Below are 53439 nucleotides of genomic sequence, written 5' to 3'. Positions count from 1 at the left end.
ACTCCCCGGCGACGACCTGCCCCCATGGCTCGAACCACCACAAGCAGCACAACCCGGACCCCATCCACCACCTCGCCCAGACCCAGCCTTCGACATCCCGCCCTTCTGACCCATGGCAGGCCGTTCCAGGGCCGCGCGGGCGTGCTGCCCGCGCGTCACGTCACCGTCCGCTGCGCTCGGCACGCCCGGCTGCCTGCTCACCGCCCCGATATGTACGACGAGTTCGGCACGCCCGGCAGATCAGCGACCCACGCACGCCGATCAACGCAGAGGCGACGTCGCACTCCCGGCGCCTGAATGAGTGAACAGGCCCTGACCGACGCAACGCCCAGGCCGTCGCCCCGCTTGGCCGGGCGGGCGCCGCCGCCAAACGCGCCACGCCGGCGGTACGCCGGCTCCACACCGATGCCACGTCCGCGCCGCGCTGAGCACAGGCCGCCCGGGGCCGCTGCGCTCAAGCCGGCATGCCGGCCGCTGGTGCCGCCCCTGGGGCTCAGGCGCTGGTGACCGCGCACTGACCACGGTCGGCCCTGGTGGGCCCGGCCGCGCTGGGACGCACATCGAAGTCGAAGATCACCGTGGGGATGTACAGCGAGCAGCAGGCGTTGGGGATGTCTACGATCCCGCTGATCCTGCCCTCGATGGGCACCGAGCCCAGCAGCAGATAGGCCTGTTCGCCCGTGTAGCCCCACTTCTTCAGGTATTCGATGGCGTTGAGGCAGGCCCTGCGGTACGCCAGCGTCGCGTCGAGGTAGTGGTTGGTGCCGCTGTCGTGGTCGACCGAGATGCCGATGAACGACAGGAACTCCGAATAGCGCGGCTCGACGTTGCCGGGCAGGAAGACGGGATTGGTCGTCACCCCGTACTTCTCCATGCCGCCCGGGATGAGATCGACGTGGAAGTCGATGAACCCGCCCATCTCGATCGCGCCACAGAAGGTGATCTCGCCGTCGGCCTGGCTGAAATGGAGATCGCCCACCGACAGCTTGGCGCCTTCGACGAAGACCGGGCAGTAGACGCGGGAGCCCCGGCTGAAGTTCTTGATGTCCTGGTTGCCGCCGTTCTCGCGGGGCGGCACCGTACGGGCTCCTTCTGCGGCGATCCGGGCGGCCACCTCGCCGCGCGCGGTGCCGGTGACGGCGCCCCGCGGCTCGGGTGGCAGTGCCAGCGCCGGCACACGGACGGGATTGGTGTCGATCAGCGCCTGTTCCCGCCGGTTCCATGTCGCGAGGAGATCGAGGGACGGCGCGGTGCCGAACAACCCGGGGTGGCTGATGCCGGTGAACCGCACGCCGGGCAGGTGCCGGGAGACCGCCTGCTGGCCGTGGAAGTCCCAGATCGCCTTGTAGGCGCCGGGGAAGTGGTCGGTGAGGAAGCCGCCGCCGTTGACCTTGGCGAATATCCCGGTGTAGCCCCAGCCCTGCCCGGCGACGTCACCGGACTGCTGAGGGATGGGACCGAGGTCGAGGACGTCGACCACCAGGAGGTCGCCGGGCCGCGCGCCCTCGATGGCGATCGGCCCGCTGAGCATGTGCGGGAGGGACAGGTCGATGTCGCGCACGTCGTTGGCCGAGTCGTTGTTGCCGATCTGGGCGTCGGTCCAGTCCCGGCACTCGACCCGGAACTCCGCGCCGGGCCGCACGGTCACGACGGCAGGGATGTCCGGATGCCACCGGTTGTGGCCGGGCACCTCCTGGTCCCGCATGGACCGCGTCTGGTCCACGTGGAAGACGACCTCGGGCATGGCGACCTCCTCACTGAACTCCGGTCAGCCGGCCCTTCGAACCACCTCGGGTTCGTGACGGCTACGTTCCTCCCGCGCGAAGGCCCCGGCGAGCGCGGGACTCAGCCGGGCCAGGTGCGGCGGGGTGAAGACGCGGCGGCCGGGCTTCCCGCATTGCGGGCAGTCCCGGTACGGCGACGCGGTCCCCATAGGCAGGACCACGTCGAACGGCCCGCACGCCGAGCACTGGAACTCATAGGTGGCCATGTCACCCCCGACACCCGCCGAATCGGACATGTCACCACGGTACGCCGAGCCGTTCGACCGCCTCGACGACCACCCGGGCGCCGTCCTCCCGCCCGACACGCTCGGCCAGATCGGCCGCCCTGCGCCGATGAGACGGGTCGGCGACGGCGGCGGAAAGGGCGGCGGCCAGTCGCGGGGCCGACAGCCGCCGGATCGGGATCGCCCCGGGGCCCACGCCCAGCGCGGCCAGCCGGCCGGCCCACAGGCGCTGGTCACCCATGACGGGCAGGCCCACGGCGGGCACGCCGGCGCGAATCCCGGCCGCCGTGGTCCCGCTGCCGGCGTGGTGGGCGACCGCGGCCATGCGGGGGAAGAGCCACTCGTGCGGCACGTCCCCCACACCGAGCACGTCGTCGTCCTCCACCGCCAAGCCGGCCGCGCCGGTCTGGAGCACGCCGCGCAGCCGGGCCTGGCGGAGCGCGGCCAGCACGATCTCGGTGTGCCGCCCGAGATCGCCGGAGCCCATGCTGCCGAACCCGACGTACACCGGGGGCGGCCCCGACTCCAGGAAGTCGAGCAGCTTCGTTGGAGGACGCCAGCCGGGTGCGCGCTCCGGCCACCAGTACCCGGCCACCTCCAGCCCCTCCCTCCAGTCCGCCGGGCGAGGCAGCACGGCGGCGCTGTGGCCGTGGTAGACCGGCCATCGCGTCTGCTCCCTTCGCCGGTAGACCGCGTTGGAGGTCACCGGGGGAAGCCCCAGCCTGGCCCGCAGGTGCTTGGCCGAGCCGGCGTGAGCGGGCGACGGCGCGGCGAAGAGCATCCGGGCGGCGGCGCGGTTGCCACGCCGGCCGAGCGAGCGGGAGAACGCCCCCGTGACCGGCGGGAAGTCGCCGGTCGGCTCGATGGGTTGCAGATGGACCCCCATGCTCGGGATCTCCATGGCTTCGGCCACGTGATATCCGGCGGAGGCGGCCGCCCCCAGCAGCAGCACGTCGGTGCCCTTCTCGGCTGCCGCGAGGATGCCGTCGGCCGTGAGCCTGCCGTACTCGGCGAACATTCGGGCCTTCGCCGCCGGAGACATCCTGGCTCCGCCGGCGGACACCGGCAGGAGCGGCAAGGGATCTCCGGCGACGGGGCGGAACTCCAGCCCGCAGGCGGTGACCAGATCGCTGTAGGGGGTATGCGCGGCGATCGCCACCTCGTGGCCCGCGTCGCGCAGGCGGACGCCGAGGCCGGTGTAGGGTGCGACGTCGCCGCGGGTGCCGATTCCGATGATCAGCACGCGCATGTGGAACGGCCTTCAGACATGGTTCGTCCTCTCGAGGGCGAATTACAATGCATTCGCATTGTAAAACGGCCGCCATCGGGATTCAATACGACCGCATTGGAAAGACCGGAGATGCCGAAGATCGTCGATCACGAGGCGCGGCGCAGGCACATCGCCGAGGCGCTGCTGCGCATCATCTCCAGGGACGGGCTCGACGCGGTGAGCCTCCGCGAGGTCGCGGCCGAGGCCGAGGTGTCGATGGGCATGGTCCAGCACTATTTCTCCACCAAGGACGAGATGCTCATGTTCGCCCTCGCCCACCTGAACGCCAGGATCGGCGAGCGGGTGGCCCGGGCGGCGGCAGCCGGATCGCCACGGGCGCTCGTACGGGCCGGGCTGCTGGAGCTGCTCCCCCTCGACGAGGAACGGGCCTTCGAAGCCCGCATCGGCCTGGCCTACCTGGCCCGCTCGGTCGTCGCCGAGGATCTCGCGGCGCTCCTGCGTGCGGCTCTGCCGTACGTCGTCGGCTTCTACGCGGAGCAGATCCGTACGGCGCAGGCGCTCGGCCAGGTGTACGCCGGGCTGGACGCCGGCAAGGAGGCGACCATCCTGTTCACTATGGCCCAGGGCATGGTGAACCCGGCGCTGATCGGCCATCTCACTCCAGAGCAGGTGGAGGCGGCGGTCGACTACCAGCTCGACCGGCTCTTCCCCAGCAGGTAGTCGCGCTCGGCGGCGTTGCCGGCGCGGGCGGCCGCCGCGTCGTACGCCTCGGCCGCCTCCGCGTGCCTGCCCAGCCGCCGGAGCAGGTCGGCCCGGATGGCGTGGAAAAGGTGATAGCCGCCGAGGTCGAGCCCGTCGACGAGATGCAGCGCGGCGCCGGGCCCGTGGACCTCGGCCACCGCGACGGCGCGGTTGAGCGCCACGACGGGGGTCGGCGTCAGCGCCAGCAGGTGGTCGTAGAGCTGGAGGATCTGCCCCCAGTCGGTGTCCTGCGCGGTGGGCGCGTCGCTGTGCACGGCGTTGATCGCCGCCTGAACCTGGTACGGCCCGGGCATGCCCCGCCGGAGGCAGCGGCGGACGATCACCTGGCCTTCCGCGACGAGGTCGCGGTCCCACCGATCCCGGTCCTGACGGGCCAGCGGCACGAGCGCGCCGTCGTCGCCGACCCGGGCGGCCCGGCGCGACTCGACCAGCAGCATCAGCGCCAGCAGGCCCATGACCTCGGGCTCGTCGGGCATCAGCTCGGCCAGCAGCCGGCCGAGCCGTACGGCCTCGGCACAGAGATCGTCGCGGACCAGGCGCTCCCCCGAACTGGCCGCGTACCCCTCGTTGAAGACGAGATAGACGACGGCGAGCACGGCCTGCAGCCGCTCGGGCAGGTCGGCGTCGCGGGGCACCCGGTAGGGGATGCGCGCGTCCCGGATCTTGGCCTTGGCCCGGACCAGGCGCTGGGCCATGGTCGGTTCCGGCACCAGGAACGCGCGGGCGATCTCCGCCGTGGTCAGCCCGCCGAGCAGCCGCAGCGTCAGGGCGACCTGCGCGGCCGGGGCGAGCGCGGGATGGCAGCAGGTGAAGATCAGGCGTAGCCGGTCGTCGTGCACGGGCCCCTCCTCGGCCGGTTCCGCACGCGCGTGCAACAGGGCCGCCTGGGCGTGCCGGTCCGCACGGGCAGCTTCCCTGCGGAGCCGGTCGATCGCCCGGTTGCGGGCCGTGGTGATGATCCACCCCGCCGGGCTGGGCGGCGGCCCGTTGACCGGCCACCGCTGCACGGCCGTGGCGAACGCGTCCTGCACGGCCTCCTCCGCGACGTCGACGTCGCCGAAGACGCGGGTCAGGACGGCCACGGCACGGCCGTGCTCCCGTCGGAACACGTGCTCGACCTCCGAGGCGGGCACGGGCGGCATGGACGAGGTCAGCTCCCGGCCTCGCCCTGGATCGGCCTGACCTCGATCGGCAGGGTGGTCGCCTCGGCCATCCTGCGTCCCCATTCGAGGGCGCCGTCGAGGTCGGGCGCCCGGACGATCGTGAAACCGCCGATGTGCTCCTTGCCCTCGGCGTACGGCCCGTCGGTCATGAGCAGGTCACCGTCCTTCACACGCACGACGGTGGCCGCGTGAGCGGGGTGGAGCCCGACGCTGAAGACCCACGCGCCGGCGGCCTCCATCTCCTGTCGCAAGACGGCGAGGTCCCGCATGATCGGTTCGAGGATCTCCGGCCCCGGCGGTTCCCCGTCGGGCTGGTAGACGCTGAGCATGTACTGCGTCATCTGGCGCTCCTTGTCGGCTTCACTGTGTCACGTACGGCATGTCATGTACGGCCGGCCTCGCGCCGCCCGCTCGCCCCCTATACGAACGGCTCTCCGCGATATCGACACCACTGGTAGCTTCCGGGGTGCTGATGCGGCAGATCCACTCGATCGTCGACGACTTCCGTGAGGAGATCACCCGCCGCCCGCCCAGGGCGTTCCCGCACTGATCTTCGCAATTTGTCGGGACCGTCTGGCACCTTCTCCACATGATCTTCTTCGTCTATCGCACGCATTACGAAGGACCGCTGAGCAAGAGGGTCCGTGAGCTTCCCGACGCCACCGTGCTGGACTGGTTCCGCCGGGGCTGGGCCGCCGTGGTGACCGACCAGGCCCAGGAAGTCGACGCCTGGCTCACGGCCGAGCTCGGTGACGATGTGTACGGCCTGCACACGATCTTCGATCGGGCGCGTGAGCACGGGCTGGCCGCGCCGCAGTCCTGGCAGGAGCTGCGCGATCTCCTCGAAGAACACCTCTACTACGAGGGTGAACTGCGCGTCGACGCGCACAGCGTGCGTGTGCTCACCGACGACGACGAGGTCATGCTGCCGTATTTCTTCTTCGACTCCACCCTCGCCGACCAGGCGTCATATTTGTTGCACGACGACTGGCCGCTCCCCTTCGACGCCGTGGAGGTCTCCGCCGAGGACGGCCCGGGCATGGTGCATGTCGTCCTGCTGACGCACTACGACGGCGACAGTGTCTGCTGGCAGCCGCCATTCGCCTTCCCGGGCGTACGTCTGCCGGACCTGGCGGCGCACCTTCGCACCACGACGGACGACCTGAAGCGATGGCCGGGCGAGCTGCTGGTGCTCCGGGCTCTCGTCGCTCCTGGGGAGGAGCACCTCGGTGCCGCGCTCGAACGCTGCAACCGCTGGCCCTCCTACGAGGAGGGCGCCGACGAGTTGTACGGCACGCATGAGGAGGCGCATCGTTTCGCCATGGGCCGCCTGGCGGACGCCGGCGCGTTGCTCGGCCGGGACGTGCGCCGGACGCTGGTGCGCTGCGACGAGCATCTGGCGCAGATGGCGATCCACATGAGCGACTTCTTCGGCTACCAGCAGTGGTTCGTCTTCGACGACGCGTGGACGGCCCGGCACGAGGACCTCGCCCGTTCGCTGCTCCGCTACGGCACGGAATGGGACCCTTTCGACTAGACCGGCTACATCGGCCCGGCTTCACGGCCCCGGGTGAACCCCTTACGCAGGCCGTAGGCGGCGGCTCCGACCGCGATGACCGCCGCGCCGGCGAGCACCGACGTGGGGGGCAGGGCGAAGGCCAGGCCCAGGCACCCGACCAGCCCGACCACGGGCACGATCCTGGGCGGGCGCCCCTCGTCGGGCCTGAGGGTCCACGCGGAGGTGTTGGCGACGGCGTAGTAGACGAGCACGCCGAAGGAAGAGAAGCCGATCGCCCCGCGCACGTCGGCCGTGGCGGCGAGCACGGCCACCACCAGGCCGACCGCGACCTCCGCCCGGTGCGGTACGGCGAAGCGGGGGTGCACGGCCGATAGCGCGTGCGGGAGATGGCGGTCGCGGGCCATCGCCAGCGTGGTGCGCGAGACGCCGAGGATGAGAGCCAGCAGAGAGCCGAGCGCCGCGATCGCCGCGCCGGCACGCACGACCGGGGCGAGTTCCGGCAGGCCTGCCGTACGCACCGCGTCGGCCAGCGGCGCGGCCGAGCCGGCGAGCAGGCCGGGGCCGAGCACGGCCAGGACGGCCACGGCGACTGCCGCGTACACGACCAGGGTGATGCCGAGGGCCAGGGGGATCGCCCGGGGGATGACGCGCTGCGGGTCGCGCACCTCCTCGCCTAGTGTGGCGATGCGGGCATATCCGGCGAAGGCGAAGAACAGCAGCCCGGCGGCCTGCAGGGTGCCCCCGAAGGTGGCGTCGGAGCCGACGTCCAGCCGGGCCGCGTCGGCGGAGCCGCCGGTCAGGCAGGCGGTGACCACCGCCGCGAGCACCACGAGGACGACGATGACGATCGCACGGGTCAGCCAGGCCGACTTCTGCACCCCGGCGTAGTTCACCGCCGTCAGCAGGACCACCGCCGCGACGGCAACCGCGTGCGCCTGGCCGGGCCAGACATAGGAGCCGACGGTCAGGGCCATCGCCGCGCAGGAGGCGGTCTTGCCGACCACGAAACTCCACCCGGCCAGGTAACCCCAGAAGTCCCCCAGCCGCTCACGCCCGTAGACGTAGGTGCCGCCCGACTGGGGGTAGCGGGCGGCCAGCCGGGCCGACGCGGTCGCGTTGCAGTACGCCACCACCGCGGCCACGGCCAGGCCGGGCAGCAGCCCGGAGCCGGCCGCCGTGGCCGCCGGGGCGAGCGCGGAGAAGACGCCCGCGCCGATCATCGCGCCCAGTCCGATCACGACGGCGTCGGACACGCCGAGGCGGCGTTCCAATCGCCCTGATCCGGCGGCGGCCGCCGATGTGCTCATCCACTCGTCCCTTGCGTGGTTCGTGAAGGTCGCCGCGTACAGCTTGCCCGACCGGTTTCCGCGCGCCTCAGGGTGGTGCCGGTTCCCCACCGATCCTCACATCCGAATCAACCGGAATGTGGTGATGCAGCTAACACAATTTCCCGAAATATCTGGTCACGCCCCACCTGTTGCTCATTACGTCAAGGAAGTGGGGAGATCTTCCCCGGTTCTGACCGGCCGGCGCCGAAGCCGGCCGTAGCTGTCGACCGAAGGGAGCGTCACCGTGAGCACGACCGCCGAGCGGAGCCGCGTGACCCGGATGCGGGCGGATGCGTCACGCAACAGGGAGCGCATCGTGGCCGCCGCGCGTGAGGCGTTCGTGGAGCACGGACCCGAGGTGACCTTCGACGAGATCGCGCGCAGGGCCGGGGTCGGCAACGCCACCGTATACCGGCACTTCGCGGATCGCACCGAGTTGATCCGCCAGGTGACCCTGGAGGTCATGAACAGGGTCGTGGCGCTGGCCGAATCCGTGCTGGACGATTCGCCGGACGCGTTCGAGGCGCTGCGGCGCTTCGTGCACGGGGCGGCGCACGAGCACATCGGAGCCCTGTGCTCCACCCTGGACGAGGGGTGCAGGCCACTCGCCGTCGAGCTTTCCGACCAGCGGATCAGGGTCGAAAGAGCTCTGGAGCGCATCATGGACCAGGGACGGGCGTCAGGGCTGCTGCGCCCGGATGTGGTTCCCGGCGACATCCTCATCGCGCTCCCCCAGCTCACCCGGCCGTTGCCCGGCACGGCGTGCCTGGGTCTGGAAAGGTTCTTCGACCGCCATCTCCAGCTGTTCCTCGACGGACTGCGTGCCCCCGCTCGCTCCGCTCTCCCGGGAGCAGGCGCCACGTTCGCCGACCTCCGACCAAATCCGCAGGGCACGACCATGTAGAAATTCCGGCCGCCCGCGCTCACCGCGCGGGCAGCCCGACAGCTCTCTTTCACCTGCAGTTTTTTTCTCCACACCGATAGTGAGTCGATTCATGCCTGAAACGGCCCCGGGCCGGCACGTCCAGCAGGAGGTCCAGCCGGACCCCCGCCGCTGGAGAGCCCTGTTTTTCATCGCCCTCGCTCAGCTGATGGTCGTGCTCGACGCGACCATCGTGAACATCGCCTTGCCTTCCGCCCAGACCGACCTCCACATCTCCGACGCCAACCGCCAGTGGGTCATCACCGCCTACGCCCTGGCCTTCGGCGGCCTTCTCCTGTTCGGCGGCCGCATCGCCGACCTGTGGGGCCGTAAGCGGGCGTTCACCATCGGCCTCATCGGGTTCGCCGCCGCCTCCGCCATCGGCGGGGCGGCCGTCAACGAGACGATGCTGCTCGGCGCCCGCGCCCTGCAGGGAGCGTTCGGCGCCCTGCTGGCGCCCGCCGCGCTCTCGCTGCTCACGGTGACCTTCACCGAGGCCAGGGAGCGCGCCAAGGCCTTCGGCATCTACGGCGCGATCGCCGGTGGCGGCAGCGCCGTCGGCCTGATCCTCGGCGGTTTCCTCACCCAGGTCCTCGACTGGCGCTGGACGTTCTTCGTCAACATCCCCTTCGCGGCGATCGCCGTGGCGGGAGCCGTCTTCGTCATCCGCGAGCCCGCCGGGGCCCGCAACGGCAGCGGCCTGGACATCCCGGGCGTCGTCCTGGCCACCCTCGGACTGGTGTCGCTCGTCTACGGCTTCACCCGCGCCGAGTCCGACGGCTGGACCGCGGGCGCCACCATCGGCCTGTTCGCCGCGGCCGTGGTGCTGCTCGTCGCGTTCATCCTGGTCGAGAGCAAGGTCCGCAGCCCGCTGCTGCCGTTGCGCGTGGTCACCGACCGCAACCGCGGCGGCGTCTACGCATCGCTGGGCCTGGCCATCATCGCCATGTTCGGCCTGTTCCTCTTTCTCACCTACTACCTGCAGGTCGTCAGGGGCTACACGCCGCTGCAGTCGGGCTTCGCCTTCCTGCCGATGGTCGTCGGCATGATCATCGGCTCGACGCAGATCGGCGCGCGTCTCATGACGCGTGTGGCGCCCCGCGTGCTGATGACGCCGGGCTTCGTGGTCGCCGCGGCCGGCATGCTGCTCCTCACCCAACTGAAGGTCGACAGCTCCTACGCCGGCCTGGTTCTGCCCGCCGAGATCCTGCTCGGCCTCGGCATGGGCACCGCGTTCATGCCGGCGATGAGCCTGGCGACCTTCGGCGTGGAGCCGCGCGACGCCGGTGTCGCCTCCGCGATGGTCAACACCTCGCAGCAGGTCGGCGGCGCCATCGGCACCGCCCTCCTCAACACGATCGCCGCCAGCGCCGCCACGGCCTGGCAGAAGGCGCACCTGGCCGAGGCCGCCACCCTCGGCAAGGCGGGCTTCGTCAACCAGGTGGCCGTGCACGGTTACGCCACGGCGATCTGGTGGGCGGTCGGCATCCTCGTGGTGTCCGCGTTGATCGCGGGTGTCCTCGTCAACGCACGCGCTCAGGGGGGTCGCGTGGTCTCCACTTCCGGCGACGGGGAGGACTCCCCCGCGGTCCCGGTGATGGCGCACTGACGGCGCCGATCCGCTGACTGTTTACGGCGCGACTTGGGGGGCCCGGCTTCTGCCGGGCCCCCTTTGACGTGGCCGTCTGCGCCGTCCACCTGCCCGCGCCACGCGACGGGGGCGGCGAAGCCTCCAGCGGCCCGCCCTGGGGCCATACTGGGGGTTCTGACATCGTCTAAGCTCACGGCGATGACTGGCCAAGATCAGGGCGACGGTGCCGGGGTGCACCCGCCCTTGGGGGACGAGGTGGACGTGGTCACGGAAGACACGCAGCAGAACGATGAAAAGCACGCACGCAAGAAGGGCTCCTTCTTGCGGGAGTTCGTGGTCCTCGTCGTCATCGCCCTCGGCCTAGCCTTGCTGATCAAGTCTTTCGTCGTCCAGGCCTTCTACATCCCGTCGGAGTCGATGGAGAACACCCTCCTCGTCAACGACCGGGTCCTGGTGAACAAGCTCGTCTACCACACACGCGACATCGAGCGCGGCGACATCGTCGTGTTCTCCGGCGTGGACTCCTGGGACCCGGAGGTTCCGTACGAGGAGCCCTCCAACCCGATCGCCAAGGCCTTCCACTGGGTCGGCACGGTGTTCGGCCTGGTGCCCGGTGAGAAGGACTACATCAAGCGCGTCATCGGCGTGCCGGGCGACACGGTCAAGTGCTGCGACGCCAAGGGCCGGGTGAGCGTCAACGGCGTGCCGCTCGACGAGCCCTACCTCTATCCGGGCGACGTGCCGTCCGCCCAGCAGTTCGAGGTGACCGTGCCGAACGACCGGCTCTGGGTCATGGGCGACCACCGTTCGCTGTCCTGGGACTCGCGCCTCCACACGGGCGACCCGGGCGGCGGCACGATCCCGATGGACAAGGTCGTCGGGCGCGCCTTCGTCATCATCTGGCCGTTCGACCGCGCCAAGATCCTCCCGATCCCCGACACCTTCGCCCAGCCGGCGCTGCAGGCCGCGGTGGCGGGCGCCCCGATGGCGGCGGGCGTCGTCGGCGCCGTCCCCGTGATGGTGTGGCGGCGCCGCCGTGCGGCCCGGCGGGACCGGGCGCGCACGAGCGGCTGAGCGGAACGGCCCTCAGCCGAGGGCGACCTCGACCGTCAGGTCGTGATCGCCCTCGGCAAGCGTGAACTCGGCGATGTTGCCGGCGGCGCGCAGGTCGTCCAAGGCCGAGCGGACCAGGCCGACGCCCCGCCCTGCCACGGTCACCCCGGCAACCTCCGCGCGCATCGAGACCTTCGCCTCCGACTTGGCCTTGCGGACCCGCCCGAGCACCTCGGCCGCCGCCGCGAGGACGGCCGGGTCGCCGGCCACGCCGTCCACCGTGCCGTCCGCCGTGCCGTCCGCCGTGGCCGGCCACGGCGCGAGATGCACCGAGCCCTCACGCCACCACGACCACACCTCTTCGGTGACGAACGGCATGAACGGCGCGAACAGCCGCAGCAGCACGTCGAGCGCCTGCCGCAGGGCGGCGTGCGCCGACTCGGCGGCGGCGTCCGACCCGTACGCCCGGGCCTTGACGAGTTCGAGGTAGTCGTCGCAGAACGTCCAGAAGAACCGTTCGGTCACCTCGACCGCCCGGGTGTGGTCGTAGGCCTCGAACGCCTGCGTCGCCTCGCGGATCACCCCGGCCAGGGCCGCCAGCATGGCCAGGTCGACCGGCTCGGTGACCTGCCCGCCGTCGCCGCCCAGCCCGAGCACGAACCGCGACGCGTTCAGGATCTTGATCGCCAGGCGACGGCCGATCTTGAGCTGGCCGGCGTCGAACGCGGTGTCCACGCCGTAACGGCCGCTCGCCGCCCAGTAGCGCACCGCGTCGGAGCCGTGCTGCTCCAGCAGGTCGATCGGGGTGACCACGTTGCCCTTGGACTTGGACATCTTCTTGCGGTCGGGGTCGAGGATCCACCCGGAGATCGCGACGTCCTTCCACGGCACGGCGCCGAACTCCAGATCCGATCTGACCACCGTCGCGAAGAGCCAGGTGCGGATGATCTCGTGTGACTGGGGGCGCAGGTCGGCGGGGAAGACCCGCCGGAACAGGTCGTCGTCGGTCTCCCAGCGGCCCGCGATCTGCGGGGTCAGCGACGAGGTCGCCCACGTGTCCATCACGTCGGGGTCGGCCATGAACCCGCCCGGCACGCCGCGCTGGTCCTCGGTGTAGCCGGGCGGCACGTCCGAGCTGGGATCCACGGGCAGCGCGTCCTCCGGCGGCAGCAGCGGCTCGCCGTACATCGGCTGCCCGAGCGCGTCCAGCCGGTACCACACGGGGAACGGCACGCCGAAGAACCGCTGCCGGGAGATCAGCCAGTCGCCCGTGAGTCCCTCGACCCAGTTCTCGTAGCGCACCCGCATGTGGTGGGGGTGCCACGACAGCTCGCGCCCGCGCTCCAGCATGCGGCGCCTGACCTCGGCGTCACGGCCGCCGTTGCGGATGTACCACTGCCGGGTGGTCACGATCTCCAGGGGTTTGTCGCCCCGCTCGTAGAACTTGACCGGCCGCACGACCGGGCGGGGGTCACCGTCCAGATCGCCCGACTCGCGCAGCATCTCGACGATCCGCTCGCGCGCGCTGTGCACGGTCTTTCCGGCCAGTTCCTTGTACGGCTCGGCCGCCACGCCCTCCGGCGGCTCGGGGAGCAGCCGCCCGTCCCAGCCGATGACCGGGCGGGTCGGCAGTTGCAGCTCCCTCCACCAGGTCACGTCGGTGACGTCGCCGAACGTGCAGATCATCGCGATGCCGGAGCCCTTCTCCCGCTCGGCCAGGTGATGGGCGAGGACGGGAACCTCCACGCCGAACACCGGAGTCCGCACGGTCGTGCCGACCAGCGACCGGTACCGCTCGTCGTCGGGGTGGGCGACCAGCGCCACGCACGCCGGAATCAGCTCGGGCCTGGTGGTCTCGATCCAGACTGGCCCGCCGTCCCCGTGGAAGGAGATCCGGTGGAAGGCCCCCGGCCATTCCCGGTCTTCCAGCTCGGCCTGGGCGACGGCCGTACGGTAGGTGACGTCCCACAACGTGGGGGCCTCGGACAGATAGGCCTCGCCGCGGGCGAGGTTGCGCAGGAAAGCGCGCTGAGAGACGGCCTGCGCACGGTCGCTGATCGTCGTGTAGAGCAGCGACCAGTCCGCGGACAGCCCCACCCGGCGCCAGACGTCCTCGAAGGCCTGCTCGTCGACGGCGGTGAGCTTGTGGCACAGCTCCACGAAGTTACGCCGCGAGATCGACACCTCGCGCTTGCCGGGCTTGTCCGGCGGCACGAAATCGGGGTCGTACGGCAGGGACGGATCGCAGCGCACGCCGTAGACGTTCTGTACGCGCCGCTCGGTGGGCAGGCCGTTGTCGTCCCAGCCGATCGGGTAGAAGACCGACTTGCCGTTCATCCGCTGGTAGCGGGCCATGACGTCGGTGTGCGTGTAGGAGAACACGTGCCCGACGTGCAGCGAGCCGGAGACTGTGGGGGGCGGGGTGTCGATGGAGTAGATCCGCTCGCGCGTCTTCGTCCGGTCGAATCGATAGGTTCCCTGAGCCTCCCAGCGGGCTACCCATACCGCCTCCAGGCCGTCGAGAGAGGGTTTCTCGGGCATGGCGGCTGGGCGCTTCAACTGTTCGGTCATGCGTAAAACGATAGAGCCTCTCCGCTGCGCGGACGGGCCGGCGGACGGCAGCGGTGCTTTTCCCGCAATCAGCGTCTCTTCCGGGGCGAAGTGGCGACAATGGCGCGGTACATCCCCCAAATCGAAGGGCCGGGCTCATGGCGGAAGAGTTGCTCGTCGAGGTCCCCGAAGAGCTCGCGCCGTATCTCGAGGGCGAAGGCGTCGAGGAGGTCGAGGATCTCAGGGACACCGGCCCGGCCGGGGTGGCGGGCGTGGTCGTCGACGGAATCAACCTCGGCGCCTCCATCGTGACGTTCGTGATGATCAGAAGCTCGGTCACCCGGTTCGTCGGGCGACTGGCCGACGCCGTGTCCCGGCGCGCGAAGGCCGAGGGCACGGCGGTGAAGGTCGACGTGGTGGTGCGCCGGGGTGAGGCGGAGACCAGGCTGCGTCTGGAGTTCGAGCGGGAGGGCGGACCGCAGCCCGATCTCGGCGCCATCGAGGCGGCGATCTCGGCCGCCTTCGACACCGAGGACTTCGACACCGAGGACAGGTAGCCGTGTTCGGCGGGACCAGGCGCGCGGCCAAGCAGGTGGCCAGGCTGGCCACGCTGTACGGCCAGGCCGTCAGAAGCAGCGACATGACCCTGTTCGAGCACGTTCGCGACGAGAGCTTCGAACTGACCGAGCGGCTGTTTCAGACCGTGGCCGCGGGGGGCGATCCCCGGCCGCTCATCGACGTGGCCCGGTTGTCGATCGCCTGCGAGCTCGGGGCGAACGACTGGCGCAGGACCGCCATCGTGGGATTCGGACTGGGCGCCGGGGTGGGCGCGCTGGCGATCCGGGAGGCCGGGCCCGAGGTCGACGACCGGCTGATTCCGCCCGGGGTGCTCTACCGGATGGCTGACGTGGTGGCCTATTCGGCCCACCGGGCGGGCTGGGCCCAGATGGGGGTGATGATGATCGAGACGATCACCTCCTGCCGCGTCGGCGACCAGATGCTGGAGCGCGCGGTGGAGCGGCTCGCGGCGACCGCGGACGGCCAGGCGGCCCTCCGCGACGCCCTCGCGGCCCAGCGCCATCTCATCGAGGAGGTACGCGGCGAGCCCCTTCCGGCCCCCGAGTCGGCGACCGTGCCCGACGGCACCCTTGCGGCCAGGGTCACCTCGATGCTCGCCGACGACCTCCGGAAGATCAGGTCGGCGGCGGCCTCCGGCGGCAGCTATCACCTGGAGCATCCCGGGACATACGCATTCCAGGCCGCGGCCGTCTCCGGACGCACGCTGCTCTACGTGATCGCCGGTCCCAGGGCGGGGGCCGTCATCAAGGTCGGCACCCGCCTCGACGGATCCGCGGAGAGCCTGGAACTGCCCGGGCTCGGGTTCGAGGAGGTGGAGAAGGCCCTCGACGGCATCCGTACGGCGCCGCGCGGCAGGACGTCACGCGCCGCCCGGCTGCACGAGGTGCTCACGCGGGTCGGCGCGGCCGTGTGGGGCCCGGTGCTGGAGCGCTGGCCGGAGCTGGCGGCCGAGCCGGTCGCGGTGGTGCCGGTCGGTGAGACCGCGCTGCTCCCGCTGTTCACCGCGATCACGTCGGAAACGCCGGTGTGCGCGACGATCGACCTGACCGTCGTCCCGTCGGCGCGCGGGCTGCTGCTGGCGAGCAGCATCCCCGCCGGTCAGGCGGCCGGGCAAGCCGAGGCGCTGGTCGCCGGTGACCCCTCCATGGCCGGGCCCCACCGCCCGCTCACGCAAGTGCATCACGAGGTCGCGGAGGTCGCCGACGTGTACCGCGTGCCGCCCGTCGTGCTCGGCGAGGACGGCGCTCCCCCGTTCCCCGAGCTGCTGGACCGGTTGTTGTCGGCCGGCACCCTTCACCTGGCCTGCCACGGCGTGATCGACCACTCCAGGCCGCTCGCGTCCACGCTCGTGCTCGGGCCGGGCCTGTCGCTGCGCGACGTCTGGACCAGGCGTTTCGCCTCGGCCCCGCTGGCTGTGTTGTCGGCGTGCGACGTCGGCGGGATCGGCGACCGGCACCCCGGCGAGCAGCTCGGGTTCCCGGCGGTGCTGCTCGCCTCGGGTGCGCGGTCGGTGATCGGCGCCCTGTGGCCCGTGCCGGACAGCCCTGACCTGGTGCGCCTCATGCGCGGCCTGCACGAGCGGATCACCGGGCGGCTCGCTGGGCGTCTCGGAGGCGAGCCGTCCAACGTCGCCCTCGGCCGGGAGATCGGCGCGCTCCACCGTGACGGCGTCTCCCCGTCCGTGTGGGGTCCCTTCTCGCACATGGGGGCCGCCTGAGCGGCTAGGGCAGGGTGACGAACTTGCCGAGGAACTCGCGGGCCGAGGCCGTGTCCAGCCGGTAGTCGAAGTTGGTCGACTTGCAGGCGTCGTCGTCGCCGCTGATCGTGGTGGCCACCAGCAGGTGCGAATCGGTGCCGCCCAGGAAGTTGGGGCCGCCCGAGTCGCCGAAGCAGGTGCTGCCGTCGGCCTTGGCGGTGTCCAGCGACAGGTCCAGCCAGTAGCGGCTGAGCTTGTTGAAGGAGATCGACGTGACGTGGCGCGTGTCGTCGTAGATGAACGTCGGCTTGCCGTGCCGGTGCAGCTTCGGGTTGAGCGAGCCGTACCCGACGGGGGTGAACCGGCCGGCCTCCAGGCCGCCGTTGACCTTCATCTGGTCGAGAAGGCCCTCGGTGGGCAGCTTCGCGGGGACGATTCCCTGGATGGGCTTGTCGAAGACGACGACGGCCATGTCGTGCAGGTCTTCCTTGGTCTTGAACCGGGGGTCCGGCACGTAGCGCCCGGTGTAGACCGCATCCCCCGACTTGTAGTGGGCGGAGAAGGTGATCCGGGCGGTCGTCTGCCGCTTGCTCCCACAGTGGGCGGCGGTGAGGAAGACGGTCGGCGAGATGAGGGTGCCGGTGCATTCGGCCCAGGTGCCGTCGTCGTGCACCTCGGACGCGAGAAGGGCGCCCACCTCAGGGTGGCCGGCGCCGTCCACGGACCCATTGGTGATCGCCCATGCGGGCGTGGTCAGGCCGGCGACCACCGCTGCGATAATCATGACAAAGGGGACAAAACGCATTCAGAGACTGTAACCGCCCATGGGCATATCCTGACATAGGTGGAAAGAAAGATCTACGCCCCAGCTGTCAGGTTTCGCGGACATCAAAAGGCCCCGTGCCGTCGGCACGGGGCCCCTCGTTTCCCGCCGTCACCGAGAAGGGGGGTGCGCGGGCCGGTTCTCAGTGCATTCGCTCGTGATGCCTGCCGTGGCGGTGGTGACGCCCCTCGTGGTGGAACCGGTGGTGACGCCGCTCGTGGTGGAACCGGTGGTGCCTCTCGTGCCGGTGGTGCCTCTCCCGGTGGTGCCTGCGGTGCCTGTCGTCAGGACCGGGGGGGCTGGTGGCGACGCGGGCGTTGCTCTCGCCCTGCGGTGCGCTGACGACCGTCTTGGTGAGGGGCTGGTTGGACGACGCCTGCGCCACCTGAGCGGACCCGAGCGTCAGGGCTGCCAGGAGCGCCGCGCCGAGCGACAGTGAAAGGCGCTTGCCATGCATAGGCATCTCCTCTCCGATTCGCATTCGCTCGCGGCGAATTGCGATTAATCCATCGTCAGCACCTGCCTCCAGCGCCGTCCAGACGAATTGACCCACACTGGGGGCTTGCCACCGGATTCCGCTCCAGTACGTGAGGAGATGCTTCCCGCGCGGCCGGCCGGAGAGGGCGGTCGATTGCCGTCGCAATGCCGATCGCATAGATCGGCCGGCCGGCGCACGCCGGGAGGGCGGGCCGTACCCCCGCGGTCTTTTTACGCGGCGCTGCTGATAGATGACCTCTGCGGGGAAACGCCTACGCAGAGGGAGAAGACATGACGACCGAATCCGGGCAGGTCTCGTGGTCGGGCCGGTATTTCGAGGACTTCACGGTCGGCGACGTCTACAGGCATCCGCTGGGGCGCACGGTGACCGCCACCGACAACGTCTGGTTGACCCTGCTGACCCAGAACACGATGCCGGTCCACTTCGACGCGCACTACGCCGAGCAGACCGAGTTCGGGCGGCGACTGGTCGACTCGACCTTCACGCTGGCGCTGGTCACCGGGCAGAGCGTGACCGACGTGTCCCAGCACGTGATGGCCAACCTCGGGTGGGACAGGGTCCGGCTGCCGCATCCGGTGTTCGAGGGCGACACGATCTATTCGCAGTCGGAGGTCCTGTCGGCCCGGGAGTCGCGGTCGCGGCCGAACGTGGGCATCGTCACCGTGCGAACCGCCGGTTTCAACCAGCGGGGCGAGATCGTCATCGTCTTCGAGCGGACCATGATGATCTATCGCCGGGGCCATGGGCCTGACGTGACGGCCGTCCAGCCGGTCTGGGACGAGCGCTCCCTGCGCGCGGTGGACGGGACATGAACGAACCCGGCGACGTGCTCGACCACATCCCGCCCGGGGCGGACGTGATCGTCCCGGTATGCCTCGGCGAGCCCGTCGCCCTGCTGGACGCCCTCGAGGCGAACGCCGACCGCCTCGACGGCGTCCGCATCCACCGGATGGACCCCTACAAGGAGCGCGCCTACATCCGAGGCGAGTTCGGCGACCGCCTGCGCCACGTCGACTACTTCCTCGGGCCCGGCTCGCGCCAGGCCTACTGGGACGGCCAGGTCGAACTGGTCCCCGCGCACTTCAGCGAGGCCGCCGCGCTCATGCGGAGCTCCACGAAATGCACCATCGCGCTCGCCATGGTCAGCCCGCCCGACCGGCACGGCTATGTCAGCCTGGGGACCAGCGCCGACTACACGGCCTCGTTCATCGGCAGGATCCCGTTCTTCGTCGAGGTCAACCCGCACATGCCGTACACCTTCGGGGAGAATCAGATCCACCTCGGTCAGGTCGCCGGGTGGTGCCGGTCGGAGGTGCCGCTGCCGGAGATCGTCCGCGCCGCACCCGACGAGCGCGACATGGCGATCGCCCGGCACATCGCGGACCGGATCCCCGACGGCGCCTGCCTGCAGGTCGGCGTGGGCCGCATCCCCAACGCGCTGCTGCCCGCACTGTCCGGCCACCGCGACCTGGGCGTGCACACCGAGGCCCTGTCCGACGGAATCGCGGACCTGGCGGAAAAGGGCGTCGTCACGGGGGTTCACAAGCGCACCCGGCGCAACAAGCACGTCGCCACGATCTGCGTCGGCACCCGCAGGCTGCTCGACTGGCTCGACCACAACGTCTCGGTCGAGATGATCCCGGCTGAATGGGTGAACGACCCGCGGGTCATCGCGAACGAGCCGAACTTCGTGTCCATCAACGCCACCAGCGAGGTCGACCTGATGGGCCAGGCGGCCAGCGAGACCATCGCCGGCCGCTACTGGTCGGGCTCCGGCGGCCAGACCGACTTCGCCCGCGGCGTGCAGTACTCCGCGGGCGGGCAGGGCTTCCTCGTGCTGCACTCGACGACCCGTTCGGGTGTGGGGCGTATCAACGTCCGGCTCACCCCGGGCAGCGTGGTCACCACGCTCAAGAACACGGTCGACAACATCGTCACCGAATACGGCGTGGCCGAGATGCGCGGCAGGAGCCTGTCCCGGCGAGCCGAGGCGCTCATCGCGATCGCCCACCCCCGCCACCGCGACCGCCTCCGCCACGACGCCAGGAAGGCCGGCCTGTTGCACTGAGCTACCGAGTTGACCGAGCTCAGTAAGGGCCTCCAGCCGGCCATCAAGCCGTGAGCCGAGCAGCACATCGAGCAGGTCCGCGACGCGCGCGCGGCCTGCGACGCCCGGGCGAACTCCTAGATTTGCCGCGTTGTGGGGCACAGGCTAAGTTCTCCGGCGGTCAACTAAACAGTCATCCCCCGGTCGGTGCGGAGGTTGTCGGTGCCCGAATCGGCGTCGAGCAGGCGGGATCGTCAGGAACGGTTCTCCGAGCAGCTACGCAAGCTCCGCGCCGAGGCGGGCAACCCGTCGTTCCGGGTGATGGCCGCCAGGTCGCGGGTCGTCAGCCATGCGACGCTGCACGAGGCGGCCAAGGGCACCCGCTTTCCGAGCTGGCCGACGACGGAGGCCTTCGTCGAGGCCTGCGGAGGCGACGTCGCCGAGTGGCGCAAGCGGTGGAGCGAGGCGTTCGGCGACCCGGAGACCCCGACGCCACCGCCCGCCACCTCCGAGGCGCCCGAAACAGCCGCGCAGCCGGACGCCGAGGGAGCCGTCATGCCGGCCGTCCCGGTCCCGGTCTCCGTGCCCGCCGTGATCCTCGTGCCCGCGCCCGCCCAGGGGAGGGCGCGGCGGACCGGCCGCGGCGTGGTCTTCGTCGCCGCGGCGCTCGGCGCGTTGCTGGCGGCGGCCGTGGTGTTCGCGTACGTCAATCTGCCGCACGGCGCGAAGCCGGTGCCGTCCCGGGAGGCTCAAGGCGAGCCGGCCCTCCAGCTCCCCGACATGACGCCGACCGAGCCGCGGTTCCCGGGGGACCAGAGCGTGTTCGTGGCCGACGTCACCATCCCCGACGGCACGGTCGTGAAGCCGGGAGAACGCTTCACGAAGACGTGGGAGATCGCGAACGTGGGCACCGTCGCGTGGCGAGACCGGTTCCTCGAGCGGGCGCCGCTGCCCGCCGACAACGGGACGTGCTCCACACCGGGCAAGGTGCGCATCCCCGACACCGCACCAGGAGCGCACGTGCGCATCAGCGTGCCCGTCATGGCGCCGGGCTCCCCCGGATCCTGCTGGGTCGGCTGGAAGATGGTCGACGGCGCGGGAGTGCCGTACCTCCCCGGCTCACGCCCCATCTACTTCGTCGTCAACGTGGCCGGCTGACGCTGTAAGAGCGTGTCAGAACCTGTCAGACGCCCTACCTGACAACGAAGATCGCCGCCCATGATGCTCCTTGCCGGCTCGTCCCATGCCGGTTCAGGGTCACCACAGAGAGGCGGGCAGTCGTGAATTCGGGGGCGTTTCACGAGTCCCATCCGTCCTGATCCGCACACGGGTCGGCAAGCGGCACACAAGGCGCCGGCGACGCATGCCCGGAAGCACCGCGGGGCGTCTCCCCCCGTCCGGCGCCACCCTCCTGAAAGGACTCTCGTGAAGTCTGGACCATCAAGGCTGCGCAAAATCTGCGCGCCTCTGGTCGGGGCCGCGGCGCTGTTCATCGCGCTGTTCGCCGCGCCCGGCACGGCGGAGGCGGCGGTCGGCCCGCACTCCTACACGGTCACCGCGACCCTGGACGGGCGCACGGCCAAGGACCTGAACAACCACGCCTACCCGAACAAGTACCCGTCGGGCAGCACGATCACGGTCATCTGCCAGGACAGCGGGCCCGACGCGTACGGCAGCACCGTCTGGGACCGCACGTCCGACAACCTGTGGGTCACCGACTACTACGTGAAGACCGGGCACTCGGGCTTCACCGACGAGGTGCCCCGCTGCGTCAACGGCAGCGCGCCGGGCAGCGGCACCGGCCGGCCGTACACCGTCTCGGCGACCCTCGACGGGCGCACCGAGCGTGACGTGAACAACCACGCGTACGTCGACAAGTACCCGAGCGGCAGCGTCGTCTGGATCCTCTGCCAGACGACCGGTCCCGACGCGTACGGCAGCAACCTGTGGGACCTCACCGACGACAACCTGTGGGTCCCCGACTTCTACGTCAAGACCGGCTACAGCGGCCCGACCCCGCAGCTTCCGCGCTGCAGCGGCGACGAGGTCGACCCGCCCGCGACCGGCCCGCACTCGTTCCCGGTGACGGCCACCCTCGACGGCCGCAGCGTCAAGGACGTCAACAACCACGCTTCCGTGGACCGGTACTTCGAGGGCCAGTACGTCGAGATCAGCTGCCAGGACAGCGGCCCCGCCGCCTACGGCAGCACGATCTGGGACCTCACCGCCGACGGCTGGTGGCTCCCCGACTTCTACGTCAAGACCGGCTACAGCGGCTTCTCCCCCGCCCTGCCCCGCTGCACCTCCGGCGGCGGCTCCACCGGCGGTCACTCGTACGTCGTGACGGCCACCCTCGACGGCCGTACGGCCAAGAGCCTCAGCAACCACGCGTACCCCGACAAATACCCGTCGGGCAGCACGGTGACCATCACCTGCCAGGCGTACGGCGAGTTCACCTACGGCGGCTCGGCCATCTGGGACAAGACCACCGACGGTCTCTGGGTCGTCGACTACTACGTCAAGACGGGCACGAGCGGGTTCGTCTCCGGCCTGCCGAAGTGCGACAACACGCCTCCGCCCTCCGGCGGCGACCCCTCCGGCTGGGACCCCGGTTCGCCGGCTCCGCCGTCGTCCACGCACCAGGAGAAGGTCAACGCGGCGATCGCGGCCGCCCGCGCCGAGATCACCAACCACCCGCTGTACGCGTGGGGCGGCGGTCACGGCGCCCACCCCGGGCCGACCCGCGGCTACTGCGACGGGATCAACGGCTACGACGAGACGGGTGCGTGCGCCGCGGACAAGCGCATCGGCTTCGACTGCTCGGGTCTCATGCGCTGGGCCTTCTACCAGGCCACCGGCGTCGACATCGGCAACGTGTCCACGTACAACATGTACGACCACCGGCCGTCCATCTTCGCCTACACCATTCACCGAGTCTCCGACCTGCAGCCGGGCGACCTGATCCTCAGCCGTCCCGACTCGAGCGGCCGCCCCGCGCACACGGTGATCGTCTCGAAGGTCAGCGGCTCCACGATCACGATCATCGAGGCTCCGCGGACCATCATCCCTCTGCGGGAAACGACGTTCCCGACCGACACCTTCATGGTCGCCTACCGCCTCGCGTAAGCAGCACCACTGACGGGCCCTCGCGTCTTCCCCGGCGCGAGGGCCTTCGTCAGGTTCCGCGGCGAGGGATAAGTGTCCTAATGCGGCCAAAGGTGGCCAAGCCGCGTGCGCGCGCTGTCACCATGTGTGAATGAGCGGCTGGCCCTGGCGCAGACGTGTCGCCGTCCCGATCGCCGGAGTCGCGATCCTGGTCGTCATCAGCTACGCCCTGGCCGAGCTGTCGGACTCCGACAAGGCGGCCAACTGGGCTCAGCTCGCCAGCCTCGCCCTCGGCGTCTTCACCCTCATCCCCACCCTGATCACCGCGTGGCGGCAGCAGCAGCCGAGCCGTACGAGCTCACCCGAGCAGGTCGACCGGGCCGAGCACACTCTGCGGGCCCTGGTCCGCGCCCAGTGGCGCGAGGAAATCCTCATCCGTGAGCTCGACGGTCCGTCTCCCCTGCCCGTCCGCTGGAAGGTCTCCGGCCTCGACGTGATGGACCAGGACGATCGGGTCGACCGTCCGCGGCTGCTGCGCACGCTGTTCGGGTTGGGCCGTGTGCGGTTCGACGGTCGCACCGACCGCATGCCCGAGCTGGCCGGCCGTTTCCGCAAGCTCGTACGGCGGCGCCTGGTGATCCTGGGCGAGCCCGGCATGGGCAAGACGACGCTGGCCGTGCTCCTGCTCCGCGAACTGCTGGAGGATCCCCGGCCCGGCGACCCGGTGCCGGTGTTGTTGTCGATGTCGGGCTGGGACCCCGAGGCAGAGCCCGTGCACCGGTGGCTGGGCAGGCGGCTGCACGAGAACTATCCCGCGTTACGGGCCGGCGAGTTCGGGCCGGACGGCGCGCGGGGTCTTGTCACGCACCGGCGCATCCTCCCCGTGCTCGACGGCCTGGACGAGCTGCCCGGCCCGGTGCGGCCCCGCGTCATCACCGCGCTGAACGCGGCGGCCGGCATCGACTCTGTGATCCTCACCTGCCGCACCCTGGAATACCAGGCCGCCGTCCACCAGGGCGGGGACGTGCTCTCCGGCGGCGCGGTCATCGAACCCCGGCCGGTCAAGGGCTCCGACGCCGTCGCCTACATCCGCGCGCGCCTCGCGCCCCGCCAGGCGCCCGCCTGGGCCGGGCTGCTCGCCGCCATCAAGGACGACCCCCGCGGTCCGGTCGCCGAGGCGCTGACCACGCCGCTGACCCTGTGGCTGCTGGGCAAGGTCTACATCGAGACCCACGCCGACCCCTCCGAGCTGTGCGACGCCGTACGCTTCCCGACCGCCGAGGCCGTCACCGAGCACCTGCTGGACAACCTCGTGCAGGCCGCGTTCGCCGCCGCGCCGCCCGAGAACGACCCCGGAGACCCGCACGACCACGACCATCCGTTCCGGCCGCGCCGCGTGTGGAAACCGGACGAGGCCAGGCGGTGGCTGGCATTCCTCGCCCACCACATGTCGGAGGACGGGAGCAGGGACTTCCGGTGGTGGCACCTGCACCGTGCGGTGTCGCGGCCCTGGAGCGCCCTGGTCGGCGGAGTGACCGTCGGCCTCACCGTGGGCCTGACCGTGGGCCTGACCAGCGACGTCATCGTGGCCTTCAGGAGCCCTCACGAGGGCAGCCTGTGGGAGGCGCTGCTGTTCGGCCTCGCCGGCGGGCCTGTCGGCGGCCTGGTGGGCGGGCTCACCGGCGGGTTCATCGTGGAGCGGGTCAAAGGCGCCGCCCTGGAACCCGCCTACGCCAACCTGCGGCTGCGCGGCCAGGTCGGCAGCCTCGCCGGGCGTCTCGTGCTCGGGCTGCTCATCGTGCTCCCCGTCGGCATGGCCGCCGCGTTCGCCCTCTGGAGCGTCGCCGGCATCAGCTCGCAGGCCGGAGACTTCGTCCTGTACGGCCTGCTGGTCGGCGCCGTCGGCGGTCTCACCCTCGGGCTGAACCGGTGGGTGACCACCCCGCTGACCACCGACCGGCCACAGGCCCCGCTCATCACCCTCCAGCGCGACCTGCAACTCGTGTACGGACGGTCCCTCGCCTTCGGGGTGGCCCTGGGCCTGGCGTTCGGCATCGCGGGCACGCTCGTGGCCGGGTTCTCCGGGCTGCTGCGCGGCGTCGCCGCAGGTGTCGCATTCGGGATCGCGGGCGGGGTCGTCTTCACGCTGACCTTCGGGTTCACCGGGGCCAGCTCGATCTATTTCGTCGCCGTGACGGCGCTGCAGCTGCGGCGCCGTGTCCCGCGGCGGCTGATGAGCTTCCTCGAAGACGCCCACCGTGTGGGCCTGCTCCGGCAGGCGGGCCCGGTCTACCAGTTCCGCCACGCCAGGCTTCAGGACCGTCTCGCCCAGCTCTACCGCGGCTGATTCCGCCGCACGAGCTCCGTGCCCAGCCGGTGAAGCTCGGCGCGCACGCTCTCCGGCCCCACGACCTCGACGAGCGCGCCCCAGCCGGCGAGGTGCTGGGCGATCATCAGTGCCGTCGGCGCGGTCACCCGTACGCGGACGCGCCCGTCGTCTGCGGCTCCGTCGACGACACAGTGGCGCCCGAGCCGGTCACGCAGGACGGGCAGGAACCTCGCCTCGATCAGCACCGTGGCCGACAGACCGGAGCGGCGCCGTTCGACCTCGTCGACGACCCGCTCCCACTCCTGCGCCAGGTCGAAGCCCGCCGGCCGCTCGGCGTCGAGGTCGGTCACGACCGCGTCTGTGATGCGATCGACGCGGAACGTGCGCCGTCCGTCTTCCGTGTCGGCCAGGAGATACCAGACGGCGTCCTTGTCGACCAGCCCCAGCGGGTCGACGAGCCGTTCCCGGTTCTTGTAGAGGAACCGGACCTTCCTTCGCCGCACGACGGCGGTCTGCACCGTCTCGACCAGCTCCGGCCTGCTTTGCGCATGCTCGCCCCATCGGGCGTGGTCGATCACGACCGCCTCGGCCGCGGCTTCCGCGTCGGCGCGGAACGTGCCGGGCAGGGCGCGCACGAGCTTGCGCAGCGCCGACCTGACCTCCGGGGCGGCCGACGCCGCCGGGCCCGCCAGCAGGAACAACGCCTGCGCCTCGGGGGCGGTGAGCCCGGTCAGGTCGGTTCTGGCCCCGCCGAGGAGCGACCAGCCGCCGCCACGCCCCGGTTGCGGGTAGACGGGCACGCCTGCCGCCGACAGCGCTTCGAGGTCGCGGCGGGCTGTGGCGACCGACACCTCCAGCTCGCGGGCCAGTTCGGCGGCGGTCACCTGCCCCCTCGCCTGCATGAGCAGCAGGGTGGCCACAAGACGGTCGGCGCGCATGAATCCAACCTGCCAAACAAAGTGCTCAATGGGTGAGCACTTTGACGCGGAGGATGGAATCCGTCCACCTCGATTTGCAGGAAGGCCCCATCGATGTTGCGTGGATTGACCACCGTGAACTACTTCGCCGACGACATGGCGGCGGCCACCGAGTGGTACGCCGAGCTCCTCGGCGTCGCGCCCTACTTCCAGCGGCCGGAGTCGGGGCCGCCGGCGTACGTCGAGTTCCGCATCGGCGACTACCAGCACGAACTCGGCCTGATCGACCGCCGCTTCGCACCCCCCGGTACGGCAGCCGCCGCCGGGCCGATCCTCTACTGGCACGTCGACGACGTGCAGGGGGCGTTCCAGAGGCTGCTGGCCATGGGGGCCGAGGAGCACGAGCCGGTCGCCGTACGCGGAGAGGGTTTCGTCACGGCCTCCGTCGTCGACCCGTTCGGCAACGTCCTCGGCGTCATGTACAACGCGCACTACCTGGAGACGCTGACCGCTCACCAGCCGTCGGCACCCACCCAGGCGGGGTCGTAGAGCCCCTCAGCTCAGGTGGCCGGCTCGGGGGCGTGGTCGGCCGATCGGGGGCCGGTGGGCCGGCCGTACCGCTCGTTGAGCATCTCCATCGCGGCCCCCGCGGCGATGACGTCGGTGCCGAGCCTGGACGTGGTGACCTCGGCGGCCAGCCAATCGGCGCGGGGCACCTCGGTGCGGACGGCCGTCCGTATCACGTCGAGGTAGGTGGCGGCGTGCGGAAGCAGGTCGGCGCCGGCCAGCACGACATGATCGAGGTCGAGGGACTGCAGGAGATTGACCACGCCGACGGCGAGCACGCGGGCGGCGGTCTCGACCTCGCCGCGGGCGAGCGCCTGGTCGTGCAGGATCTCCAGGCAGCCGCGCCTGCCGCACACGCAACTCGGGCCGTCGATCTGCAGCACCATGTGGCCGAACTCGCCGGCGTTCGTGTGCGCGCCCCGGTATGCGCTGCCGCCCAGCCACAGGCCCGCCCCGATGCCGGACTCGACCATGATCAGTGCCGCGTCGTGAAACTCCTTGCCCCCGAGCCAGGCCTCCCCGGCGACTCCCGCCGCGACGTCCTTGTCGAGCATGACCGGCAGGCCGAGGCGTTCGGCGGCCATCTCGCGCAGCGGCACGTCGTGCCAGTGCCGCAGCCGGTGCGCGTCGCGGACGACGCCCTGCGCGTGGTCGAGCGGCCCGACCATGCCGATCCCGACGCCGACGAGCCGCCCGGACCTGCACTCCCCCGCCAGGGCGTCGACCCCCGCCGCGACCTCGTCGAGCAGGTGCTGCGGGGTGAAGTCCAGGGGCAGCGGCCTGAGGATCGTGTGGAGCACCTGCCCGGCCAGGTCGCTCAGCACCATCCGGAGCGTACGGCGGGCCACGTGGGCGCCGATCGCGTAGCGGCTGTCCGGGACCAGCCGGTAGACGCTGGTCGGTTTGCCGACGCCCTGCCGCCGTACGCCGTCCGGCTCGACCAGGCCCGCGGTGACGAGCCGGGCGATCACTTTGGAGACCGCCTGCGGTGTGAGGCCCGTCTCGGAGGCGATCGTCGCGCGGTCGAACACCCCGATGCGGCGGGCGATCGCGACCACGGACGCGTCGTTGTAGTCGCGCAGATAGTCCAGGTCGGCCGGTTTGTCCACCCCGCCACCTTATTACGCAACAGCGTTGCTATACGCTGAACTGCAGCTGTTCCCGAGCGCCGAAGCCCATCCCCTGCATGCGGATCCCGCGCTCATTCGATCACGAAGGTTTTTCATGAGCCCCCTCACTCCGGCACAACGCCGGTCTGCGCTCCTTGCCCTTGCCCTCGGGGGCTTCGCCATCGGCCTGACGGAGTTCGTCGCGATGGGGTTGCTGCCGGACATCGCCCGCAGCCTGCTCCCGGAGATGTACACGCAGTCCACGTCGCAGGCGGTAGCCCACGCCGGCTGGATGATCAGCGTCTACGCCCTCGGCGTCGTCGTCGGCGCGCCGATCCTCGCCGCGCTGACCGCCCGTGTCCCGCGCAAGACGATGCTCCTCGGCCTTCTGGCGATCTTCATCGTCGGCACGCTGGCCTCGGCTCTCGCGCCGACGTTCGGTCTCGTGCTGGTCGCCCGGTTCGTCGCCGCCCTGCCGCACGGCGCGTATTTCGGCGCGGCAGGCCTCATCGCCGCATCGATCATGGGACCGGGCAGCCACGGCAAGGGTTTCGCCGTCGCCCTCGGCGGGCTCACCGTGGCCAACGTCGTCGGCGTGCCCGCGATCACCCGGCTCGGCCAGGACGCCGGGTGGCGGGTGGCCTACCTCGCCATCGCCGCGGTGTTCGTCGTGACCCTGCTGGCCGTGCTCGCGACCGTGCCGGCCGTCGCCGCCCATCCGAACGGATCGGCCCGCAGCGAGTTGCGCGCCTTCCGCGCGCCGCAGGTCTGGCTGGTCGCGGCCACGGCCTCGCTCGGCTTCGGCGGTTTCTTCGCGATCGACAGCTACATCGCCCCGGTCACCACCCACGTCGCCGGGCTCTCCGCCTCGACGGTGCCGTGGGTGCTCGTCGCCGTCGGCCTCGGCATGACGATCGGGAACGCCGCCGGAGGCTGGGCCTCCGACCGCAACCTGCGCCTCGCCATCATGATCGGGTTTCCGGCGTTCATCGCCTCAATGGCGATCTTCGCGCTGGTCTCCCGCTGGCACGCCGGCCTGTTCGCCGGGGCCTTCCTCGTGGGGGTGGCCGGCCTGTTCCTCGGCCCGGCCATGCAGTCGCGCCTGATCTCGGTGGCGCCCGGCGCGCAGATGATGGGCGCGGCCGTCAACCAGTCCGCCATGAACATCGCCAACAGCCTGGGCGCCCTCCTCGGCGGCATCGTGATCGCGCGCGGGTTCGGCTACGTCGCGCCCAGCTGGGTCGGGGTGGGCCTAGGCCTGATCGGGTTCGCGCTTGCGAGCGTCAGCTTCGCCCTGGAGGCCTCCCGCAGGCGGGCGGCGGAAGCCGTACCGGAGCCGGCGGGAGCCCGCTGAGCGGCGGCCGACCCGGCTGACACCCGAGGTACGGATAATCTGGAATTTCAGGATTTCCGACACCGGAATTCAGGCGATGTGGGGGCTGCTGAAAGAGCGGGCCCGGCCTGACCGGGTGCGGTCGAATCGGTACGCGCCCTGGTTCGCGGTCGGCTCGGTGTGCATCGGCGCGTTCATGGGACAACTGGACGCGAGCATCGTCACGCTGATCTTCCCCTCGCTCCAGCGGGAGTTCGCCGCCCCGCTGGCCGCGGTGCAGTGGGTGGCCCTGGCCTACCTGCTCGTCCTCATCGCCCTGCTGGTCGGGGCGGGGCGGCTGGCCGACGCGCTGGGCCGCAAGTTCGTCTACCTGTGCGGGTTCAGCGTGTTCACGGCGGCCTCCGCGGCCTGCGGCTTCGCCCCCTCGTTGCCGGTGCTGGTGGCCTGCCGCATGGCCCAGGCGGCCGGGGCGGCGATGTTGCAGGCCAACAGCGTGGCGCTGGTGGTGACCAGCGTCCCCCGGGAGCGGATGCGCATCGCGCTCGGGGTGCAGGCGGCCGCCCAGGCCGTGGGCCTGGCCCTGGGTCCCACGGTCGGCGGCCTCGTGGTGGCCTCGGCCGGATGGCGGTGGGTGTTCTGGATCAACGTGCCGGTCGGCCTGGCGGCCGTCGTGGCCGGGCGCTACCTGCTGCCCAGAACCCGCGAATACAGCCGCGGCGGCGGGTTCGACTGGCCCGGCCTGCTCCTGCTCGCGACCGCCACGACCGGGCTGATGCTGGCTCTTTCCGCCGCGGCGGGCCTCGCGATGCCGTCCTGGTCGATCGCCGCCCTCGTCGTGCTCGCCGCCGTGAGCACGATCGGCTTCTGGAGGCGGGAGCGGCGCGCCGCCTCCCCGCTGGTCGATCCCGCCATGGCGCGCAACCCCGCGGTGGCGGCCGGTCTCGCGGGTGCGATGTTCGGATATCTCGTGCTGTTCGGCCCGCTCGTGCTCGTGCCGCAGGTGCTCGTCGCCGCAGGGTTGGGCGAACTGCACGCCGGTCTTGTGCTGACCGCGCTGCCCGCCGGATTCGCGGTGGCCGCGATCATCGCCGACCACACGCTCCCGCGCCAGTGGGGCAACCGGAGGCGAAGCCTGGCGGGCTCTTTGACCAGCGCCGCCGCGGTGGCCCTGCTCATCGTCGCGCCCGCGACACCCGGCCTGCTCGTGGTCATGCTCGCGGTGCTCGGCCTCGGCCTCGGCGTGTTCGTGCCCGCCAACAACGCGGCCGTCATGGCCGCCGTGCCGGTGCGCATGTCGGCGACCGCGGGCGGCATGATCAACATGAGTCGAGGCGTCGGCACGGCGCTGGGCATCGCCGTCGTCACCCTCGCCCTCTACCTCGCCCACGGCCCCGACGTCACCGGGGCCCGGGCGGCTCTGGCCGTACTGGCGGCGGCGGCGCCGGCCGCGGCGCTCACCGCGCAGGCCGCCCGCCCCCGTCCGTGAGCCGGCCCCGCACGAACTGTCAGGCAACTCGCGGGAAAGGCCGCCGCGCCGTCATCGCACCGTTTTCAGGACGGGCTGGTCGTCCGGAAGCGGGCGGCGTACGCCGACGGAGTGGTGTTGAGATGCCGAGCGAAGATCCGCCGGAGGGTCTCGTCGCTCCCGAGCCCGCTGCGCCTGGCCGCCACGGTCACGCTCTCCCCGCGTTCGAGGAGCATCCGGGCCGCCTCCAGCCGCATGGTCTCGACGTAGGCCGCCGGGGTGGTGCCGGTCTGCTCACGGAACAGCCGCGACAGGTGGCGGGTGCTCACCCCGGCGTTCTTCGCCAGGGCGCGCGGGTTGTGGTCGGCCGCCGGGTCGGCGGCGATGGCGTCCAGCAGCGGGCGCAGGACGGGATGGCGGGTGGCTGAGGTGCGCGACGCGACGGAGAACTGCGACTGGCCCCCCGGCCGCTGGAGGAAGACCACCAGGTCGCGGGCGACCCTGCGGGCCTCGTCCGGCCCCTGGTCCTGCTCCACGAGGGCGAGGCAGACGTCGATGCCGGCCGTCACCCCGGCCGAGGTCAGCACCGGCCCGTCCTGCACGTAGATCGCGTCGGGGGTGACCGTGATGTCCGGATAGCCGCGGGCGAGCGCCTCCGCGTGCTCCCAGTGCGTCGTGGCCCTCCGGCCCCGGAGCACGCCTGCCGCCGCGAGGGCGAAGGCGCCGGTGCACACCGCCGCCACCCGCCCCGCCGTACCGGTCAGGCGCCTGACGTGCCCGACCAGCTCGGGCCTGCGCTGGAAGGCGGCCAGGTCGGCGGGGCCGGGCACGACGAGCGTGTCGGCCGCGCGCACCTGGCCGGCCGGGAGGTCGGCGGAGATGCGCAGGCCGGTGGAGGTGGTGGCCTCGCGCCCGTCCGGGGTGCACACCCGCACGGTGTAGGGACGCGCGGCGGTGGAGGCGGTCGAGAACACCTCGAGCGGGGCGGCGACGTCCATCAGCCGCACGCCGTCGAACGCGAAGACGATCACCTCGTGCGGTCTTCCGGGCATTTTTCCAGCGTACGGCGATGCCGGGAGCCGCCTTCGGGCATGTCCCCGGCTGTGGGGTTCCTGTCCCGGAAGACATGGCCGCCACCCGAGGGCCACGGGCAGCCTGGAGCCGTACCGACCTATCGCGAGGAGTCACACCATGACCGTCCACGAGCAGGCCGCCGCGGGCGTGGCCGTGCCGGACACCCGGCTCGCCGCCGAGGCCACCGAGCTCGTCCGCGACACCACGAACGAGCTGATCTACAACCATTCCCGCCGCGTTTACTGGTTCGGGAGCCTCCAGGGCCGCAACCGCGGCCTGAGTTTCGACCCCGAACTGCTTTACGTCGGCGCGATGTTCCACGACCTCGGCCTCGGGGAGCGCTTCCGCACCAGCGGCCGCCGTTTCGAGGTGGACAGCGCCGACGAGGCCCGCGACTTCCTGCGGAGCCACGGCGTGCCGGAAGACGGCGTCCGGCGGGTGTGGACGGCGATCGCCCTCCACACCACGCCGGGCATCCCCGAATTCATGGAGCCCGAGGTCGCGCTGGTCACCGCGGGCGTCGAATACGACGTGCTCGGGATCGGCTACGCCGACGTCTCCGACGCGGACCGTGCGGAGATCACCACGCTGCATCCGCGCCCGGACTTCAAGCGGCGCATCCTGCAGGCCTTCACCGAGGGCATCGCGCCCAAGCCGGAGACCACGTTCGGCAACGTGAAGGCCGACGTCCTGGAGCACTTCGTGCCCGGGTTCGTCCGCGGCGACTTCGTCGAGGTCATCCAGAACTCGCCGTGGCCCGAGTGAGGCTCCGGCCGGCCGGGGCGTCCCGGCCGACCGGCATCGCGTGGCCGTAAGGTCAGCCGGCCTTCAGCTGCTCCACGAGGCTGGTGCGCACCTCGCAGTTCTCGATCGCGAACGACTCGGCCAGGGCGACCAGCTCGTCGTCACCGAGGCCGCGGAACAGCTCGGCGTACTCGTACGCCAGAGGCTGGGCGACCGCGATGTTGAGGATGAGCGTGCGCACCCAGTCGAAACGGCCCCACGGGTAGGGGTCGAACGTGGGGAACTCGCGCGCGATCATGTCCTGGAACGGCTTGGTCACCTCGATGATCCCGTTGCCGTCGCTGCCCCAGTTGTCGGCGCCGAGCCGGTTCTTCTTCGCCACGAAGTCGCCGAAGCGCTTCATGTACGGAGAGTCGGGCCGTACGTTGATCACGCCCTGGCGGCCGAGGTCCTTGTACATCCAGCTCGACCAGCTCGCCTCGTCGCGACGGTAGATCTCGAGCTGGTCCTCCAGGACCTGCCGGCGCATGGCGTCCTTGCGCTCGTCACCGGTGTAGATCGGGGCGAACTCCCCCACCCAGACCGGGGTGCCGGTGCGGCGGGTGTACTCGGTGCGCTGGAGGTACTTGGCCTCCAGTGCGGCCTTGTCGTAGTACTTGCCGTCGGTGACGCCGGGGTAGTCGCCGCCGTTGCCCATGCCGGGCGCGGCGTAGTCGTGGCAGACGTAGACGGTGTTGTCCCACTCGGCGTCGAAGACGTCGAACTCGGTCGAGTAGGTGTTGCCGTCGAGGAAGAGGGTGTGGCGGGGGTCCACCGCGCGGATCGCCTCCACCAGGCGGGTGTAGAAGGGCCCCACCACCTTGCGCGACTCGTCGGCGGGCTCGTTGATCGGGTTGTAGCCCGCCACCCACGGGTTGTCCTTGTAGTGGTCGGCGATGCGCTCCCACATCGCCACCACCCGGTCCTGGAAGTGGGGGTGGTCGAAGAACGCGGGCCGGTGCGTCGGGTTGTCGGAGTGCCAGTGGTGGTTCTGCGATCCGGGCAGCGCGTGCAGGTCGACGACCGAGTAGATGCCGTGCCGCGCGCACGCCTCGATGGCCCGGTCGAGGTGCCGGAAGCCGTCCTCCTTGAACACGAACGGCTTGTCGTCGTCTTCGAAATGCCGGTAGTTGACGGGGAAGCGCACGCAGTTCATGCCGATCTCCGCCAGGAACTTCGCGTCGCCCTCGGCGAAGAACGAGCTCAGCAGCCGCTCGAAGAACAGCTCGTAGCGCTCGTCGCCCAGGATCTCGCGCACCGTGGCGCGCATCAGCGACTCGTTGCCGGAATAACCGGTGATGAAGTTCTCCATGTTGAGCCAGCCGCCCACCGCGACGCCCCGCAGGCGTACGGCGGCGCCCGTCTCGTCGACGAACTGGCGGCCCGAGGTGCGGAGGAAGGCTGTGTTGCTCGAGGTCATTGCAGTGTGTTCCTCATATCTGGCGAGGGATCATGCGGAGGGCCGAGAGAGTGCCGGCTACTTGAGCGCGCCGGCCGCCAGGCCCCGTTCGAAGAGGCGCTGCAGGCACAGGTAGGCCACGATCTCGGGGATCGCGGTGATGACGGCGCTGGCCAGGACCTTGGTCTGGTCGTTGCTGAACTGGCTGACGAAGAACTGCGGCAGCAGCGTGATCGTCTGCTTGGCCGGGTCCTGGATCAGCACCAGCGGCAGGAGGTAGTCGTTCCAGGAGCCGATGAGCGTGAGGACGACGATCGCCGCGGCGATGGGCCGCGTCATCGGCAGCACGATGAAGCGGAAGGCCGTGAAGAGGTTGGCGCCGTCGACCCGGGCGGCGTCGAAGAGCGAGTCGGGCACGCCGTCGATGAACTTGCGGGCGAGCAGGACGGTGAACGGGATCTGGAGCGCCGCGAGCGGCAGCACCACCGCCCAGTACGTGTCGTACACGCCGATGCTCAGAGTGGTCGCGAACAGCGGGGTGAGCAGCACGACCTCGGGCAGCGTGAGCGCGGCCAGGATCATCCAGAAGTAGATCTCCTTGCCGCGGATGTGCAGCTTGGAGAACCCGAAGGCGGCGAGCATGGTGAGCACGTAGACGATCAGGATCGTCGAGACCGACACGATGACGCTGTTCCTGAAGAACGTCCCCACGGTGCCGACGGCGAACACGGCCCGGTAGTTGCCGAATCCCTGGCCCGCCAGCGAGCCCTGGATCATGACCACCAGGGGGAAGACGAACGGGATGATCAGCAGGGTCACGAGGACCTGGAGCAGCAGCTTGGTCGACAACCGGCGCGCCTCAAACACCGGATTCACCGTCCTTCCGGTTGGCCCGGGTCGCGACGATGATCGCGCCGAGCAACGCCAGGATGAGCAGCAGGATCGACAGGGCCGCCCCGTAGCCGACGTGGGCCATCGGGATGCTCATCCGGTAGATGTAGGTGCCGAGGAACTCGGTGCTGTAGTTGGGGCCGCCGATGGTGACCAGGTAGGGGATGTCGAAGGTCTTCAGCGCCCCGATCACGCTCAGCATCGCCAGCGCCACCGTGGTGCCGCGCACGCCCGGCCAGACGATGCTGACCAGGACGCGGAGGTTGCTGGCGCCGTCGGTGCGCGCGGCCTCGAGCGTCTCGGGGTCGATCTGCCCCATGGCGGCGTAGTAGAGCACGAACGTGAGGCCGGTGAACTGCCACACCGTGATGAACATGATCACGGGCATGGCGGTGCTCGACTGCGCCAGCCACGGCTGGGTGAGGAACCCGAGCCCGATGTGGTCCAGCGCCCAGTTCAGCTGGCCGTCCGCGGCGAACATCTGCCGGAACACCGGCGCCATCGTCGCCGGCGCCAGCACCACCGGCGTGAACACGAGGACCTTGTAGAGGGTGCCGAGCTTCACCTTCGAGTGCAGCAGCGCGGCGAACACGAACCCCAGCGCGGTCTGCACGACGAAGGTCACGGCCAAGAAGACCGCCGTGTGCCAGATGGCCTTCCAGAAGATGGGGTCCTGCAGGATCGCGGTGTAGTTGCCCGCCCCGACCGACGTAGGGGTCGGGCTGGTGCCGTCCCAGTCGAGGGTCGAGAGGTAACCGGTCTCGATGATGCAGTAGTAGATCAGGCCGACGACGAAGACGAACGCCGGCATGATCCACGGCAGACCTGAGGGCCTCCCGCCCCTCTTCCGGGGGGCGCCCGGGAGAGAGGCGGGCGTCGGACGGCGCGCCCCTGTCTCCGGCGAGGTGATGGAAGTCATGGATCTCCCTGCGCGTGTGGGATGAGACGTGCCGTCTGCGGCTCTACTTGATCTTCTCCGCGGTGCTCTGCAGGGTCGCGGCCGCCTGCTCCGGCGTGGCCTGACCGGCCGCCACGGTGGTCGACGCGACGCCGATGGCGGTCTGCAGGTCGGCGCTCACCGTCGACAGGCGCGGCTCGGCCGACTTGCCCGCGTCAGTGATCAGCTTCTCCAACGCGGGCTGCTGCACCTGCGGGTTGACCAGCTTGATCGTGTTCCAGTCGGGCTGGACGCTGGTCAGGGCGGGGATGTCGTTGAGGATGTCGGCCACGGCCTGCTGGCCGGCCTGCGACGTCGTGAGCCAGGTCGCGAAGGTGGTGGCGGCGGCGATGGACTTGGACTTCTTGTTCACCGCCAGGCCGAAGTCGGCGTCGCCGTACAGGGAGCCGACGTTGCCGGTGCCCGCGACGTCAGGGAAGGCGATGGGCAGCTGGGTGAAGGGTTTGGGGTCGCCCACGCCGGCGCCGGAGATCGCGGCGGTGCTGCCGTCGACGGTGGAGTACTGCATGTACCAGGTGCCCATCATGACCATGGCGGCCTTGCCCGACATGAAGTCGTTGTTGGCGTCGGGGTACTGCTGAACGCCGAGGGCGCCGTCCTGCATGATCTTGTCGTCGAACAGCTTCTTCCAGATGGTCAGCGCCTGGACGATCGTCGGGTCGGTCCACGGGACCTTCTTGTCCAGGGCCTGCGCCCACACGCCCGGCTTGACGTTGTTGCTGATCGCCTGCAGCGTGTCCTCGTTGAAGGCGGTCTGGGCGGCGCCCTGCACGAAGCACTTGATGCCGTGGGTCTTGAAGTCGGCGCAGACCTGCTTCCACTCGTCGTAGTTGGTGGGCGGCTTCAGGCCGTACTTGTCGAACAGGTCCTGGTTGATCCACACCGGCCCGGCGTAGTTGGAGCCGACCGACAGCCCGACGAGCTTGTTGTCGACCGTCAGGCTGGAGACGCCGATGGGGGCGAGCTTGGACTTCCAGTCGGCACCGAGCACCTTGGCCACCGCGGGGGTGAGGTCGACGGCGTTGACCCCGTAGATGTCGACCGAGCCGTTGGCGGCGCCGGGGGCGACGTCGAAGACGTCCGGCCCGACCGAGGAGGCGAGGGCGGGGCGGATGGCGGCGTCGTAGCCGTCGATCGTCAGCTTCTTATAGGTGACCTTGATGTTCGGATAGACCTTGTTGAAGGCCTTGATGTACGCCTCGGCGGGAGCCCCGTCAGGCGTCCATCCCCACCAGGTGATGCTGCCCGAGTCGGCGGAGCCCTTGTCGGCCGTCTCGGTCGTTCCTCCGCCGGCGCATCCGGCGAGCGTCAGCACCGAGGCCGCGAGCACGGCGACGGCTCCGGAGACTCGGTGCTTGTTGATAAGCGAGGATCCCAGCATGTGATCTCTCCTTGCACGTGACTGGCACGCACTGGTCGTGTTGACGCCGTGCCGTCCTCCGGGGAGACGGAGACGACGGTTGTGGCGTGTGCTCCCGCCTGAGCACGGGGGTCCCGGTCGTCCGCGGCGACGAGGTCGGCGTGGGTCTCGGGGCATGAAAACCGAAAGTTTCGGAAAGTCTTCTCGTGAGAGAGAAACACCGGCCGAGTGACAGTGTCAAGAACTTCGGCCGAATTTGTTTCCGTTCAGTTACGAGGACGACCTTGCCGGGCGGCGTCGTGTTGTCAGCCGGCCGAGCGCCACCCTGGCCGCCCACCGAGATCGTCGGCGCCTTAGCCACAGGTCAGCGCGGGCCGATCGCACGAGGCAGGCCATACGGGGGGGGCGTGCGGGCCGATGCCGGAGCGTGCCCGCGGGCCAGGTTGCGGCCAAGATTCGGACAAGCCGGTATTCAGGTTGTCAGGAGCTTACCTTCAACGTCGTCAACGGGCCCGTCACCAGCGGTGCTACCGTTAGAGAAACTTTCGACAGACCGGTTCAGCGCGTGAAGAGGTGTCGTGGCGACCGAGCATGTGAGCACGAGGAAGCGGACGGCAGAAACCCCCCGGCGCACCGACGGCGACCGTGTGACCATCGCGATGGTGGCGCGTGCGGCCGGGGTGTCCGCCCCGACAGTCAGCAAGGTGCTCAACGGCCGCGAGGCGGTCGGTCAGGAGACCCGCAGGCGGGTCCAGGACGCGTTGATCTCCACGGGCTACCAGCGCCGGACCAGGGCCGAGACCGCCAAGGTCGGCCTGGTCGACTTCGTGATCACGGAGCTGGACACCGCCTGGGCCTCTGAGCTGCTCAGAGGCGCCGAGCAGGAGGCCTACCGGCTCGGCGCCAGCCTCGTTCTGACCGTCACCCACGACCGCGAGGCGCAGCCCCGCGAATGGCTGAAGACGCTGGCCTCCCGGCCGACCGACGGCGTGGTGCTGGTGGTCACCAGCACCCTGCAGGGGGCCGTGGAGAAACTGCGGCCGATCGACACGCCGTTCGTGGTGATCGACCAGGTCGGCGGGTACGACCGCGACATCCCGACGATCGGGGCCACCAACTGGGCGGGCGGCTTCGCCGCCACCGAGCACCTGGCCGAGCTGGGCCATCGCCGCATCGGGGTGATCACCGGCCCGATGGACAGGCGGTGCAGCCTGGAGCGCCTCGACGGCTACCGCGCCGCGCTCGGCCGGGCCGGCCTCGCGCTCGACGAGAGCCTGGTACGGCAGGGCGACTTCTACGCGGAGGGCGGCAGGCGCGGCACGGCCGAACTGCTCGACCTGCCGGAACCGCCGACGGCGATCTTCGCGGGGTCCGACCAGCAGGCGGCGGGCGTCTACGACGAGGCCCACGCCAGGGGTCTGCGCATCCCCGAGGATCTCAGCGTCGTCGGCTTCGACGACACCGAGATGTGCGAGTGGATGTCTCCCCAGCTCACGACCGTCAGGCAGCCACTCGCCCAGATGGCGGCGCTGGCCATCCGCAACGTGCTGGAGACCGCGCACACCCCCGGCGAGCCGCCGATGCACCTGGAGCTGTCCACCAGCCTGGTCGTGCGCGAGAGCACCGCGCCGTGGCAGCCGCCGGCGCGCGGATCACGCCGCCGCGGCTGAGCGCCGTTACGTCCGGGTTTACGGCCGAACCTCCGTAACCGCCAAGCCCTCGGTTGCCGGCCTCGTTACGGCCGAGAAACTTTAGCGAAAGTTGTTTTCGGATCGCCGGGACGGGCGGCTCGAGCCTGCGAGCCGCCCCAACCGGCCGTCCCCACTCCCTGATCATGCCTCTGATCAGGCATGATGTTGTAGGGCAGGCACAGCCGAGGGGTGCGTCGTGCGGCCTGCCGTACCGCCGCGGTGGGACGCCGAACGATGGCGCACAGACTCTCCTGCCAGGCCTCTGACAAGCAAAAATGTCACTATGTCAGCCTTTTCTCGGCTTGAGCGCCCTTGACGTTCGCCGATCGGCCGTTCTACGTTGACTCTGCACTCCCCAAGTTTCCATTGTTTTTCGAAACTTTTCGGCACGGCTTTCGAAGGAACCAACGTTGCCTCTTGTGCAGATCGACCTCGAACGTTCCCTCGCCGAGCGGCTGGGCCCGCAGATCAGCGACGGGATTCACCAGGCCCTGGTCGACGGCCTCGGCATGGACCCGACCGACAAGTTCCAGATCTTCCGCACCCACGAGCCCGGCGAGATCGTCTTCGATCCCGGCTACAACGGCGTCGAGCGGCGGCAGCTGGTCAGCATCCAGATTTTGATGGTCCACATGTACGACGTGACCACCAAATACGCGATGTTCGACCAGATCGCCAAGCAGCTCGAAGAGATCGGCATCCGGCCGGACGACCTGCTCATCAGCATCGTGGAGAACGGCTTCGAGGACTGGTTCGCGGGCAAGTCCCGCAGCTGACCGCCTCACGCACCATCCACGAAATCCAAGATCTGGAGTCCCGCAGTGAAGGTTCTCTACATCGGCGGCACCGGCACGATCAGCTCGGCGAGCGTGGCCGAGTCGGTCCGTCAGGGCCAGGACGTGCACGTCCTCAACCGCGGCCGCACCGCAGGCCGCCGGCCTCTTCCCGACGGGGTCACGACGATCGAGGCCGACGTCGAGGACGCCGAGTCGCTGCGGCGGGCCCTCGGCGGCGCCACGTTCGACAGCGTGGTCAACTTCCTCAGTTTCGGAGCCAAGGACGCCGCCGCGGCCGTGGACCTCCTGGCCGGCCGCACGAGCCAGTACATCCACATCAGCAGCGCCTCGATCTACCACAAGCCGGTGCGGCAGGTGCCGTTCGTCGAGTCGACCACCCGGCGCAACCCGTTCCTGGGGTACGCCCGGGAGAAGATCGCCGCCGAGGACGTCCTGCACCGGGCGTACGAGGAGCGGGACTTCCCGGCCACGATCGTGCGGCCCTCGCACACCTACGACGACGCCCACCCGCCGCTGCCCGGCGACTGGACGGCGTGGGACCGCATCGCCCGGGGTGACGAGCTGGTCGTGCCCGGAGACGGCACCAGCCTGTGGACCCTGACGCACGCGCGCGACTTCGCCGTCGGCCTGGTCGGCCTGATCGGCAACTGGCAGGCGATCGGCGAGGACTTCCACATCACCTCGAACGAGGCCCTGACCTGGAACGAGATCTACGACATCGTCGGGCGCACCGAGGGCACGCCGGCCCGGCTCCTGCACCTGCCGTCGGAGCTCCTGCCGGTCGTGGCCCCGGACTGGTTCTGGTCCGACCTGATCGTCGGGGACCTGCAGCACAGCGCGGTCTTCGACAACAGCAAGATCAAGCGGTTCGTCCCGGCGTTCAACCCGACGACCACCTGGTCCGAGGGCGCCCGGCGGCTGCGTGACCATCGTGCCGCCCACGCCGAGCAGACCCGGCCCGACGCGGCGACCGACGCCGTCCTCGGCCGGCTGGTGGAGGGGCACCGGGCCGCCGCCGCGGCGCTCGCTGCGCTGGCGCCGTGATGGCCGGCGAGCCGGAATCTCCCGCGCGGCCGTGGCTGGACGTCGCGGGCGTGCACTGCGAAGGGGTCGTGTGGGACGCCGCCGCGCGGCGGCTGCGTTTCGTCGACATCCCCCGCGGGCGGGTGTTCGACGCCGACGTCGAGGCCGAGGACGGCGACCTGCGCTGGTTCGACCTGCCGGCCCCGGTGACCGCGGTACATCCCACGACCGACCCCGAGACCGTCGTGGTGGCCGACTGCGACGGCGTCGCGCTGGCCACGGTTGGCCTGAACACGGGGGGCGAGGTCCGCGAACGGCTGGCCTCGCCGCTGGCGGGGCTGCCCGGGCTGCGGATGAACGACGCCAACGTCGATCCCGCCGGACGGTACTTCGCCGGGAGCATGGCCTACGACGTCGAACCGGGCGCGGGCGCCCTCTACCGGCTCGACCGCGACCGCTCACTCCACACCGTGCTGACCGGCACCACGATCAGCAACGGCATCGACTGGTCCCCCGACGCCACCTTGTGTTACTTCGCCGACAGCCCGCTGCGCCGCGTCGACGTGTTCGACTACGACGTGGCCACCGGGGCGCTGACCGGCCGGCGCGCCTTCGCCGACACCTCCGGCATCCCCGGAATCCCGGACGGGCTGACCGTCGACGCCGAGGGCGCCGTCTGGGTGGCCTTCTTCGGAGGGTCGCGGGTGTGCCGTTACACCCCGGACGGCCGGCTCGACCACACGATCACCCTCCCCACCCGGCAGGTGACGTCGTGCTGCTTCGCCGGGCCCGCCCTCGACCAGCTCCTGATCAGCACCTCCACCGAAGACCTGTCCCCCGACGACCTGCGGCGCGAGCCCACGGCAGGCATGATCTTCCGGGCCGAGCCCGGCTTCCGCGGCCGCCGCGCGAACGAGTTTGCGATCTGACATGGCAGACGACCTGACCATCGACGCCATCGACCCGGCGAGCCGCCGTCCCCTCGGCCGCACCGGGCTCGCCGTGACCCCCATCTGCATCGGCACCAGCCCGCTGGCCAGCATGCCCAACCTGTACGGCTACGCCGTCGACGACGAGCGGGCGCAGGCCACGGTCGAGGCCGTGCTCGACGGTCCGTTCAACTTCCTCGACACGTCCAACAACTACGGCGGCGGCAGCGCGGAGCGGCGCATCGGCGCGGTGCTGCGCCGCCGCGACTTGCCCGAGGGGTTCGTCCTCGCGACCAAGGCGGACGCCGACCCGGACACGGGCGACTTCTCCGGCGAGCGGGTGCGCCGCTCGGTCGAGGAGAGCCTCGACCGGCTGGGCGTCGGATACGTGCCGATGATGTACCTGCACGACCCCGAGTTCCACGTCACGTTCGAGCAGGCCATGGCCCCCGGCGGTCCGGTCGAGGCCCTGGTCGCGCTGCGCGACGAAGGGGTGATCGGCCACCTCGGCATCGCAGGCGGTCCGGTGGACCTGATGCGCCGCTTCGTCGGGACCGGCGTGTTCGAGGCCGTGATCAACCACAACCGGTGGACCCTGGTCAACCGCGAGGCCGGGCCGTTGCTCGACGACGCGGCCGAGCGCGGGGTCGCCTTCGTCAACGGCGCGCCGTACGGCGGGGGCATGCTCGTCAAGGGCCCGGACGCCCAGCCGCGCTACGCGTACAGGGACACCGCGGAGCCGGTGCGCGACGCCGTCCGCGCGATGCAGGCGGCGTGCCGCGCCCACGGCGTGCCCCTGGCCGCCGCCGCGTTGCAGTTCTCCCTGCGCGACCCCCGGGTGACCTCGACCATCGTCGGCGTGTCCACGCCCGAGCGGATCGCGACCACCCTCGACCTGGCCACCACCCCGATTCCCGGCGAGCTGTGGGCCGAGCTCGACCGGCACGTCCCGGCGTCCGGCGGATGGCTGGACTGATGCCGGCCCCTCGATCCCAACGAGTTAACGGAGAAGACCGTGGTTGTGAGCACTGATTCCGAGGTGTGGAGGGACGCCGGCGTGCCCGACGACGAACGCGTCGAGGCCCTGATGTCCCGGATGAGCCTGGCCGAGAAGGTCGCCCAGTTGTACGGCGTCTGGGTGGGCATCGACAACAGCGACGGCGAGATGGCCCCCCACCAGCATGAGTTCACCTCGTTGCCGGTCGGATGGGACGAACTGGTCGCCGACGGCATCGGCCAGCTGACCCGGCCGTTCGGCACCACGCCCGTCGACGTCGTCACCGGAGCCAGGACTCTTGCGGGCGCCCAGCGTTCGATCACCGAGGCGGGGCGGTGGGGCATCCCCGCGCTCGTGCATGAGGAGTGCCTGACCGGCCTGGCGGCGTGGCAGGCGGGGGTCTACCCGTCGCCGTTGTGCTGGGGGGCCAGCTTCGACCCCGGCCTGGTCGAGCGCATGGGCGCCCAGATCGGGGCGACGATGCGCCGCCTCGGCATCCACCAGGGCCTGGCACCCGTCATGGACGTCGCCCGCGACCTGCGGTGGGGCCGGGTCGAGGAGACCATCGGCGAAGATCCGCTCCTCGTCGGCACGATCGGCGGCGCCTACGTGCGCGGTCTGGCGTCCGCGGGCGTGATCCCCACGCTCAAGCACTTCGTGGGCTACTCGGCGTCCAAGGGCGGCCGCAACCTGGCGCCGGTGTCGGCAGGCCGCCGCGAGATCGCCGACGTGCTGCTGCCGCCGTTCGAGATGGCACTCAAGGCCGGGGCCGACTCGGTGATGAACTCCTACGCCGACATCGACGGCCTGCCGGTCGCGGCCGACCCCGGACTGCTGACCGACCTGCTGCGCGACACCTACGGCTTCACCGGCACCGTCGTGGCCGACTATTTCTCCGTCGCGTTCCTGCAGACCCTGCACAACGTGGCGAGCTCGCCCGGCGACGCGGCCCGGCTGGCGCTCACCGCCGGGATCGACGTCGAACTGCCCACGGTCAACTGCTATGGCCCGCCCCTGGTCGAGGCCATCGAGCGGGGCGAGGTCGACGTCGCGCTCATCGACCGCGCCCTGCGCCGTGTGCTCCTGCAGAAGGTACGGCTCGGCCTGCTCAACGCGGACTGGACGCCCGAGTCGTCCGTGCTGGACGAGACGGGCGACGTGGTGCTGGACGGCCCCGAGGTGCGGGAACTGGCCGGCGAGCTGGCCCGCCGCTCGGTCGTGCTGCTGCACAACACCGGAACGCTGCCGCTGGCGGCGGGGCTGAAGCTGGCCGTCGTGGGGCCGCGCGCCGACACCCCGCAGGCGATGATGGGCTGCTACTCCTTCCCGATGCACGTCGGCGTGCACCACCCGGACGTGCCGATCGGCATCGAGGTGCCGACCCTGGTCGAGGCGCTGCGCGCCGACGCCGCGGGTTACGACGTGCGCTACGAGCAGGGTGTGCCCGTGCTCGGCGGGGACGACGAGGGCATCGCCGCGGCCGTGGCGGCGGCGGCCGAGGCCGACGTGTGCGTGGCCGTGCTCGGCGACCAGGCAGGGCTGTTCGGGCGCGGCACCTCCGGCGAGGGCTGCGACGCCCCCGACCTGCGCCTGCCCGGCCGTCAGGAGGAGCTGCTCGAGGCGGTGCTGGCCACCGGCACCCCGGTCGTGCTGGTGCTGCTGGTCGGCCGGCCGTACGAGCTGTCGCGGCAGATCGACCGGCTGGCGGCGGTGGTCTGCGGGTTCTTCCCCGGCGAGGAGGGCGCGCGGGCGCTGGCCGACGTCCTGTCCGGCCGGGCAGACCCGTCGGGACGGCTGCCGGTCGGCTTCCCCGGCGAGGGCGGCGGCAACCAGCCGTCCACCTACCTGGGAGCGCCGCTGGCCCGCCGCAGCGAGGTCAGCTCGGTGGACCCGACCCCGTTGTTCCCCTTCGGCCACGGCCTGTCCTACACGCCCGTCACGTGGGAGGGCGTCACCGGGGACCCGTCGGCCACGTGGACGACCGACGGCGTCTACAACGTGCGGGTCGCCCTGCGCAACGACGCCGCCCGCACGATTTCCGAGGTCGTGCAGGTCTACTTCCACGACCCGGTCGCGGAGGTGGCCCGCCCGGTGCAGTCGCTGGTGGCGGCGCACCGGGTCGACCTGGCCCCGGGTGAGACGCGCGAGGTCACGATCACGCTGCACGCCGACCAGACCTCCTACACCGGGGCGTCCGGGCGCAGGCAGGTGGACCCGGGCGAGGTCGAGCTGCGGGTGGGCGCCTCCAGCGCCGACATCCGCGAGACCATCACCGTGTCCCTCACCGGGCAGCGGCGGTACATCGGATTCGACCGGGTCATGACGGCCACGGTGGGCGAGCGCTGAGAGACATGGCGGGGCGGCCTCAGGTGAGGTCGCCCCGCCCTTCTGGGATCAGGTCACTCGCCGGGGTACCGGAAGCCGGCCTGGGCCCGCACCTCGTCCATCGTGCCCATGATCTGGATGGTCTCGTCGAGCGGCATGACCGGGCTCTCCAGCAGGCCGGCCCGCACGCACCGCGCGACCTCCTCGGCCTGGAAACGCAGCCCGTTGCCCTGCACGGAGAAGTCGTAGCGCTCCACCGCGCCGGTGCGGTCGGTCAGGGTGAACGACTTCGGCGAGTACCACATGAAGTCGATCTCGATGCGGGCGTCCGTCCCGGAGATCGACGCCTGGTTGCGCAGCCACGTCTCCATCGAGGTCGCGATCACCGCCTGCCGGCCCTGCTCGTAGCCGAGCACGACGGCGGTCTGGGCGTCCACCCCGGTGTCGCCGAAGTGGCTGGAGCCGAGCACGCTCGAGGGCGTGCCGAGCACCATGGACGCGAACGAGATCGGGTAGACCCCGAGGTCGAGCAGCGCGCCGCCGCCCAGGTCGGGGTTGAACAGCCGGTGCTCGGGGTTCCTCTTGAACCACACGCCGAGCTCGGCGTTGACCTGCCGGATGTCGCCGAGGCGGCCCTGCGCGAGCAGCTCGCGGATCCGCACCATGTGCGGGAGGAAGCGCGTCCACATCGCCTCCATCAGGAAGACGCCGTTGGAGCGGGCCAGCTTGACCAGCTCCTCGGCTTCGGCGCGGTTGATCGTGAACGGCTTCTCGACCAGGACGGCCTTGCCCGCCTCGATGGCCGCCGCCGCGGCGTCCCGGTGACCGCTGTGCGGCACCGCGACGTAGACGGCGTCGATGTCGCCGGAGGCCAGCAGCTCGGCCTGGTCCCCGTACGAGCGGGCAGCGCCCTTGTCCGCGGCGAAGGCGGCGGCGCGCTCGGCCGAGCGGGAGCCGACCGCCACCAGCTCGCCCGAGCCGGTCAGGCGCAGGTCGTCGGCGAACTTGCGCGCGATCCCGCCGGTGCCGATGATCGCCCAGCGCAGGGGTGGGGTCGCCTGGGGTTGTGAGGTCATTCCGTGATGTCTCTTTCGTTCGTTAGACGGCCGTATCGGATTCTCGTCCGGACCGGCACGGCTCATTCGACCGGGGTCAGCACACCGTCGACCCGGCGGACCAGTCCGGCCGCGGCGGCGGGAGCGTCGCGCAGCTCGTCGGGCAGCAGCTCCTGCGGGACGTCCTGCAGGCTGATCGGGCGCAGCCAGCGGCGGATCGCCGTGGCGCCCACGCTGGTGTGCAGCGCGTTGGTGGTGGCCGGGTAGGGGCCGCCGTGGTGCATGCCCCAGGCCACCGCCACTCCGGTCGGGTAGCCGTTCCACACGACGCGGCCCACCACACCGGACAAGTGGGCGAAGACCCGCGCGGACAGGTCCGCGTCGGCGGCCTCGGCGTGGACGGTTCCGGTCAGCGCCGGCCCGAACGTGGCCAGCAGCTCGAGCAGGTGCTCGGCCGAGGTGTATTCGGCGACCACCAGAACCGGGCCGAAGCACTCCTCGGTCAGCGCGCCCGCCAGGCTGCCCGCGTCGGCGTGCAGCAGCAGCGGCGCGCCCATGCCGGGAGCCTCCTCGCCGCCGGTCGCGAGCACCCGCACACCTTCGATGCCGCGCAGCTCCTGCGTTCCCCGCCGGTAGGCGTCCGCGATGCGCTCGCCGAGCATGGCGCCCGGGCCCATCTCCTTCACTCGGGCCGCCAGCGCGTCCTGGACGGCCTGGCCGTACGGGCCTGCGGGGAGCAGGGCCATGCCCGGCTTGGTGCAGAACTGGCCGACGCCGAGGGTGAACGAGGACGCCAGGCCCGCCGCGATGTCCTCGCCGCGCGCACGCGCCGCCTCGGGGCAGACGACGAACGTGTTGAGCGCGCCCAGCTCCCCGTAGAAGGGGATGGGCGACGGCCGGGACGAGGCGACGTCGAACAGGAGCCGGCCCGCGCCGACCGACCCGGTGAATCCCACGGCCTGCACGGCGGGATGCGCGACCAGGGCGACCCCCGCCTCACGACCGTGCACCAGGTTGACGACGTCGGAGGTGACCCCGGCGGCCCGGGCTCCCGCGGCCAGCACCTCACGGCTGAGCAGCGACGTCTCGGGGTGCCCCTCGTGGACCTTCGCGAGCACCGGGCATCCGGCGGCCAGGGCCGACGCGGTGTCTCCCCCGGGCACGGAGAACGCGAACGGGAAGTTGCTCGCGCCGAACACCGCTACCGGCCCGAGCGGCAGCAACATGCGCCGGAGATCCGGGCGCGGGCCCATCGGGGTGTCCCCCGCGTGATCGATCGTCGCCTCCAGGTAGGCGCCGTCCTCCACGACGCCGGCGAACAGGTCGAGCTGGTAGCAGGTGCGGGTCAGCTCGCCGTTCAGCCGTTGCTCGGGCAGCGACGTCTCGCGGGCCGCGGCGGCGACCAGGTCGGCCCTGCGCTCCTCCAGCGAACGCGCCGTCGAACGCAGCAGCCGGGCGCGTCCGGCCCGGCCGATTGCGGCCAGTTCGGCCGCCGCCTCATCGGCACGAGCGCACAGGTCGTCGAGTCCGGCCGGCGTGGTGTCCGTTTCCTGGGTGGTCATGCCCGTACCTCCTGTGCGATTCGCGCGTGCCCGGGGACGCCGCGCACGACGGTGTTGCGCAGTACGCCGACGCCGCCGATGCCGATCTCGACCACATCGCCGTGGGCGAGGGTGAACGGCGCAGGCGGCACCAGGCAGGTGCCGGTCGACAACACGACCCCGTCGGGGTGCACGTCGCCGCGCATCAGGTAGGCGACCAGGTCGTCCAGCCTCCGGTGTAGGCGGGAGGTGCTGGTCTGCCCGCTCCACGCCCGCGTGCCGTCCCTGTCGATCGTCATCTCGATCGTCAGGTCGTACGGGTCGCCGATCTCCCAGGCGGGCCGGATCCACGGGCCGAGCCCGCAGGCGCCGAAATAGATCTTGGCTTGGGGCAGGTAGAGCGGGTTCTCGCCCTCGATGCTGCGCGAGGACACGTCGTTGCAGACCGTGTAGCCGACGGTCTCGCCAAAACGGTTGACCACGAGGGCCAGCTCGGGCTCAGGCACGTCGACGGCCGAGTCTTCGCGCACGCCCACCTCGCCGCCGGGGCCGGCGACCCGCCACGCGACCGACTTGAAGAAGATCTCGGGGCGCTCGGCGTCGTAGACGAGCTCGTAGATGGTCGCGGCGCGCTCGCTCTCCTCGACCCTGGCCTCGCGGGACGTCTCGTAGGTGACGCCCGCCGCCCACACCTCGGTGGTGCCGTCGATGGGCGCGAGCAGCTCCACGTCGGCGAGGGGGACGAGCTCGCTACGCGGCGCGCCGTCGAGCAGGGCGCGCAGGTCGGCCAGGGGCAGCGCCCACAGCTCGGCGAGTGAGCCCGTTGCCGCCAGCTCGGCGACGCCGTCGTGGTCGTGCAGACCGATCCGGGGGCGGGCGGAATTCCGCGTGCGGAATCTGACGATGTTCACGTGACTCCTTGGGGGTGCGAGGTCAGTCCTTGCGCGCCGTGCTGTCGCGCACGATCAGCTTCGTGGACAGCTCGACCCGGCCCTGCGGCAGCTCCACCCCGTCGGCGTGGGCGAGCAGCGTCCTGACGGCCAGGGCCGCCAGGTCGGCGATGGGCTGGCGCACCGTCGTCAGCGGCGGGGAGAACCACTGCGACATCGGCACGTCGTCGAAGCCGACGACGCTCACGTCGTCGGGGACGCGCAGGCCCCGCTGCCTGATCGCCGCGTAGACGCCGAGCGCCTGCTCGTCGTTGGCCGCGAAGATCGCCGTGGGCGGGTCGTCCCGGTCGAGGAGGGCCAGTGTCGAGGTCAGCCCGGACGAGTAGTGGAAGTCGCCGTGCTCGACGAGCCGGTCGTCGGCGGGGATGCCGGCCAGGTCGAGCGCGGCGCGATATCCGGCCAGCCGCGCCTGGCTGCACAGGAAGCCCATCGGCCCGGTGATCGTCGCGATGCGCCGGTGGCCGAGCTCGACGAGGTGGCGGGTCGCGGCCATGCCGCCGCCCCAGTTGCCCGCGCCGATCGACGGCATGTCGAACTCGACGTCGCCGACCGGGTCGACGAGGATCGCCGGCACGCCGAGCCGGGAGATGCGCTTGTGGTCGGACTGCGTCAGCTCCGACAGGCCGAGGATGACGCCGCGTGAGCCGCGCTCCGCCACGTCTTCGAGCCAGTCCTGCGCCTGGCGCGACCCCATGTCGAGCACGGAGACGACGACGCCGGCCCGGGCCGCCCGGGCCGCGGCCTCCGCGCCGCGGATCATCTCGGCGGCCCAGGGAGTGCCGGCGTCGTTGAGGACCATCTCAATCAGGCCGCCGCGCCGTTCCGCGGCCAGCGCCCGGCGGGTCCGCTTGGTGGGCACGTAGCCCCGGTCGGCGAGCATCGCCTCGATCTGCGCCCGGGTGGCGGGGGCGACGTCCGCGCGGCCGTTGAGCACCTTCGACACGGTCGCGCGCGACACCCCGGCCTCGGCGGCGATGTCGGCCACCGTGACCGGCCGGTCGGCCTGGTCGGTGTGTTCAGTGGGAGTCACGCGGCACCTCGCTTCCTCGTCCGCCGCGCAGGAAGTCGAAGTCGGCTCCGTGGTCGGCCTGCAGCACGTGCTCACGGTAGAGCCAGCGGTAGCCTCCCTCGTCCTCGGCGGCGGGAGCCCGCCACTCGGCCTTCCGCCGTTCGAGCTCCTCGTCGCCGACGTGCAGGGTCAGCCGCCTGGCCGGCACGTCGAGCTCGATGCGGTCACCGGTGCGCACCAGCGCGAGCGGGCCGCCGACCGCGGCCTCCGGCGAGACGTGCAGCACGACGGTGCCGAACCCTGTGCCGCTCATGCGCCCGTCGCTGACGCGCACCATGTCGCTCACCCCGGCGCGCAGCAGCTTCGCGGGCAGCGGCACGTTGGCCACCTCCGGCATGCCCGGGTAGCCCTTCGGCCCCGCGCCCCGGATGACCAGCACGTCGTCGGGCGTAACGTCGAGGTCGTCGTCGTCGCACACCGCGTGGTAGGCCTCCGGCGAGTCGAACACCAGCGCCCTGCCCACGTGGCGCATCAGGGACGGCGACGCGGCCGACTGCTTGATGACCGCGCCGTTCGGGGCGAGGTTGCCGCGCAGGATCGCGGTGCCGGTGCCGGCGGGCTGCAGCGGCTCGGCCAGCGGGCGGATCACCTCGGTGTTCCAGCAGGGCGCGTCCGCCACGTTCTCCCGGATGGTCGCGCCGCTGACGGTGACCGCGTCCGGGTGCAGCAGACCGGCCTCGTCGAGCTGGCGCATCACGGCGGGCAGGCCGCCCGCGTAGCAGAAGTCCTCCATCAGGAACCGGCCGGACGGCATGAGGTCGACGACGGTCGGCACGTCGCGGGCGAGGGCGTCGAAGTCGTCGAGCGACAGGTCGACGCCGAGGCGGCCCGCCAGTGCGGTCAGATGGATGATCGCGTTGGTCGACCCGCCGATGGCGGCGTTGGTCCTGATCGCGTTCTCGAACGCCTCACGGGTGAGGATCGTGCTCGGCCGCAGATCCCGCTCGACCATGTCGACGATCCGCTGCCCGGCCTGCTGGGCGACCTCCAGCCGCCGCATGTCGACCGCGGGCCAGGTCGCCGACCCGGGCAGCTGCATGCCGAGCGCCTCGGCCATGCACGCCATCGTCGAGGCGGTGCCCATCGTCATGCAGTGCCCGTTCGAGCGGGCCATGCAGCCCTCGGCGGCGTAGCCCTCCTCGACCGTCATACGCCCGGCCTTGATCTCCGCCTCGAACTTCCACACGTGGGTGCCCGAGCCGACGTCGCGGCCCTGGAACTTGCCGTTGAGCATCGGGCCCCCGGTCACCATCACCGCCGGGAGGTCCACGCTGGCCGCCCCCATGAGCAGCCCGGGCGTCGTCTTGTCGCAGCCGGAGAGCAGCACCACGCCGTCCAGCGGGTTGGCCCTGATGAGCTCTTCGGCCGCCATGGCGAGCATGTTGCGGTACAGCATCGCGGTGGGGCGCATCAGCGTCTCGCCGGTCGCCGGCACGGGAAACACCAGCGGGAAGCCGCCGGCCTGCCAGACGCCGCGCTTCACCGCGTCTGCCACCCGGTCCAGGTGGGAGTTGCACGGAGCCAGCTCCGACCAGGTGGTGGCGATGCCGATGACCGGCCGGCCGTCGAACACCTCCGGGCCGAACCCCTGGTTGCGCATCCAGGAGCGGTACAGCATGCCCGAGCGTCCCTCGGCGGCGAACCAGTGCGCGCTGCGCCTCTTGCCCTGTGCCGGCCCTGTCGTGTCGTTCACATCCACCCTCCGTCGACGATCCACTTCTGGCCGGTGCACATCGTGCTGTCATCGGCCGCCAGCCACAAGACCAGCCGCGCGACGTCGACCGGCATGATGTTGTCCTTCAGCGACTGCACCTGGCCGAGTTTCTCCAGCGTCTCGGGCGTGACCAGCTGTGCGAGCTGCCGCTCGGTGAAGACCCAGCCCGGGATGACGCAGTTGACGCGGATGCGGTCCGGCCCGAGTTCGCGGGCCAGCGTGCGGGTGAGGCCCTCGATGCCCGCCTTGGCCGTCACGTACGCCGGGAGGCCGGTGAAGTCGGCGTGGGCGCTGATCGACCCCAGATTGATGATCGATCCGCCCCCGAGCTCACGCATGCCGGGGACGACCGCCTGGATCGCGAAGAAGTGGTGCTTCAGGTTCACCGCGATCGCGTTGTCCCAGTACGCCTCGTCGACCGTCGCCGAGTCGTGGCGCTCGTCGCTGGCCGCGTTGTTGACGAGGATCGAGATCGGCCCGAGCCTGTCCGTCACCTCGGCGACGGCCGCCCGCACCTGGCCGACGTCGCGCACGTCGGCCTCGACGAACACCGGCTCGGGACAGTCCGTACGGCTCAGCCGGTCCAGCAGCCGCCCCGCCCCGGCGACGTCGATGTCGGCGAACCCGACGCGGACGCCCTGGGCCGCGAGCGCGGCGACGAACTCCGAACCGAGGCCGGTCGATCCTCCGCTGACGAAGGCGACCCGGTCGCGCAGGCTCGGATACGTGGCGTAGCGAAGCTCGTCATGTGCGATGGTCACTGCGACTCCCATGGGAGAACCACGCCCCGGCCGACCGATCCGCTGGTGAGGTCGGCGAAGGCCTCGTTGATGTGGTCGAGGGTGTAGCGCCGCCCGACGAGAGCGTCCAGCGGCAGCCGCCCGGCGAGATAGAGCTCGAACAGCCGCGGCAGGTCGACGAGCGGGTTGGCCGAGCCGTACAGGCTGCCGACCACCCGCTTCTCCCGCTGGACGAGCACGTTGATCGGCACGGAGAACGTGGTGCCGACCGCGCCGAGGCCGACCGCCACGAGCGTGCCGCCCGGGCGCAGCACGTCGACGGCCGTCTCGAGCGTGGCGGGCCGTCCGATGGCCTCGATCGCCCACTCCATTCCCCCGGGGCGGATGGTGTGCAGCGCGTCGGCCACGTCGTCGCGGGCGGCGTTCACCGTGTGCGTGGCGCCGAGGCTCGCCGCCATTTCGAGGCGTTCGGGCACGACGTCGACGGCGACGATGGGGTTGGCCCCGGCCAGCACCGCGCCGAGCACGCTCGACAGGCCGACGCCGCCGGCCCCGAAGATGACGATGCCGTCGCCCGCGCACCGGCCGATCGCGTTCAGTACGGCGCCGACGCCGGTGATGACCGCGCAGCCGGCGATGGCGGCGATCTCGGCGGGCACCCCCTCCGGCACCGGCACGACGGCGCGCTCGGAGACGACGCTGTATTCGGCGAAGCAGGACACGCCCAGCAGGTGGTGCACCTTCGCACCGGCGGAGCTCAGGCGGCTGGTGCCGTCGAGCAGGCCGCCCGAACTCGCCTGGATGCCCGCCGCCTCGCACAGTGCGGGCCGTCCGACCAGGCAGTTCCTGCACTGGCCGCAGCGGGGCCGCCACATGAGGCAGACCCGGTCTCCCGGGGCGACACGGGTGACGCCGGGGCCGACGGCCTCGACCACGCCCGCGCCCTCGTGGCCGGGCACTACCGGGAGCGGGCATCGCAGGTCCCCGGCGAGATAGTGCTGGTCGCTGTGGCACACGCCGGCCGCCTCGACCCTGACGAGCACCTCACCCTCGTGCGGCTCGTCGAGCGTCAGCTCGCGGACGACAAGGGGAGTTCCGACATTTTCCAGCAGAGCGGCTTTCATTCGACCCCAACCGTCTCGGCGGCCGCCGCGGTCGGGCGGGTGACCCTCTGCTTAGGCCTGAACTCGAATGCCCCAAACGCTAGGTGTTACGAACATATGTCGTCAATGGTTTCGGAACTCACATGTGACATGTCAACATGATTTTCGATGACATGACCGCCGATGTCTCAACGTCCCGGCAGAGCGAGTACATATGGTGACGTGCGGGTTCGCGCCGGCGGGTCATCCGTACGACTCGGCAGGCGACCACCTCGAAACTCGGCTGCGCACGGCCACTCTGTAAGATCTCCACCACCCGTCCGGACGCCGACGAGGAGCCCGATGAGCCTGAAGATCCTGCTGCCGACCAGCATCCCGCTGGACCCGTCTCTGCCTGAGGGCGTCACCGCCGTCCAGTACTCCCCCGACGAGCCGATCCCCGGG

46 protein-coding genes (1 of these 46 cut by a window edge) are annotated in these 53439 nt (G+C 70.9%); 23 read left to right on the top strand and 23 right to left on the bottom strand.

Annotation, left to right across the window (positions count from 1 at the left end):
- Positions 1–493: 493 nt before the first annotated feature.
- Genes fmdA through Pth03_RS30105 form a run of 3 tightly spaced genes read right to left on the bottom strand, consistent with a single transcriptional unit; the run spans position 494 to position 3257 of the window.
- On the bottom strand, positions 494–1744 hold the full coding sequence (fmdA, locus tag Pth03_RS30115) for a formamidase (RefSeq protein ID WP_203947802.1): 1251 nt from the start codon (positions 1742–1744) through the stop codon (positions 494–496).
- A gap of 24 nt (positions 1745–1768) precedes the next feature.
- The gene (locus Pth03_RS30110) at positions 1769–2020 is read right to left on the bottom strand and encodes an FmdB family zinc ribbon protein (protein ID WP_203947801.1); all 252 of its coding nucleotides are present in this window, start codon (positions 2018–2020) and stop codon (positions 1769–1771) included.
- Between the two features lies 1 nt (position 2021).
- Positions 2022–3257, bottom strand: a complete 1236-nt coding sequence (locus Pth03_RS30105; RefSeq protein ID WP_203947800.1) for a glycosyltransferase — start codon at positions 3255–3257, stop codon at positions 2022–2024.
- 111 nt (positions 3258–3368) lie between these two features.
- Here Pth03_RS30105 and Pth03_RS30100 point away from each other — a divergent pair, with 111 nt between their 5' ends.
- Positions 3369–3959: a TetR/AcrR family transcriptional regulator gene (locus Pth03_RS30100; protein ID WP_203947799.1), complete on the top strand. Its 591-nt coding sequence runs from the start codon at positions 3369–3371 to the stop codon at positions 3957–3959.
- On the opposite strand, the gene Pth03_RS30095 is transcribed toward Pth03_RS30100, so the two are convergent.
- Together Pth03_RS30095 and Pth03_RS30090 are read right to left on the bottom strand one after the other, a co-directional pair.
- Positions 3926–5143, bottom strand: coding sequence for an RNA polymerase sigma factor (locus tag Pth03_RS30095; protein ID WP_203947798.1), 1218 nt, complete (start codon positions 5141–5143; stop codon positions 3926–3928). The genes Pth03_RS30100 and Pth03_RS30095 overlap by 34 nt on opposite strands.
- Positions 5144–5151: 8 nt before the next feature.
- Positions 5152–5505, bottom strand: a complete 354-nt coding sequence (locus Pth03_RS30090; protein WP_203947797.1) for a YciI family protein — start codon at positions 5503–5505, stop codon at positions 5152–5154.
- A 248-nt stretch (positions 5506–5753) separates the two neighbouring features.
- Between Pth03_RS30090 and Pth03_RS30085 the strand changes: the two genes are divergently transcribed.
- On the top strand, positions 5754–6701 hold the full coding sequence (locus Pth03_RS30085; protein ID WP_203947796.1) for a hypothetical protein: 948 nt from the start codon (positions 5754–5756) through the stop codon (positions 6699–6701).
- 5 nt (positions 6702–6706) lie between these two features.
- On the opposite strand, the gene Pth03_RS30080 is transcribed toward Pth03_RS30085, so the two are convergent.
- Positions 6707–7990 carry an APC family permease gene (locus Pth03_RS30080; RefSeq protein ID WP_203947795.1) on the bottom strand — a complete coding sequence of 428 codons (1284 nt, stop codon included), beginning with the start codon at positions 7988–7990 and terminating at the stop codon, positions 6707–6709.
- A 265-nt stretch (positions 7991–8255) separates the two neighbouring features.
- Between Pth03_RS30080 and Pth03_RS30075 the strand changes: the two genes are divergently transcribed.
- From Pth03_RS30075 to lepB, 3 genes are all read left to right on the top strand, one after another.
- The gene (locus tag Pth03_RS30075) at positions 8256–8915 is read left to right on the top strand and encodes a TetR/AcrR family transcriptional regulator (RefSeq protein ID WP_239119470.1); all 660 of its coding nucleotides are present in this window, start codon (positions 8256–8258) and stop codon (positions 8913–8915) included.
- Between the two features lie 91 nt (positions 8916–9006).
- The gene (locus Pth03_RS30070; protein ID WP_203947794.1) at positions 9007–10542 is read left to right on the top strand and encodes an MFS transporter; all 1536 of its coding nucleotides are present in this window, start codon (positions 9007–9009) and stop codon (positions 10540–10542) included.
- A 180-nt stretch (positions 10543–10722) separates the two neighbouring features.
- Positions 10723–11598: a signal peptidase I gene (lepB, locus tag Pth03_RS30065; RefSeq protein WP_203947793.1), complete on the top strand. Its 876-nt coding sequence runs from the start codon at positions 10723–10725 to the stop codon at positions 11596–11598.
- Between the two features lie 12 nt (positions 11599–11610).
- Here the strand turns inward: lepB and valS are convergent, their stop codons facing one another.
- On the bottom strand, positions 11611–14148 hold the full coding sequence (gene valS, locus Pth03_RS30060) for a valine--tRNA ligase (RefSeq protein ID WP_239119469.1): 2538 nt from the start codon (positions 14146–14148) through the stop codon (positions 11611–11613).
- Positions 14149–14285: 137 nt separating this feature from the next.
- Here valS and Pth03_RS30055 point away from each other — a divergent pair, with 137 nt between their 5' ends.
- Together Pth03_RS30055 and Pth03_RS30050 are read left to right on the top strand one after the other, a co-directional pair.
- Complete coding sequence (locus Pth03_RS30055; protein ID WP_203947792.1) at positions 14286–14684, top strand: hypothetical protein; 399 nt, start codon at positions 14286–14288, stop codon at positions 14682–14684.
- 2 nt (positions 14685–14686) lie between these two features.
- Positions 14687–16423 carry a CHAT domain-containing protein gene (locus Pth03_RS30050; RefSeq protein WP_203947791.1) on the top strand — a complete coding sequence of 579 codons (1737 nt, stop codon included), beginning with the start codon at positions 14687–14689 and terminating at the stop codon, positions 16421–16423.
- A gap of 4 nt (positions 16424–16427) precedes the next feature.
- Here Pth03_RS30050 and Pth03_RS30045 read toward each other — a convergent pair whose 3' ends face one another.
- Together Pth03_RS30045 and Pth03_RS30040 are read right to left on the bottom strand one after the other, a co-directional pair.
- Positions 16428–17186, bottom strand: a complete 759-nt coding sequence (locus tag Pth03_RS30045) for a trypsin-like serine protease (protein ID WP_203947790.1) — start codon at positions 17184–17186, stop codon at positions 16428–16430.
- 181 nt (positions 17187–17367) lie between these two features.
- Positions 17368–17682, bottom strand: a complete 315-nt coding sequence (locus tag Pth03_RS30040; RefSeq protein WP_203947789.1) for a hypothetical protein — start codon at positions 17680–17682, stop codon at positions 17368–17370.
- A 311-nt stretch (positions 17683–17993) separates the two neighbouring features.
- Between Pth03_RS30040 and Pth03_RS30035 the strand changes: the two genes are divergently transcribed.
- The 5 genes from Pth03_RS30035 (at position 17994) to Pth03_RS30015 (ending at position 25223) form a co-directional block, all read left to right on the top strand.
- On the top strand, positions 17994–18536 hold the full coding sequence (locus tag Pth03_RS30035) for a MaoC family dehydratase (protein WP_203947788.1): 543 nt from the start codon (positions 17994–17996) through the stop codon (positions 18534–18536).
- A complete protein-coding gene (locus tag Pth03_RS30030) occupies positions 18533–19792 on the top strand; it encodes an acetyl-CoA hydrolase/transferase family protein (RefSeq protein ID WP_203947787.1) in 1260 nt (419 codons plus the stop codon). The genes Pth03_RS30035 and Pth03_RS30030 overlap by 4 nt, the downstream gene beginning before the upstream one ends.
- A 201-nt stretch (positions 19793–19993) precedes the next feature.
- Positions 19994–20929: an NBR1-Ig-like domain-containing protein gene (locus Pth03_RS30025; protein ID WP_203947786.1), complete on the top strand. Its 936-nt coding sequence runs from the start codon at positions 19994–19996 to the stop codon at positions 20927–20929.
- A gap of 267 nt (positions 20930–21196) precedes the next feature.
- Positions 21197–22897: an NlpC/P60 family protein gene (locus Pth03_RS30020; protein ID WP_203947785.1), complete on the top strand. Its 1701-nt coding sequence runs from the start codon at positions 21197–21199 to the stop codon at positions 22895–22897.
- Between the two features lie 130 nt (positions 22898–23027).
- Positions 23028–25223, top strand: coding sequence for an NACHT domain-containing protein (locus tag Pth03_RS30015; protein WP_203947784.1), 2196 nt, complete (start codon positions 23028–23030; stop codon positions 25221–25223).
- Here Pth03_RS30015 and Pth03_RS30010 read toward each other — a convergent pair.
- A complete protein-coding gene (locus tag Pth03_RS30010) occupies positions 25211–26143 on the bottom strand; it encodes a helix-turn-helix transcriptional regulator (protein ID WP_203947783.1) in 933 nt (310 codons plus the stop codon). The two genes, Pth03_RS30015 and Pth03_RS30010, sit on opposite strands and share 13 nt — an antisense overlap.
- A gap of 93 nt (positions 26144–26236) precedes the next feature.
- Between Pth03_RS30010 and Pth03_RS30005 the strand changes: the two genes are divergently transcribed.
- Entirely contained in the window at positions 26237–26671 is a 435-nt protein-coding gene (locus Pth03_RS30005) for a VOC family protein (protein ID WP_203947782.1), read from the top strand.
- 11 nt (positions 26672–26682) lie between these two features.
- Here Pth03_RS30005 and Pth03_RS30000 read toward each other — a convergent pair whose 3' ends face one another.
- Positions 26683–27798, bottom strand: a complete 1116-nt coding sequence (locus Pth03_RS30000) for an ROK family transcriptional regulator (RefSeq protein ID WP_203947781.1) — start codon at positions 27796–27798, stop codon at positions 26683–26685.
- A gap of 115 nt (positions 27799–27913) precedes the next feature.
- On the opposite strand from Pth03_RS30000, the gene Pth03_RS29995 reads away from it, so the two are divergent.
- Together Pth03_RS29995 and Pth03_RS29990 are read left to right on the top strand one after the other, a co-directional pair.
- The gene (locus tag Pth03_RS29995) at positions 27914–29152 is read left to right on the top strand and encodes an MFS transporter (RefSeq protein WP_203947780.1); all 1239 of its coding nucleotides are present in this window, start codon (positions 27914–27916) and stop codon (positions 29150–29152) included.
- Between the two features lie 76 nt (positions 29153–29228).
- Positions 29229–30617 (top strand): MFS transporter, encoded by a 1389-nt coding sequence (locus Pth03_RS29990; RefSeq protein WP_203947779.1) that lies wholly within the window; start codon positions 29229–29231, stop codon positions 30615–30617.
- Between the two features lie 65 nt (positions 30618–30682).
- Here the strand turns inward: Pth03_RS29990 and Pth03_RS29985 are convergent, their stop codons facing one another.
- Positions 30683–31648 carry a GlxA family transcriptional regulator gene (locus Pth03_RS29985; RefSeq protein WP_203947778.1) on the bottom strand — a complete coding sequence of 322 codons (966 nt, stop codon included), beginning with the start codon at positions 31646–31648 and terminating at the stop codon, positions 30683–30685.
- 139 nt (positions 31649–31787) lie between these two features.
- Between Pth03_RS29985 and Pth03_RS29980 the strand changes: the two genes are divergently transcribed.
- On the top strand, positions 31788–32435 hold the full coding sequence (locus Pth03_RS29980; protein ID WP_203947777.1) for an HD domain-containing protein: 648 nt from the start codon (positions 31788–31790) through the stop codon (positions 32433–32435).
- A 52-nt stretch (positions 32436–32487) separates the two neighbouring features.
- On the opposite strand, the gene Pth03_RS29975 is transcribed toward Pth03_RS29980, so the two are convergent.
- The 4 genes from Pth03_RS29975 to Pth03_RS29960 form a co-directional block, all read right to left on the bottom strand.
- Positions 32488–33873 carry a glycoside hydrolase family 5 protein gene (locus Pth03_RS29975; RefSeq protein WP_203947776.1) on the bottom strand — a complete coding sequence of 462 codons (1386 nt, stop codon included), beginning with the start codon at positions 33871–33873 and terminating at the stop codon, positions 32488–32490.
- Positions 33874–33930: 57 nt separating this feature from the next.
- Positions 33931–34719, bottom strand: a complete 789-nt coding sequence (locus Pth03_RS29970) for a carbohydrate ABC transporter permease (protein ID WP_203947775.1) — start codon at positions 34717–34719, stop codon at positions 33931–33933.
- Positions 34712–35554: a carbohydrate ABC transporter permease gene (locus Pth03_RS29965; RefSeq protein ID WP_203947774.1), complete on the bottom strand. Its 843-nt coding sequence runs from the start codon at positions 35552–35554 to the stop codon at positions 34712–34714. Before Pth03_RS29965 ends, Pth03_RS29970 begins: the two co-directional genes overlap by 8 nt.
- A 151-nt stretch (positions 35555–35705) precedes the next feature.
- Positions 35706–37082, bottom strand: coding sequence for an ABC transporter substrate-binding protein (locus Pth03_RS29960; protein ID WP_203947773.1), 1377 nt, complete (start codon positions 37080–37082; stop codon positions 35706–35708).
- A gap of 557 nt (positions 37083–37639) precedes the next feature.
- Here Pth03_RS29960 and Pth03_RS29955 point away from each other — a divergent pair.
- The 6 genes from Pth03_RS29955 (at position 37640) to Pth03_RS29930 (ending at position 44844) form a co-directional block, all read left to right on the top strand.
- A complete protein-coding gene (locus tag Pth03_RS29955; RefSeq protein WP_239119468.1) occupies positions 37640–38731 on the top strand; it encodes a LacI family DNA-binding transcriptional regulator in 1092 nt (363 codons plus the stop codon).
- Between the two features lie 440 nt (positions 38732–39171).
- Positions 39172–39528 (top strand): tautomerase family protein, encoded by a 357-nt coding sequence (locus tag Pth03_RS29950; protein ID WP_239119473.1) that lies wholly within the window; start codon positions 39172–39174, stop codon positions 39526–39528.
- Positions 39529–39573: 45 nt separating this feature from the next.
- Positions 39574–40593, top strand: coding sequence for an NAD-dependent epimerase/dehydratase family protein (locus Pth03_RS29945; RefSeq protein ID WP_203947771.1), 1020 nt, complete (start codon positions 39574–39576; stop codon positions 40591–40593).
- The gene (locus tag Pth03_RS29940) at positions 40593–41501 is read left to right on the top strand and encodes an SMP-30/gluconolactonase/LRE family protein (RefSeq protein ID WP_239119472.1); all 909 of its coding nucleotides are present in this window, start codon (positions 40593–40595) and stop codon (positions 41499–41501) included. Before Pth03_RS29945 ends, Pth03_RS29940 begins: the two co-directional genes overlap by 1 nt.
- A gap of 1 nt (position 41502) precedes the next feature.
- Entirely contained in the window at positions 41503–42477 is a 975-nt protein-coding gene (locus tag Pth03_RS29935) for an aldo/keto reductase (protein WP_203947769.1), read from the top strand.
- A 45-nt stretch (positions 42478–42522) separates the two neighbouring features.
- Entirely contained in the window at positions 42523–44844 is a 2322-nt protein-coding gene (locus Pth03_RS29930; protein WP_239119467.1) for a beta-xylosidase/alpha-l-arabinosidase, read from the top strand.
- 53 nt (positions 44845–44897) lie between these two features.
- On the opposite strand, the gene Pth03_RS29925 is transcribed toward Pth03_RS29930, so the two are convergent.
- The 7 genes from Pth03_RS29925 to Pth03_RS29895 form a co-directional block, all read right to left on the bottom strand.
- Positions 44898–45899, bottom strand: a complete 1002-nt coding sequence (locus Pth03_RS29925) for a Gfo/Idh/MocA family protein (protein ID WP_203947768.1) — start codon at positions 45897–45899, stop codon at positions 44898–44900.
- 62 nt (positions 45900–45961) lie between these two features.
- On the bottom strand, positions 45962–47440 hold the full coding sequence (locus Pth03_RS29920) for an aldehyde dehydrogenase (NADP(+)) (protein WP_203947767.1): 1479 nt from the start codon (positions 47438–47440) through the stop codon (positions 45962–45964).
- Positions 47437–48330 (bottom strand): fumarylacetoacetate hydrolase family protein, encoded by an 894-nt coding sequence (locus Pth03_RS29915; protein WP_203947766.1) that lies wholly within the window; start codon positions 48328–48330, stop codon positions 47437–47439. The genes Pth03_RS29920 and Pth03_RS29915 overlap by 4 nt, the downstream gene beginning before the upstream one ends.
- A gap of 22 nt (positions 48331–48352) precedes the next feature.
- Positions 48353–49399, bottom strand: a complete 1047-nt coding sequence (locus Pth03_RS29910) for a LacI family DNA-binding transcriptional regulator (protein WP_203947765.1) — start codon at positions 49397–49399, stop codon at positions 48353–48355.
- Positions 49386–51131, bottom strand: coding sequence for an IlvD/Edd family dehydratase (locus Pth03_RS29905; protein ID WP_203947764.1), 1746 nt, complete (start codon positions 51129–51131; stop codon positions 49386–49388). The genes Pth03_RS29910 and Pth03_RS29905 overlap by 14 nt, the downstream gene beginning before the upstream one ends.
- Entirely contained in the window at positions 51128–51913 is a 786-nt protein-coding gene (locus Pth03_RS29900; protein ID WP_203947763.1) for an SDR family NAD(P)-dependent oxidoreductase, read from the bottom strand. Before Pth03_RS29900 ends, Pth03_RS29905 begins: the two co-directional genes overlap by 4 nt.
- Positions 51910–53016, bottom strand: a complete 1107-nt coding sequence (locus Pth03_RS29895) for an alcohol dehydrogenase catalytic domain-containing protein (RefSeq protein WP_203947762.1) — start codon at positions 53014–53016, stop codon at positions 51910–51912. The genes Pth03_RS29900 and Pth03_RS29895 overlap by 4 nt, the downstream gene beginning before the upstream one ends.
- 321 nt (positions 53017–53337) lie before the next feature.
- Here Pth03_RS29895 and Pth03_RS29890 point away from each other — a divergent pair, with 321 nt between their 5' ends.
- A protein-coding gene (locus Pth03_RS29890; RefSeq protein WP_203947761.1) for a phosphoglycerate dehydrogenase crosses the window boundary here: on the top strand, positions 53338–53439 show its start. The gene runs 846 nt beyond the window's last position; 102 of the gene's 948 nt are visible here — the first part of the coding sequence; it begins with the start codon at positions 53338–53340; the stop codon falls past the right edge of the window.

Origin of the sequence: Planotetraspora thailandica, from assembly GCF_016863335.1 — a bacterium.
Lineage (GTDB): Bacteria > Actinomycetota > Actinomycetes > Streptosporangiales > Streptosporangiaceae > Planotetraspora > Planotetraspora thailandica.
This window is presented reverse-complemented; position numbering and strand designations above follow the sequence as displayed.

Excerpts from the sequence above, each read along its gene's own strand:
- Pth03_RS30040 (WP_203947789.1), bottom strand. The coding sequence starts at position 17,682 with ATGCATGGCAAGCGCCTTTCACTGTCGCTCGGCGCGGCGCTCCTGGCA.
- Pth03_RS29965 (WP_203947774.1), bottom strand. The coding sequence starts at position 35,554 with ATGCCGGCGTTCGTCTTCGTCGTCGGCCTGATCTACTACTGCATCATC.
- Pth03_RS29940 (WP_239119472.1), top strand. The coding sequence starts at position 40,593 with ATGGCCGGCGAGCCGGAATCTCCCGCGCGGCCGTGGCTGGACGTCGCG.
- Pth03_RS30010 (WP_203947783.1), bottom strand. The coding sequence starts at position 26,143 with ATGCGCGCCGACCGTCTTGTGGCCACCCTGCTGCTCATGCAGGCGAGG.
- lepB (WP_203947793.1), top strand. The coding sequence starts at position 10,723 with ATGACTGGCCAAGATCAGGGCGACGGTGCCGGGGTGCACCCGCCCTTG.
- Pth03_RS30035 (WP_203947788.1), top strand. The coding sequence starts at position 17,994 with ATGACGACCGAATCCGGGCAGGTCTCGTGGTCGGGCCGGTATTTCGAG.
- valS (WP_239119469.1), bottom strand. The coding sequence starts at position 14,148 with ATGACCGAACAGTTGAAGCGCCCAGCCGCCATGCCCGAGAAACCCTCT.
- Pth03_RS29895 (WP_203947762.1), bottom strand. The coding sequence starts at position 53,016 with ATGAAAGCCGCTCTGCTGGAAAATGTCGGAACTCCCCTTGTCGTCCGC.
- Pth03_RS30045 (WP_203947790.1), bottom strand. The coding sequence starts at position 17,186 with ATGATTATCGCAGCGGTGGTCGCCGGCCTGACCACGCCCGCATGGGCG.
- Pth03_RS30100 (WP_203947799.1), top strand. The coding sequence starts at position 3,369 with ATGCCGAAGATCGTCGATCACGAGGCGCGGCGCAGGCACATCGCCGAG.
- Pth03_RS30055 (WP_203947792.1), top strand. The coding sequence starts at position 14,286 with ATGGCGGAAGAGTTGCTCGTCGAGGTCCCCGAAGAGCTCGCGCCGTAT.
- fmdA (WP_203947802.1), bottom strand. The coding sequence starts at position 1,744 with ATGCCCGAGGTCGTCTTCCACGTGGACCAGACGCGGTCCATGCGGGAC.
- Pth03_RS29960 (WP_203947773.1), bottom strand. The coding sequence starts at position 37,082 with ATGCTGGGATCCTCGCTTATCAACAAGCACCGAGTCTCCGGAGCCGTC.
- Pth03_RS30015 (WP_203947784.1), top strand. The coding sequence starts at position 23,028 with ATGAGCGGCTGGCCCTGGCGCAGACGTGTCGCCGTCCCGATCGCCGGA.
- Pth03_RS30070 (WP_203947794.1), top strand. The coding sequence starts at position 9,007 with ATGCCTGAAACGGCCCCGGGCCGGCACGTCCAGCAGGAGGTCCAGCCG.
- Pth03_RS30090 (WP_203947797.1), bottom strand. The coding sequence starts at position 5,505 with ATGACGCAGTACATGCTCAGCGTCTACCAGCCCGACGGGGAACCGCCG.
- Pth03_RS30030 (WP_203947787.1), top strand. The coding sequence starts at position 18,533 with ATGAACGAACCCGGCGACGTGCTCGACCACATCCCGCCCGGGGCGGAC.
- Pth03_RS30085 (WP_203947796.1), top strand. The coding sequence starts at position 5,754 with ATGATCTTCTTCGTCTATCGCACGCATTACGAAGGACCGCTGAGCAAG.
- Pth03_RS29985 (WP_203947778.1), bottom strand. The coding sequence starts at position 31,648 with ATGCCCGGAAGACCGCACGAGGTGATCGTCTTCGCGTTCGACGGCGTG.
- Pth03_RS29935 (WP_203947769.1), top strand. The coding sequence starts at position 41,503 with ATGGCAGACGACCTGACCATCGACGCCATCGACCCGGCGAGCCGCCGT.
- Pth03_RS29990 (WP_203947779.1), top strand. The coding sequence starts at position 29,229 with ATGTGGGGGCTGCTGAAAGAGCGGGCCCGGCCTGACCGGGTGCGGTCG.
- Pth03_RS29980 (WP_203947777.1), top strand. The coding sequence starts at position 31,788 with ATGACCGTCCACGAGCAGGCCGCCGCGGGCGTGGCCGTGCCGGACACC.
- Pth03_RS29995 (WP_203947780.1), top strand. The coding sequence starts at position 27,914 with ATGAGCCCCCTCACTCCGGCACAACGCCGGTCTGCGCTCCTTGCCCTT.
- Pth03_RS30005 (WP_203947782.1), top strand. The coding sequence starts at position 26,237 with ATGTTGCGTGGATTGACCACCGTGAACTACTTCGCCGACGACATGGCG.
- Pth03_RS29925 (WP_203947768.1), bottom strand. The coding sequence starts at position 45,899 with ATGACCTCACAACCCCAGGCGACCCCACCCCTGCGCTGGGCGATCATC.
- Pth03_RS30080 (WP_203947795.1), bottom strand. The coding sequence starts at position 7,990 with ATGAGCACATCGGCGGCCGCCGCCGGATCAGGGCGATTGGAACGCCGC.
- Pth03_RS30095 (WP_203947798.1), bottom strand. The coding sequence starts at position 5,143 with ATGCCGCCCGTGCCCGCCTCGGAGGTCGAGCACGTGTTCCGACGGGAG.
- Pth03_RS29975 (WP_203947776.1), bottom strand. The coding sequence starts at position 33,873 with ATGACCTCGAGCAACACAGCCTTCCTCCGCACCTCGGGCCGCCAGTTC.
- Pth03_RS29920 (WP_203947767.1), bottom strand. The coding sequence starts at position 47,440 with ATGACCACCCAGGAAACGGACACCACGCCGGCCGGACTCGACGACCTG.
- Pth03_RS30110 (WP_203947801.1), bottom strand. The coding sequence starts at position 2,020 with ATGTCCGATTCGGCGGGTGTCGGGGGTGACATGGCCACCTATGAGTTC.
- Pth03_RS30105 (WP_203947800.1), bottom strand. The coding sequence starts at position 3,257 with ATGCGCGTGCTGATCATCGGAATCGGCACCCGCGGCGACGTCGCACCC.